The organism is Microbacterium sp. Z12_35, from assembly GCF_058310475.1.
In genome coordinates this window covers 613,576-670,283 of record NZ_JBZEGJ010000001.1, presented here as the reverse complement: position 1 = coordinate 670,283, position 56,708 = coordinate 613,576, and the positions used below count along the sequence as shown (strand labels likewise).

The 56,708-nt window shown below is 69.1% G+C and carries 50 protein-coding genes, 2 tRNA genes and 2 pseudogenes (1 of these 54 running past the window's edge); 17 read left to right on the top strand and 37 right to left on the bottom strand.

The window, feature by feature from the left end; genetic code table 11:
• The 6 genes from AC4FS1_RS03395 to rplU all read right to left on the bottom strand — a co-directional run.
• Positions 1-204: the 5' portion of a hypothetical protein gene (locus AC4FS1_RS03395; RefSeq protein WP_491152642.1), read on the bottom strand. The gene continues 18 nt to the left of window position 1, outside the view; 204 of the gene's 222 nt are visible here — the first part of the coding sequence; its start codon is at positions 202-204; its stop codon lies beyond the left edge, outside the window.
• A gap of 49 nt (positions 205-253) precedes the next feature.
• Positions 254-1,513, bottom strand: a complete 1,260-nt coding sequence (locus AC4FS1_RS03390) for a glutamate-5-semialdehyde dehydrogenase (protein ID WP_491152640.1) — start codon at positions 1,511-1,513, stop codon at positions 254-256.
• Positions 1,510-2,361, bottom strand: coding sequence for a glutamate 5-kinase (gene proB / locus AC4FS1_RS03385; RefSeq protein ID WP_491152638.1), 852 nt, complete (start codon positions 2,359-2,361; stop codon positions 1,510-1,512). The genes AC4FS1_RS03390 and proB overlap by 4 nt, the downstream gene beginning before the upstream one ends.
• Positions 2,358-3,857 (bottom strand): GTPase ObgE, encoded by a 1,500-nt coding sequence (gene obgE, locus AC4FS1_RS03380; protein ID WP_491152636.1) that lies wholly within the window; start codon positions 3,855-3,857, stop codon positions 2,358-2,360. The genes proB and obgE overlap by 4 nt, the downstream gene beginning before the upstream one ends.
• A 118-nt stretch (positions 3,858-3,975) precedes the next feature.
• On the bottom strand, positions 3,976-4,233 hold the full coding sequence (gene rpmA / locus AC4FS1_RS03375; protein ID WP_442926970.1) for a 50S ribosomal protein L27: 258 nt from the start codon (positions 4,231-4,233) through the stop codon (positions 3,976-3,978).
• Positions 4,234-4,250: 17 nt separating this feature from the next.
• On the bottom strand, positions 4,251-4,559 hold the full coding sequence (rplU, locus tag AC4FS1_RS03370; protein ID WP_484509123.1) for a 50S ribosomal protein L21: 309 nt from the start codon (positions 4,557-4,559) through the stop codon (positions 4,251-4,253).
• Between the two features lie 229 nt (positions 4,560-4,788).
• On the opposite strand from rplU, the gene AC4FS1_RS03365 reads away from it, so the two are divergent.
• Positions 4,789-5,064 carry a DUF4031 domain-containing protein gene (locus AC4FS1_RS03365; protein ID WP_491152634.1) on the top strand — a complete coding sequence of 92 codons (276 nt, stop codon included), beginning with the start codon at positions 4,789-4,791 and terminating at the stop codon, positions 5,062-5,064.
• Between the two features lie 4 nt (positions 5,065-5,068).
• Here the strand turns inward: AC4FS1_RS03365 and AC4FS1_RS03360 are convergent, their stop codons facing one another.
• Complete coding sequence (locus tag AC4FS1_RS03360) at positions 5,069-7,420, bottom strand: Rne/Rng family ribonuclease (protein WP_491152632.1); 2,352 nt, start codon at positions 7,418-7,420, stop codon at positions 5,069-5,071.
• A gap of 286 nt (positions 7,421-7,706) precedes the next feature.
• Between AC4FS1_RS03360 and AC4FS1_RS03355 the strand changes: the two genes are divergently transcribed.
• Together AC4FS1_RS03355 and AC4FS1_RS03350 are read left to right on the top strand one after the other, a co-directional pair.
• Positions 7,707-8,306: a vitamin K epoxide reductase family protein gene (locus AC4FS1_RS03355; protein ID WP_491152630.1), complete on the top strand. Its 600-nt coding sequence runs from the start codon at positions 7,707-7,709 to the stop codon at positions 8,304-8,306.
• A gap of 1 nt (position 8,307) precedes the next feature.
• Positions 8,308-8,730, top strand: a complete 423-nt coding sequence (locus tag AC4FS1_RS03350; protein WP_491152627.1) for a hypothetical protein — start codon at positions 8,308-8,310, stop codon at positions 8,728-8,730.
• On the opposite strand, the gene ndk is transcribed toward AC4FS1_RS03350, so the two are convergent.
• From ndk to AC4FS1_RS03310, 8 genes are all read right to left on the bottom strand, one after another.
• Positions 8,731-9,147, bottom strand: coding sequence for a nucleoside-diphosphate kinase (gene ndk, locus AC4FS1_RS03345; protein ID WP_491152625.1), 417 nt, complete (start codon positions 9,145-9,147; stop codon positions 8,731-8,733).
• Between the two features lie 2 nt (positions 9,148-9,149).
• Positions 9,150-9,554, bottom strand: a complete 405-nt coding sequence (locus AC4FS1_RS03340) for a DUF4233 domain-containing protein (protein ID WP_491152623.1) — start codon at positions 9,552-9,554, stop codon at positions 9,150-9,152.
• Positions 9,542-10,894 carry a bifunctional folylpolyglutamate synthase/dihydrofolate synthase gene (locus tag AC4FS1_RS03335; RefSeq protein ID WP_491152621.1) on the bottom strand — a complete coding sequence of 451 codons (1,353 nt, stop codon included), beginning with the start codon at positions 10,892-10,894 and terminating at the stop codon, positions 9,542-9,544. Before AC4FS1_RS03335 ends, AC4FS1_RS03340 begins: the two co-directional genes overlap by 13 nt.
• Positions 10,891-14,313: an isoleucine--tRNA ligase gene (ileS, locus tag AC4FS1_RS03330; RefSeq protein ID WP_491152619.1), complete on the bottom strand. Its 3,423-nt coding sequence runs from the start codon at positions 14,311-14,313 to the stop codon at positions 10,891-10,893. Before ileS ends, AC4FS1_RS03335 begins: the two co-directional genes overlap by 4 nt.
• 215 nt (positions 14,314-14,528) lie before the next feature.
• Entirely contained in the window at positions 14,529-16,049 is a 1,521-nt protein-coding gene (locus AC4FS1_RS03325; protein WP_491152618.1) for a dipeptide ABC transporter ATP-binding protein, read from the bottom strand.
• Positions 16,046-16,858, bottom strand: a complete 813-nt coding sequence (locus tag AC4FS1_RS03320) for an ABC transporter permease (protein WP_491152616.1) — start codon at positions 16,856-16,858, stop codon at positions 16,046-16,048. Before AC4FS1_RS03320 ends, AC4FS1_RS03325 begins: the two co-directional genes overlap by 4 nt.
• Positions 16,855-17,832, bottom strand: coding sequence for an ABC transporter permease (locus AC4FS1_RS03315; protein WP_491152615.1), 978 nt, complete (start codon positions 17,830-17,832; stop codon positions 16,855-16,857). The genes AC4FS1_RS03320 and AC4FS1_RS03315 overlap by 4 nt, the downstream gene beginning before the upstream one ends.
• Before the next feature lie 38 nt (positions 17,833-17,870).
• Positions 17,871-19,478 carry an ABC transporter substrate-binding protein gene (locus AC4FS1_RS03310; RefSeq protein WP_491152613.1) on the bottom strand — a complete coding sequence of 536 codons (1,608 nt, stop codon included), beginning with the start codon at positions 19,476-19,478 and terminating at the stop codon, positions 17,871-17,873.
• A gap of 918 nt (positions 19,479-20,396) precedes the next feature.
• On the opposite strand from AC4FS1_RS03310, the gene AC4FS1_RS03305 reads away from it, so the two are divergent.
• From AC4FS1_RS03305 to AC4FS1_RS03295, 3 genes are all read left to right on the top strand, one after another.
• The gene (locus AC4FS1_RS03305; RefSeq protein WP_491152611.1) at positions 20,397-20,612 is read left to right on the top strand and encodes a DUF559 domain-containing protein; all 216 of its coding nucleotides are present in this window, start codon (positions 20,397-20,399) and stop codon (positions 20,610-20,612) included.
• A gap of 369 nt (positions 20,613-20,981) precedes the next feature.
• The gene (valS, locus tag AC4FS1_RS03300) at positions 20,982-23,552 is read left to right on the top strand and encodes a valine--tRNA ligase (protein ID WP_491152609.1); all 2,571 of its coding nucleotides are present in this window, start codon (positions 20,982-20,984) and stop codon (positions 23,550-23,552) included.
• On the top strand, positions 23,552-23,803 hold the full coding sequence (locus AC4FS1_RS03295) for a hypothetical protein (protein ID WP_491152607.1): 252 nt from the start codon (positions 23,552-23,554) through the stop codon (positions 23,801-23,803). Before valS ends, AC4FS1_RS03295 begins: the two co-directional genes overlap by 1 nt.
• Here AC4FS1_RS03295 and AC4FS1_RS03290 read toward each other — a convergent pair.
• Together AC4FS1_RS03290 and AC4FS1_RS03285 are read right to left on the bottom strand one after the other, a co-directional pair.
• On the bottom strand, positions 23,800-25,125 hold the full coding sequence (locus tag AC4FS1_RS03290) for an MFS transporter (protein WP_491152604.1): 1,326 nt from the start codon (positions 25,123-25,125) through the stop codon (positions 23,800-23,802). The genes AC4FS1_RS03295 and AC4FS1_RS03290 overlap by 4 nt on opposite strands.
• The gene (locus AC4FS1_RS03285) at positions 25,125-25,256 is read right to left on the bottom strand and encodes a hypothetical protein (protein ID WP_491152603.1); all 132 of its coding nucleotides are present in this window, start codon (positions 25,254-25,256) and stop codon (positions 25,125-25,127) included. Before AC4FS1_RS03285 ends, AC4FS1_RS03290 begins: the two co-directional genes overlap by 1 nt.
• 157 nt (positions 25,257-25,413) lie before the next feature.
• On the opposite strand from AC4FS1_RS03285, the gene AC4FS1_RS03280 reads away from it, so the two are divergent.
• Positions 25,414-27,465, top strand: coding sequence for a M3 family metallopeptidase (locus AC4FS1_RS03280; RefSeq protein WP_491152601.1), 2,052 nt, complete (start codon positions 25,414-25,416; stop codon positions 27,463-27,465).
• Positions 27,466-27,471: 6 nt separating this feature from the next.
• On the opposite strand, the gene AC4FS1_RS03275 is transcribed toward AC4FS1_RS03280, so the two are convergent.
• The 7 genes and pseudogenes from AC4FS1_RS03275 to AC4FS1_RS03245 all read right to left on the bottom strand — a co-directional run bounded on the left by AC4FS1_RS03275 (position 27,472) and on the right by AC4FS1_RS03245 (position 33,658).
• Entirely contained in the window at positions 27,472-28,584 is a 1,113-nt protein-coding gene (locus AC4FS1_RS03275) for an epoxide hydrolase family protein (RefSeq protein WP_491152600.1), read from the bottom strand.
• A 42-nt stretch (positions 28,585-28,626) separates the two neighbouring features.
• Positions 28,627-29,895 (bottom strand): ATP-dependent Clp protease ATP-binding subunit ClpX, encoded by a 1,269-nt coding sequence (gene clpX / locus AC4FS1_RS03270; RefSeq protein WP_491152598.1) that lies wholly within the window; start codon positions 29,893-29,895, stop codon positions 28,627-28,629.
• Positions 29,896-30,041: 146 nt separating this feature from the next.
• A complete protein-coding gene (locus tag AC4FS1_RS03265; protein WP_491152596.1) occupies positions 30,042-30,716 on the bottom strand; it encodes an ATP-dependent Clp protease proteolytic subunit in 675 nt (224 codons plus the stop codon).
• Positions 30,717-30,748: 32 nt separating this feature from the next.
• Positions 30,749-31,360: pseudogene (locus tag AC4FS1_RS03260) on the bottom strand (ATP-dependent Clp protease proteolytic subunit); the annotation flags it as partial.
• 69 nt (positions 31,361-31,429) lie between these two features.
• Complete coding sequence (locus AC4FS1_RS03255) at positions 31,430-31,921, bottom strand: tetratricopeptide repeat protein (RefSeq protein WP_491152594.1); 492 nt, start codon at positions 31,919-31,921, stop codon at positions 31,430-31,432.
• Between the two features lie 65 nt (positions 31,922-31,986).
• Positions 31,987-33,510 (bottom strand): trigger factor, encoded by a 1,524-nt coding sequence (gene tig, locus AC4FS1_RS03250; RefSeq protein WP_491152591.1) that lies wholly within the window; start codon positions 33,508-33,510, stop codon positions 31,987-31,989.
• A 74-nt stretch (positions 33,511-33,584) separates the two neighbouring features.
• Positions 33,585-33,658 (bottom strand) — tRNA-Pro (locus AC4FS1_RS03245).
• Positions 33,659-33,984: 326 nt separating this feature from the next.
• Between AC4FS1_RS03245 and AC4FS1_RS03240 the strand changes: the two genes are divergently transcribed.
• Together AC4FS1_RS03240 and AC4FS1_RS03235 are read left to right on the top strand one after the other, a co-directional pair.
• A tRNA-Gly gene (locus AC4FS1_RS03240) sits at positions 33,985-34,058 on the top strand.
• Between the two features lie 616 nt (positions 34,059-34,674).
• Positions 34,675-34,836, top strand: coding sequence for a hypothetical protein (locus AC4FS1_RS03235; protein WP_491152590.1), 162 nt, complete (start codon positions 34,675-34,677; stop codon positions 34,834-34,836).
• Positions 34,837-34,851: 15 nt separating this feature from the next.
• Here the strand turns inward: AC4FS1_RS03235 and AC4FS1_RS03230 are convergent, their stop codons facing one another.
• The 3 genes from AC4FS1_RS03230 to AC4FS1_RS03220 are packed head-to-tail and all read right to left on the bottom strand — an operon-like array spanning position 34,852 to position 37,920.
• Positions 34,852-35,208, bottom strand: coding sequence for an A1S_2505 family phage non-structural protein (locus AC4FS1_RS03230; protein WP_491152588.1), 357 nt, complete (start codon positions 35,206-35,208; stop codon positions 34,852-34,854).
• Between the two features lie 9 nt (positions 35,209-35,217).
• Entirely contained in the window at positions 35,218-35,769 is a 552-nt protein-coding gene (locus AC4FS1_RS03225) for a gamma carbonic anhydrase family protein (RefSeq protein WP_491152586.1), read from the bottom strand.
• 9 nt (positions 35,770-35,778) lie between these two features.
• The gene (locus AC4FS1_RS03220) at positions 35,779-37,920 is read right to left on the bottom strand and encodes an acyltransferase family protein (RefSeq protein ID WP_491152584.1); all 2,142 of its coding nucleotides are present in this window, start codon (positions 37,918-37,920) and stop codon (positions 35,779-35,781) included.
• 149 nt (positions 37,921-38,069) lie between these two features.
• Between AC4FS1_RS03220 and AC4FS1_RS03215 the strand changes: the two genes are divergently transcribed.
• Positions 38,070-38,552, top strand: coding sequence for a Dps family protein (locus AC4FS1_RS03215; protein WP_491152582.1), 483 nt, complete (start codon positions 38,070-38,072; stop codon positions 38,550-38,552).
• Between the two features lie 54 nt (positions 38,553-38,606).
• On the opposite strand, the gene AC4FS1_RS03210 is transcribed toward AC4FS1_RS03215, so the two are convergent.
• Positions 38,607-40,097: an amidohydrolase gene (locus AC4FS1_RS03210; protein ID WP_491152580.1), complete on the bottom strand. Its 1,491-nt coding sequence runs from the start codon at positions 40,095-40,097 to the stop codon at positions 38,607-38,609.
• A complete protein-coding gene (locus tag AC4FS1_RS03205; RefSeq protein ID WP_491152578.1) occupies positions 40,094-40,729 on the bottom strand; it encodes an FMN-binding negative transcriptional regulator in 636 nt (211 codons plus the stop codon). The genes AC4FS1_RS03210 and AC4FS1_RS03205 overlap by 4 nt, the downstream gene beginning before the upstream one ends.
• Before the next feature lie 88 nt (positions 40,730-40,817).
• On the opposite strand from AC4FS1_RS03205, the gene AC4FS1_RS03200 reads away from it, so the two are divergent.
• Positions 40,818-41,570: a MerR family transcriptional regulator gene (locus tag AC4FS1_RS03200; protein ID WP_491152576.1), complete on the top strand. Its 753-nt coding sequence runs from the start codon at positions 40,818-40,820 to the stop codon at positions 41,568-41,570.
• A 106-nt stretch (positions 41,571-41,676) separates the two neighbouring features.
• Positions 41,677-42,231, top strand: coding sequence for a small multidrug efflux protein (locus tag AC4FS1_RS03195; RefSeq protein WP_491152574.1), 555 nt, complete (start codon positions 41,677-41,679; stop codon positions 42,229-42,231).
• Positions 42,232-42,313: 82 nt separating this feature from the next.
• Here the strand turns inward: AC4FS1_RS03195 and AC4FS1_RS03190 are convergent, their stop codons facing one another.
• From AC4FS1_RS03190 to AC4FS1_RS03180, 3 genes are read right to left on the bottom strand one after another with little or no spacing between them, the layout of a single operon-like run.
• Positions 42,314-43,312, bottom strand: coding sequence for an Fpg/Nei family DNA glycosylase (locus AC4FS1_RS03190; protein WP_491152572.1), 999 nt, complete (start codon positions 43,310-43,312; stop codon positions 42,314-42,316).
• Complete coding sequence (locus AC4FS1_RS03185) at positions 43,312-43,854, bottom strand: ribose-5-phosphate isomerase (protein ID WP_491152570.1); 543 nt, start codon at positions 43,852-43,854, stop codon at positions 43,312-43,314. The genes AC4FS1_RS03190 and AC4FS1_RS03185 overlap by 1 nt, the downstream gene beginning before the upstream one ends.
• A 10-nt stretch (positions 43,855-43,864) precedes the next feature.
• On the bottom strand, positions 43,865-45,058 hold the full coding sequence (locus AC4FS1_RS03180) for a ferrochelatase (protein WP_491152569.1): 1,194 nt from the start codon (positions 45,056-45,058) through the stop codon (positions 43,865-43,867).
• Positions 45,059-45,185: 127 nt separating this feature from the next.
• Here AC4FS1_RS03180 and pepN point away from each other — a divergent pair, with 127 nt between their 5' ends.
• The 4 genes from pepN (at position 45,186) to AC4FS1_RS03160 (ending at position 51,086) form a co-directional block, all read left to right on the top strand.
• On the top strand, positions 45,186-47,732 hold the full coding sequence (gene pepN, locus AC4FS1_RS03175; protein WP_491155634.1) for an aminopeptidase N: 2,547 nt from the start codon (positions 45,186-45,188) through the stop codon (positions 47,730-47,732).
• 66 nt (positions 47,733-47,798) lie between these two features.
• Positions 47,799-48,959: a mechanosensitive ion channel family protein gene (locus tag AC4FS1_RS03170; protein WP_491152568.1), complete on the top strand. Its 1,161-nt coding sequence runs from the start codon at positions 47,799-47,801 to the stop codon at positions 48,957-48,959.
• Complete coding sequence (locus tag AC4FS1_RS03165) at positions 48,956-49,396, top strand: globin (RefSeq protein WP_491152566.1); 441 nt, start codon at positions 48,956-48,958, stop codon at positions 49,394-49,396. The genes AC4FS1_RS03170 and AC4FS1_RS03165 overlap by 4 nt, the downstream gene beginning before the upstream one ends.
• Positions 49,397-49,421: 25 nt before the next feature.
• Positions 49,422-51,086: an FAD-binding dehydrogenase gene (locus AC4FS1_RS03160; protein WP_491152565.1), complete on the top strand. Its 1,665-nt coding sequence runs from the start codon at positions 49,422-49,424 to the stop codon at positions 51,084-51,086.
• A 652-nt stretch (positions 51,087-51,738) separates the two neighbouring features.
• Here AC4FS1_RS03160 and AC4FS1_RS03155 read toward each other — a convergent pair.
• Positions 51,739-52,422, bottom strand: a complete 684-nt coding sequence (locus tag AC4FS1_RS03155) for a DUF8185 domain-containing protein (RefSeq protein ID WP_491152564.1) — start codon at positions 52,420-52,422, stop codon at positions 51,739-51,741.
• Between the two features lie 50 nt (positions 52,423-52,472).
• On the opposite strand from AC4FS1_RS03155, the gene AC4FS1_RS03150 reads away from it, so the two are divergent.
• Positions 52,473-53,345, top strand: coding sequence for an acyl-CoA thioesterase (locus tag AC4FS1_RS03150; RefSeq protein WP_491152562.1), 873 nt, complete (start codon positions 52,473-52,475; stop codon positions 53,343-53,345).
• Here AC4FS1_RS03150 and AC4FS1_RS03145 read toward each other — a convergent pair.
• The 4 genes and pseudogenes from AC4FS1_RS03145 to ssb form a co-directional block, all read right to left on the bottom strand.
• The gene (locus AC4FS1_RS03145) at positions 53,336-53,833 is read right to left on the bottom strand and encodes an acyl-CoA thioesterase (protein ID WP_491152560.1); all 498 of its coding nucleotides are present in this window, start codon (positions 53,831-53,833) and stop codon (positions 53,336-53,338) included. The two genes, AC4FS1_RS03150 and AC4FS1_RS03145, sit on opposite strands and share 10 nt — an antisense overlap.
• Positions 53,826-55,505, bottom strand: a complete 1,680-nt coding sequence (ettA, locus tag AC4FS1_RS03140) for an energy-dependent translational throttle protein EttA (RefSeq protein WP_491152558.1) — start codon at positions 55,503-55,505, stop codon at positions 53,826-53,828. Before ettA ends, AC4FS1_RS03145 begins: the two co-directional genes overlap by 8 nt.
• A 41-nt stretch (positions 55,506-55,546) precedes the next feature.
• Positions 55,547-56,032, bottom strand: a complete 486-nt coding sequence (locus AC4FS1_RS03135) for a DUF6993 domain-containing protein (protein WP_491152557.1) — start codon at positions 56,030-56,032, stop codon at positions 55,547-55,549.
• Between the two features lie 198 nt (positions 56,033-56,230).
• Positions 56,231-56,581 (bottom strand): annotated as a pseudogene (gene ssb / locus AC4FS1_RS03130) (single-stranded DNA-binding protein); the annotation flags it as partial.
• Positions 56,582-56,708 lie beyond the last annotated feature (127 nt).

The window sequence follows — 56,708 nt, the reverse complement described above, 5'->3', positions numbered from 1 at the left end:
GTGGCTCGGTGCCGGGTGGGTGCGAGCGTATGCCTCCGCCTTCGGTGCGTGACGGTTGGCCACGTTGCGGTAGGACAGCGTCACGATCCCGAGGAGGGCGAAAACCGCGAGGGCCACAGCGCCGTACCAGAACGTCTCGAGGGCGACGTTGCCGTGATGCTCCGCCTCCGCAGCGGCCAGGGCGATCAACGTGGCGGTGGTCATCGGGTCTCCGTTCGGGTCGAGCGCGACGCGCCCTGCCATTTTAGTGCGCTCATGTGCGGATCTGCCCGTCGCCGCGCGCCAGCCACTTCGAGCTGGTCAGCTCCGCAAGCCCCATCGGCCCGCGGGCGTGGAGCTTCTGCGTCGAGATACCGACCTCAGCACCGAAGCCGAACTCGCCGCCGTCCGTGAACCGCGTCGATGCGTTCACCATGACCACAGCCGAGTCCACCTCGGCGAGGAACCGTTCCGCATTGGCGGCATCATCGGTGACGATCGACTCGGTGTGGTGCGTCGAATACCGCCGGATGTGAGCGAGGGCATCGTCGAGGTCGGCGACGATGCGTACCGCGACGTCGAGGCTGAGGTATTCGGTCGCCCAGTCCTCCTCGGTCGCAGGGACAGCGCGGGGATGCAGACGCACGACCGCCTCGTCTCCGTGAACGGTGACGCCCGCCTCATCCAACGCGGCGAGAACGCCCGGCAGGACGCGCTCGGCGGCGTCACGGTGCACCAGGACCGTCTCCACCGCGTTGCAGACGCTCGGACGCTGGACCTTGGCATTGACGACGATGTCCCGTGCCCAGTCCGCGCGCGCCGTCGCGTCGAGGACGATGTGGACGACACCTGCGCCGGTCTCGATGACCGGCACGAGCGACTCGGTCACGACCGTTTCGATCAGCTGCGCGCTTCCGCGCGGCACGAGGACATCCACGATGCCGCGAGCCTGCATCAGCTCACGGGCACCGTCACGGCCGAACTCGTCCACGGTCTGTACCGCGTCCGGATTCACGCCCACGTCGACCAATGCGGCGCGCATGCTGCGAACGAGCGCCGCGTTCGTCTGCTCCGCGGCACTCCCACCGCGGAGCACGACGGCGTTGCCGGAGCGGAGCGCGAGGGCAGCGATGTCGACCGTCACGTTGGGCCGGGCTTCGTAGATGGTGCCCACCACTCCGAACGGCACCGAAATCTTCTGCAGCCGCAGGCCACTGGGCAGGGTCCGTTCGTCGAGAACGCGGCCCACCGGGTCCGGGAGCTCAGCGATCTGCCGCACTGCGGCCGCGAGAGCCGACACGCGCGGTTCGTCCATGCGGAGGCGGTCCAGCAGCGCCTCGCCGATCCCGTTCTCGTGACCGCGCGAGAGGTCTTCGGCGTTCGCGGCGACGATGGGCCCGGCATCGGCCTCCAGCCGGCCGGCGATCGCACGCAGAAGCTCTTCCTTGCGAGCGGCGTCCAGCAACCCGACGGAGCGCGAAGCATCGTGAGCGAGAAGCATCCTCTCGCGTGCGGATGTGGCGACGACGGTCATCCGCTCAGTCTACCGATGGGGGTGGTGACGGTCCCGACGGGGCCGGTCGGTGCCGGCGCCGTCGCGTCGGGGTCGGGGTGGAACCAGGTGCCGATGTCGCGCCCGCTGAGCGCATCGGCCACGAGGTCGGCGCTGGTGACGAGTACGCCCACTCCGGAAGCCGCAGCAAGCCGCGCGGCCGACACTTTCGTCGCCGCTCCCCCGGTCCCCACGCTGTTGACGACCATGCTTCCGAATTCGTAACCCTGCAGGTCGTCTCCGAACTCGATCGCGGGGATGGGGCGGGCACCCGGGTCCCCCGGGGGGCGGGTGTAGAGGCATTCGATGTCGCTGAGGAGAATCAACGCATCGGCACCCAGGAGCGCCGACACCAGAGCTGCCAGCCGGTCGTTGTCACCGAAGCGAATCTCGTGGGTGGCGACGGTGTCGTTCTCATTGACGATCGGGAGGATGCGTAACCCGAGGAGTCGCTCCATAGCGCGGCGGGCGTTGGAACGAGAGGTGGCGTTCTCCAGGTCGCCCGCGGTGAGCAGCACCTGCCCGGCAAGGAGCCCGAAGCGGTCGAGCGAGGTCTGGTAGCGCCACATGAGCACGTTCTGACCGACCGCGGCCGCCGCCTGCTGCGTCGCCAGGTCGGTCGGGCGTCCGGCGAGGTCGAGGAACGGCAGGGCGGTGGCTATCGCGCCCGAAGAAACCAGGACGATCTCCGTGCCGCGGGCGTGCGCCGCAGCCAGGGCCTCCACGATGAGATCGATACGGTGCGCGTTGTCACCGCTGATCGAGGACGAACCGACCTTCACCACGACTCGATCGGCCCCGGGGACCTCGGACCGCGTGAGCGCGGTCATCCGCCGTCTCCGTCCCGTCTCGCCAGTCGCTCAACCTCGAGCTCTGCGCGGGCGTCAGCCTTCGCATCCATGCGCTCGTGGTAGCGCTCGCGGCGCTGGGAGGTGGTGCGACGGGGGTTCTCGTCCAGGCGCGGGTCCGTGCCACGGGGGGCGGTCATGAGCTCCGCAGCGGAGGACAGGGACGGCTGCCAGTCGAAGACGACGCCGTCGCCCTCACCGATGACGACGGTCGCGCCGGGCGTCGCCCCCACGCGCAACAGTTCGTCCTCCACGCCGAGGCGTTCCAGGCGGTCGGCAAGATAACCGACGGCCTCGTCGTTCTGGAAGTCGGTCTGCTGAACCCACCGCAGCGGCTTGGCACCGAGGATGCGGTAGACCGGGCCGTAGGTGCCGCCCTCGACCCGCACGCTGAAGTCGCGCTCGGAGCCCTTCGGGCGGATGACGATGCGCTCGGCAGGCTCGGTCGCGGCAAGCTCCGCGCGGTGGTGCTCGATGAGCTCCCCCAGCGCGAACGTGAGTTCGCGCAGACCAGAACGGGAAACGGTGGAAATCTCGAAGACCCGGAATCCGCGCGCTTCCAGATCGGGGCGGACGAGTGCGGCCAGTTCTTTCGCCTCGGGAACGTCCACCTTGTTCAGCGCCACCAGCTGCGGGCGATCCACCAGGGGGGTTTGGCCTTCCGGAACAGGGTAGGCGGCCAGTTCGGCGAGGATGACATCGAGGTCGCTGAGCGGATCGCGGCCGGGCTCCAGTGTGGCGCAGTCCAGGACGTGGACGAGTGCCGTGCAGCGCTCGACGTGACGGAGGAACTCCAGCCCCAGACCCCGACCTTCGCTTGCCCCTTCGATGAGCCCGGGGACATCGGCGATGGTGAACCGCACGTCGCCGGCCTGGACGACACCGAGGTTCGGATGCAGCGTGGTGAACGGATAGTCGGCGATCTTCGGTCGCGCCGCCGAGACGGCGGCGATGAGGCTCGACTTCCCGGCCGAGGGATAGCCGACGAGTGCGACATCTGCGACGGTCTTCAGCTCGAGGACAAGGTCACCCTCCCACCCGGGAGTGCCGAGCAGAGCGAAGCCGGGGGCCTTGCGCTTTGTGGAGGCGAGGGCAGCGTTGCCGAGTCCGCCCTGTCCGCCGGGCGCAGCGATGAATCGCATGCCCGGCGTGATCATGTCGACGAGCGTCTCCCCGTCGGCGGACTTCACGACCGTGCCCACCGGAACGGGCAGCTCGAGCGACTCGCCGAGCGCACCGGAACGGTGATCTCCCATGCCGAATCCGCCGTTGCCGGCCGAGCGGTGCGGGGAGTGATGGTAGGAGAGCAGCGTCGTGACCTGCGGGTCGGCGACGAGCACGACGTCGCCGCCATGTCCGCCGTTGCCTCCGTCAGGGCCGGCGAGGGGCTTGAACTTCTCGCGCTTGACCGAGACGCATCCGTTGCCGCCCTTGCCCGCGCGCAGGTGCAGCGTCACCTGGTCTACGAATGTGACCATGGGTCTTCCCTTCGGGCGTGAGCCGCGGATGCGGGGGTGGAGGAGGATCGGACGCGGGAAAAAAACGAGGGGGTGGGCCTACGCCCACCCCCTCGTGAAACCGTTCCGACGCTCCGGGTCACTCCGCCGCTGCGACGATGTTGACGACCTTCCGGCCGCCCTTGGTGCCGAACTGCACCGCGCCGGCGGACAGCGCGAAAAGCGTGTCGTCGCCGCCACGGCCGACGTTGGCGCCGGGGTGGAAGTGGGTGCCGCGCTGGCGGACGATGATCTCGCCCGCACCGACGACCTGACCGCCGAACCGCTTCACGCCCAGTCGCTGGGCGTTGGAGTCGCGACCGTTCCGAGTGGAGCTTGCGCCCTTCTTGTGTGCCATGTCTACGTCTCCCTGGCTTACTTGATGCCGGTGATCTTGACGCGCGTGAGGTCCTGACGGTGCCCCTGGCGCTTCTTGTACCCGGTCTTGTTCTTGAACTTCTGGATCACGATCTTCGGACCACGCTCTTCGCCGAGCACCTCGGCGGTGACGGTCACCTTCGCAAGCTTGTCGGCGTCGGTCGTGACAGCGTCGCCGTCGACGAGGAGGACCGCGGGAAGCTGCACCTTGTCGCCCACCGACGCGGCGAGACGATCGAGAACGACAACCGTGCCGACCTCGACTTTCTCCTGCCGGCCACCGGCGCGCACAACTGCGTAAACCACTTCACACCTGTTTCATTCGGGAGCGCACTGCTCCGGGGTTTGTCTGATGACGGAAGTCTCGGCACGATTTCGTCGTCTCACCGCGTTGCGGCTGAGAGACGAACGACGAGGTCACCCCCGCGAAGGAGGCGAACGTGACGCACCAAAGGTCGAGTTTACCTGATGCCCGGACTACTGGCAAAGCGGGAGGCTCCGCCGCGTGTCGTGACCTCCCACATATGATCGCTGGGTGGCGATCCTGATCGATAAGCCGATTTGGCCGGCGCACGGGCGCCTCTGGTCTCACCTGGTCAGCGACACCGATCTGGACGAGCTCCACGCATTCGCCCGCGCCCACGAGATCCCGCGGCGCGGATTCGATCTGGACCATTACGACATTCCCCAGGAACAGCACGCCCGCCTGGTCGCCGGGGGCGCACAGCCGGTTGACGGGCACGAACTGGTCCGGCGTCTCATCGCCTCGGGACTGCGGGTTCCGGCGCGCGACCGGCGCCGGAACCGCTGACCGCTCAGTTATCGTCGGCCGGAGAAGCCTGCACGGGCGTGCCGCTGAGGGCAGCCGTGGTGACGCGTCGGCGTGAGCGCCCCTGACCGGGCGCCTTGGGCTCGGGGAGCGCGTTCAGCACCGAGTCCAGGAGCAGGTCCTTCTCCGTGCGCTGAGACTTCGTTCCGGCGTCCGAGCGCTTCTTTCGCGTCTTGCGCGGGGCTTCGGTGGTCTGCTCCGCCGGCTCGATCTCGATTTCGGCCACCACCGGCTCGGACGGCGTCTCGATGATGTCGATCGCCGCCGTCTGAATGGTGGATGCCGCGATCTGTGCGAGCGCCGACTTCACGCCCTCCGTGATGACGTGGGTGCCCGTGGAAGCGGCGGACCCGTTGCCATTGCCGTTGCCGTTTCCGTTGCTTCGGCCGCCGCGCCTGTTCGAGGCCGGGCCGGCGCTGGCCGAGCCGTTCGAACGATGCTTCACGACGGGGTCGTGATGCACGACCACCCCGCGGCCCGCACACACCTCGCACGGCTCGCTGAAGGTCTCCAGCAGGCCCAGACCCAACTTCTTACGGGTCATCTGGACAAGGCCGAGCGAGGTGACCTCCGCGACCTGGTGCTTGGTGCGGTCACGGCTCAGGCACTCGATGAGTCGGCGCAGCACGAGATCTCGGTTGGACTCGAGCACCATGTCGATGAAGTCGACCACGATGATGCCGCCGATGTCGCGCAGCCGCAGCTGCCGGACGATCTCCTCGGCCGCCTCGAGGTTGTTCTTCGTGACGGTTTCCTCGAGGTTGCCGCCGGAGCCGACGAACTTGCCCGTGTTGACGTCGACGACGGTCATCGCCTCTGTGCGGTCGATCACGAGCGACCCGCCCGAGGGCAGCCACACCTTGCGGTCGAGAGCCTTTTCGATCTGCTCGGTGATCCGGAACTCGTCGAACGGGTCACCATCGGAGTCGTACGACTCGACACGCTCGAGCAGGTCGGGGGCCACGCCGGCGAGGTAGGACGAGATCGTCTGCTGCGCGTCCTCGCCCTGGATGAGCATCTTCGTGAAGTCCTCGTTGAAGACGTCGCGGACGATCTTGACGAGGAGGTCAGGCTCGGAGTGCAGGAGCGCGGGCGCCTGGATCGACTCGACCTGCTGCGAGATCAGCTCCCACTGCGAGGTGAGTCGCTGCACGTCGTGAGTCAGCTGCTCCTCGGTCGCACCCTCGGCCGCCGTGCGCACGATCACGCCGGAGGATTCGGGCAGCACCTCCTTGAGGATCTTCTTCAGACGCGCCCGCTCGGTGTCGGGGAGCTTGCGGGAGATGCCGTTCATGGCGCCGCCCGGGACGTAGACGAGGTAACGGCCGGGAAGGGAGATCTGACTGGTCAGTCGCGCACCCTTGTGGCCGACGGGGTCCTTCGTGACCTGGACGAGAACACGATCGCCCGACTTCAGTGCGAGCTCGATCCGGCGCGGCTGGTTGCCGGTCTCCGCCGCATCCCAGTCGACCTCGCCCGAGTACAGCACCGCGTTGCGGCCCCGGCCGATGTCGACGAACGCCGCCTCCATGCTGGGCAGGACGTTCTGCACACGGCCGAGATAGACGTTGCCGATCAAGGATGCGTCCTGGTTGCGTGCGACGTAGTGCTCCACGAGCACGTTGTCTTCGAGAACGGCGATCTGCACGCGGCCGTTCTTGGAGCGCACCACCATGACGCGGTCCACCGCCTCGCGGCGAGCGAGGAACTCGGCCTCGGTGACGACGGGACGGCGGCGCCCCGCCTCGCGGCCATCGCGTCGACGCTGCTTCTTGGCCTCCAGGCGCGTCGAGCCCTTGATGCGCTGAGGCTCGGTGATGTACTCCACGGCACGCTGACGCGGCGCGGGCTGCTGCGGCTCCTGCTGCTCCGGCGCCGGCGCCTCATCGGCGCCCGCCCCCCGGCGGCGGTTACGGCGGCGCACGTTGGTGGGGCCGGCGGGCTCCTCCTCGAGCGGGGCCGGTGGGAGGACCGGGATCTCGGGCGCGTAGAAGTGCAGCGCCGTGCTCACGGTCGACACGAACGTCTCCGGCAGGAGTCCGAGCGAGACCGCCGTGGGCGGCCCATCAGGCTGGGTCTGCTGCGCGGAGAGTTCGGCCGGCACCGCAGTAGCGGTCGGCCCGTCGCCGCTCGGCGCGGTCTCGTCCTCCGACGAACTTCCGTCCGTCAGCGTCAGCGCGGCGGGCGCTCCGGTGTCGGATTCGACGGCCGCCACCGCATCGATCACCGCAGCGATCTCATCCTCGGCGAGCGACGCCTCGGTCAGATCCGGCGCGACCACTGTCTCGTCGACGGTCTCGTCGGCGGCTTCTGGCTGGTTCTCTGTTGCATCGGCCATCTCTGGCATACTCCCTGCGGGCGACGCCGCGCGTCGTCCGGAACTCATGCGGCGCCGCACCCGGCGGTGCCATCAACTCTCGCGGTCTGCAGTCGGCTCGAAGCACATACTGCGAAGGGCGTCCATCGCCCGAAGTCTGGTCGTGATGCGTTTGCGGCGCGGCCGCGGTGCATCGACCCCTATTATCGCACTTCCTGCGGCCTCGTGCAGGCACCGCTCCGAATGGCGCGTCTTCGCCGCCGCGCAACGGGCGTTTCATCCAGCCGCCGATGCCATAATCCGAGCCATGAGCAACACGGTCTCCCCCGCTCGTCCGACTGCGCTTGCCGTCTGGCTGATCCTGGCCGGGCTGATCGGATGGTGGGCCGCGTTCTCGCTCACGCTGGAGCGGCTGCATCTCCTGGCCAATCCCGGAAGCTCGGCCTCGTGCGACTTCAGCGTTCTCATCCAGTGCGGAAAGAACCTCGACTCGTGGCAGGGCAGCGTCTTCGGTTTCCCGAACCCGCTTCTCGGGCTCACGGGCTGGATGGCGCCGATCGTGGTGGGTGTCGCGTTGCTGGCAGGGGCTCGCTTCGCCCGCTGGTTCTGGTGGCTTTTCACGCTCGGGATGACGGGCGCCTTCGCGTTCGTCCTCTGGCTGATCGCGCAGAGCATCTTGGAGCTGTCGACCCTCTGCCCGTGGTGCATGGTCACCTGGATCGTCACCATCCCGTCGTTCTACGCGGTGCTCCTGCACGTCCTGCGCACGGGGATCGTGCCGACGTCGGCGGCGGTCCGCCGCGCGGCGGGTGCCCTCGCCGGATGGGTGCCGCTGCTGGCCGTCCTCAGCTACGCCGCCATCGCGGCGATCGCGCAGGTGCAGTTGCACTGGATACAGTCGCTCTGACATGGCCGGCCGATGGCACCGCGCGACAGCGACACTCGTGCTGCTCGGGTGCGCTGCGGGCGTGCTCGCGGGTTGCGCACCTCCGGCGGCCCCGAACGTCTGCGTTCCGGAGTTGTCCGTCACACCCGACGATCCCCGCCCCGGACGCATCGTCACGGTGGAGACCACCCGCTCCTGTCCCGGCGAGCTGCCCGAGGGAGCTCGCTGGGACGTCCGCATCCAGCCGGAAGGCGAGCGGATCCCGATCGCGCGTGCCTCCGTCGACCCGGAGCCGGACGGCTCCTTCACGGTGAGCATCACCGTGCCGCCCACGATCGGGCCCGGCCGGGCGGTCGCGCACATCGCGAACTACTGGGACTATGCGAGCTGCCCCGGGAGCGCGAGTTGCGCGGCCGCCGCGGTCATCTTCGACGTTCGCGAGTAGTCAGGCGAACCAGATCGCCAGTTCGCGCGCGGCGGACTCGGGGCTGTCGCTGCCGTGCACGAGGTTCTGCTGGACGGCCACACCCCAATCGCGCCCGTAGTCGCCACGGATCGTTCCCGGGGCGGCCGCGGTGGGGTCGGTGGTGCCGGCCAGGGAGCGGAACCCCTCGATCACCCGGTTGCCCGCCAGGCGGATCGCCACCGACGGACCCGACATCATGAACTCCAGCAGGGGCTCGTAGAAAGGCTTGCCCTCATGTTCGGCGTAGTGCTGCTCCAGCCGGGCGCGGTCGGGTTCCACCAGCCGGATGTCGACGAGCGCATACCCCTTCGCCTCGATCCGGGCGAGGATCGCGCCCGTCAGCCCACGAGCCACACCGTCGGGCTTCACCAGCACCAGGGTCTCTTCGGTCGCCATTGTCATTCTCCGTTCGCGGGTTCGGGATTCCGGGATGCGGCGGCGTTGCGCCGATCGAGGGAAGCCCCCTTGATCGTCGCATACGCCCACATCCCGCCGAAAACGAGCGCCACCAGCACCAGCGCCGGCAACCAGATGCTGCCCAGCGCCAGCACGACCTGAAGAGCCCATCCGACGGCGATCGCCCAGCGGTGGCGCAGGAGACCGGCGGTCAGCATCATGAGGACGGCGAGGACGCTGCCGGCCACCACCGCCCACCACGGTTCGATACCGGCCGGGAGGACGCGCAGGCCATAGGCGACGAGCCCGCCGAGAAAGACCACGATCGACTCGAACCCGAGCACCACGGCCCCGAGTGATTCGGCGGCACCGCGCGGCCGTCGCTGCCGAGGACTCACGCCTGCCATCCGTCTTTCCATCCCTCGATCTCCGACACGCGCAGCGCCTCGCCGGCCAGGACGACCGAACCGGCGATGACGACAGCGCGGCGGTCGGAGGCCGCGGCCCATTCCCGAGCCGCATCCGCCGCATCCTCCACGTTCGGATGAACCGTCACGGTGAGACCTGCCGCCTCGGCCAGGTCGGCGAGGACCTCCGGGTCGGTGGCCCGCTCGGAATCCGGCGCGGTCGCGAAGACGTGCGCCGCTGCGGGCGCGAGGGCAGCGACGATGCCGGCGACGTCCTTGTCCCCCAGAACGCCCAGGACCACGCCCCACTCGTCCACGTCGAAGGAGTCGCTCAACGCTGTCACCAGCGCGCGGGCACCGTGGGGGTTGTGCGCGGCATCCACGAGCACCGTGGGATGCGCACCCACCAGCTGGAGGCGACCCGGGGAGGTCACCTGCCCGAGGCCGTCGCCCACCACCTCGTCGGTCAGAGGCTGGGAGGCCCCGCCGATGAGAGATTCCACGGCGGCGACGGCCAGCGCGGCGTTGGCGGCCTGGTGCGCTCCGTACAGCGGAAGGTACTCGTCCGCGTAGGTCCCGGCGAGGCCTCGGACGGAGATCTGCTGGCCGCCGACGGCAAGACGTTGCGCGTCGAGGGCGAAGTCCTGCCCTTCGAAGGCGATGGTGGCGCCGCGGGAGGCGGCCGCCTCACGGAGGACGGCGGCGACCGCGGAATCCTGTTGCGCCGAGACGACGGCCGCGCCGTCTTTGATGATGCCGGATTTCACACGCGCGATCTCGGTGAGGGTGCTGCCCAGCCGGTCGGTGTGGTCCAGATCGACCGGGGTGAACACCGCAACGTCGCCGTCGGCGGTGTTGGTGGAGTCCCAGGACCCGCCCATCCCCACCTCGAGCACCAGGACGTCGACGGGTGCGTCCGCGGCGACCACGAACGCGAGGACCGTCAGCAACTCGAAGAATGTCAGCGGCGCGTCGCCGGCTGCCGCGAGTTCGGCGTCGACGAGGTCGACGAAGGGCGTGATCTCGTCCCATGCGTCGGCGATAGCAGCATCGGCCACCGGTTCGCCGTCGATCATGATGCGCTCGGTGAACCGTTCCAGATGCGGGCTCGTGAAAAGCCCGGTGCGAAGGCCCAGGGCACGCACGAGGCTTTCGATGATGCGACTGGTCGAGGTCTTGCCGTTCGTCCCCGTGACGTGGATGACGCGGTACGTGCGCTGCGGGTCGTCCAGCAGCTCCAGCACGCGGCGGGTTCGTTCCACGCGGGGCTGCACCCACTGCTCGCCCTGGCGTTGCAGGAGCGCCGCGTACACGGCGTCGGCGCGCGCCCGATCGTTCACAGTGTCTCCTCTGCATCGAGCCGGGTCACCGCGACGCGGAACGCTCCGGCGTTGGCGAATGCCCCGGGCGCGAACTCGCCGGTGTGCTCGGCATCCGCGTCGGGGGTGGATCGCAGCGTGTTACGGGCGAGTACGGTAGCGCCGTCGGCGACGACGCACGCCTCGCGAGCAAGAGTCTCCCCCGCGATGTCGGCGACGTCGAAGGCGGTCGTGACCGCGGCAGCATCGTCGGCGTTCTCGAACGCCAGCACGAGACGGATACGGTCACTGACGTCGAACCCCGCAGCTTTTCGCGTGTCCTGTACCGCACGGATCACATCGCGGGCGAGACCTTCGGCCTCGAGCGCCTCGTTGGTGGTCGTGTCCAGGAGAACCAGACCGCCCGACGGAAGAACCGCGAGCGCCTCGCCCTCCGGTCGCCCGGCCGTCTCCACGTGAAGGTCGTACTCGCCGGGCTGCAACACGACACCGCCCGCCGTCACGACACCGTCCACATCGCTCCAGTCGCCGGAGCGGGCACCCTGGATGGCCTGCTGCACCAGCTTGCCCACCCGCGGGCCGGCCGCCCGGGCGTTGACGTTCAGCCGGTGCGTGATGCCGTACTCCGCCGGGGTGCCGGCTTCGAGTTCGACGAGGTCGATGCGCTTGACGTTGAGCTCGTCGGCGAGGATGTTCTCGAACTGCTGCAGAGCTGCGGCGTTCTCGATGACGACCGTCAGCCGTGGCAACGGGAGCCGCACGCGCTTGCCTTCCCTCTTGCGCAAGGCGTTGGCGACGCTCGAGACCGCGCGCACGGCGTCCATGGCGGCGCGGATGTCTTCCGCGGCGTCGAAGGCGCCCGCATCCGGCCAATCGGTCAGGTGCACGCTCCGTCCACCGGTGAGCCCCTGCCACACCCGCTCCGCGACGAGCGGGAGCAGCGGCGCGGCAACCCGGGTGAGCGTTTCCAGAACCGTGTACAGGGTGTCGAAGGCTTCGCGGGAGGCCGGGTCTTCGTCCCGGACACCGAGCCAGAACCGGTCGCGAGAGCGCCGGATGTACCAGTTGGTCAGCACCTCACCGAAGTCGCGGAGGCGCTCGCTCGCCGTCGTCGAGTCCAATCCATCCAGGTCGGCGGCCACGTCGCGGACGAGCTGCCCCGTCAGCGCGAGGATGTAACGGTCCAGCACATCCGTCGAGTCGGTGCGCCAGGAGGCGTCGTAGCCGCCGGTCGCGGTCCCTGAAGCGGTCGCCGGTCCGCCCGCCGCGTTGGCGTAGGTGGCGAAGAAGTACCACGCGTTCCACAGCGGGAGCAGGAATTCACGGACGCCGGAGCGGATGCCCTCCTCGGTGACGACGAGGTTTCCCCCACGGAGGACGGAGCTGGACATGAGGAACCAGCGCATCGCGTCCGATCCGTCACGGTCGAAGACCTCGCGGACGTCGGGGTAGTTCCGCAGCGACTTCGACATCTTCTGTCCGTCGTTACCGAGGACGATGCCGTGGGCGGACACCGCCTTGAACGCCGGCCGGTCGAACAGCGCCGTGGACAGGACGTGCATCACGTAGAACCAGCCGCGGGTCTGCCCGATGTACTCCACGATGAAGTCGGCCGGCGCGTGCTCCTGGAACCACTCGTGATTCTCGAACGGGTAGTGCACCTGCGCGAACGGCATCGAGCCGGAGTCGAACCAGACGTCGAGCACGTCGTCGATGCGGCGCATCGAGCTGCGACCGGTCGGGTCATCCGGGTTCGGGCGGGTGAGTTCGTCGATGAACGGGCGGTGCAGATCCACGTCACCGTTCTCGTTGCGGGGAAGCCGTCCGAAGTCCACCTCCAGGTCGGCCAGCGAGCCGTACACGTCGACGCGCGGGTACTCCGGGTCGTCGCTCTTCCACACCGGGATGGGCGAACCCCAGTACCGGTTGCGGCTGATCGACCAGTCGCGGGCGCCTTCGAGCCACTTGCCGAACTGACCGTGCTGGACGTTCTCCGGCACCCACCGGATGTCCCCGTTGTTCTCGATCAGGCGGTCCTTGATGTCCGTGACACGGACGAACCAGCTGGAGACCGCCTTGTAGATCAGAGGATTGCGGCAGCGCCAGCAGTGCGGGTACGCGTGTTCGTAGCTGGCCTCGCGGACCAGCCGCCCGCTCTGGCGGAGCATGCGGATGAGGGGGGTGTTGGCGTCCATCCACCGCGTCCCGGCAACATCGGCCACGGCCGGCAGGAAGCGCCCGCCGTCATCGAGCGAGAGGATGGTCGGGATTCCGGCCGCATCGGCGAGACGCTTGTCGTCCTCGCCATAGGCCGGCGCCTGGTGGACGATGCCCGTGCCGTCGGTAGTCGTGACGTAGTCGTCGACGAGGATCTGCCAGGCGTTCCCGGTGCCCCACGTGTCGGCGTCGGCGTAGTAGTCGAAGAGGCGGTCGTACGCGACGCCCTCCAGCTCGGAACCGACGACGGTCTGCTCCACCGCGGCGGCGGCATCCTCCGCCGAGGAGTAGCCGAGGTCTTTGGCGTAGCCGGCCAGGAGGTCGGCGGCCAGGAGATAACGGTGCGCGGAGGTCTCCACCACGTCGTCGGCTTCGCCCCCGGGCGTGCGGTGCACATCGGCGGCGCCGTCCGGCCCGCCCGGCACCACGACATAGCGGATGCCGGGACCCACGGCCAGCGCGAGGTTGGTCGGCAGCGTCCACGGCGTCGTCGTCCACGCCAGGGCGCGCACGCCGGTGAGACCGAGCACTTCGGCCTTGGCGCCCACGAGGGGGAACGTCACGGTCACCGACGGGTCCTGGCGCGACTTGTAGACGTCGTCGTCCATCCGAAGCTCATGGCTGGAAAGCGGCGTCTGGTCCCGCCAGCAGTACGGCAGCACGCGGTAGCCCTCGTACGCGAGGCCCTTGTCGTGCAGAGTCTTGAACGCCCACAGCACCGACTCCATGTAGGTGGGGTCGAGCGTCTTGTAGCCCCGCTCGAAGTCGACCCACCGCGCCTGCCGGGTGACGTATTCCTCCCACTCCCGGGTGTACGCCAGCACCGACGAGCGTGCCTTCGCGTTGAAGGTGGCAACGCCCATCCGCTCGATGTCGTCCTTCTCCGTAATGCCCAGCTGCTTCATCGCCTCGAGCTCGGCCGGCAGCCCGTGCGTGTCCCAGCCGAAGACGCGATCGACCTTCTTCCCGCGCATGGTCTGGAAGCGAGGGAAGAGGTCCTTGGCGTATCCGGTGAGGAGGTGGCCGTAGTGCGGGAGCCCGTTGGCGAAGGGCGGCCCGTCGTAGAACACCCACTCCTCAGCATCCTGGCGCTGAGCGATCGACGCACGGAACGTGTCATCGGAGGCCCAGAAGGCGAGGGTGTCCTCTTCGATCGCGGGGAACCGGGGACTCGGCACGACAGGGTCGGCGGCGGGTCCGAACGCGGACTTCGGGTAGGTCATGTCACTCCAGCAGGTCGTCTTCTCCCTGCGAGGACGACCCTTTCGGCCGCGGTACCACCCCGCGTGACGGATGCTTCGCGCATCCGCCCTCTTTCACTGCGGCTGTGACGGGCCTGACCCGCTCGGTTCTACTGGGGACTGGCGTCCTGTTCTTCCGAGAGCTCCCCGGTGATGGCCGGATCGGTGCTCTTGCATCGATTGTACCCGCCCGCCCGCTACCGTGCGGCGAGCAGTTCCCGCGTGAAGGGATGCTGCGGGTCGGCGAACACCGCCGCTGTCGGCCCCGACTCGACCACGGCGCCGTCCTGCATCACGATGACGTCGTCGGCGACCGATGCGACCACGTCGAGGTCGTGCGAAATGAAGATCATGGTGAGGCCCCGCTCGCGCTGCAGCCGCTCAAGCAGGGCGAGCACCCGCTCGCGCACGGTCGGGTCGAGGGCGGACACCGGCTCGTCCAGCACGAGGATGTCGGGCGCGGGGGCGAGGGCGCGCGCGATCGCGGCGCGCTGCCGTTGGCCGCCGGACAGCTGCGCCGGACGGCGACGCGCGAGCGCGGGATCCAGATCGACCTCGCGCAGGAGCGCCGTTACGGCAGCGGCGCGCTCGGACCGCGCCATCCCGCCGGCGGCGAGGGCTTCGCGGAGAGATCTGCCGATGCGCCAGCGGGGGTCGAAGGCCCCGAGCGCGTTCTGCTGCACGAACTGGATCCGCCGTCGCAGCTGCGTGTCGTGCCCGCTGCCCCACTCCAGTCCCCCGATGCGCACCTCGCCGGCGTCCGGCCGTGATGCCCCGACGATCATGCGGGCGAGAGTGGTCTTGCCCGACCCCGATTCGCCCACCACGGCGACGGTGCGTCCCGCTGCCACGTCGAGGGAGACATCCCGCACCGCGGGGCGGTCGAAGGCCTTCGACAGGTGACGAGCGCTCAGCGCGACCGTCCCGCCTGGCATCGATACGGGACGCGGGTCGTGGCGGGCCGCCGCGACAAGAGCACGGGTGTACGGGTGCTGAGGATCACCGAGCACGGCATCGGCCGCTCCGGTCTCGAGGAAGCGACCGTCCCGCATGACGGCGATGCGATCGGCGACGCGGCGCACCGCAGCGAGGTCATGGCTGATGAGCACGACCGCGACGCCGGTGTCGGCGATCCGGCGGAGGAGATCCAGGACGCGCGCCTGCACCGTGGCGTCGAGCGCGGTGGTGGGCTCGTCGGCGACCAGGATCGCCGGGCTCGCCGCGAGCGCGGACGCGATGAGCGCCCGCTGACGCTGGCCGCCGGACAGTTCATGGGCATACTGACGCACCCGACGCTCCGGATCACGCAGGGCGACGTCGGCGAGGAGTGCCAGAGTGCGCGCGCGACGCTCGGCGCGGGGCATCCTCGGCTCATGCAGCCGGAGCGGCTCCTCCACCTCCGCACCGATCCGCCGAAGCGGGTCGAGAGAGACCAACGCGTCCTGCGAGACCAGTGCGATGCGCGCCCCCCGAAGCCGCCGCCATCCGCGGTCGCCCATGCCACGCGCGTCGATCCCGTCCACCATGAGCTCGTCCGCGTGGACCAGGGCGCCGCTGGGCGACAGTCCCAGCAGAGACCGCGCGGCGAGTGATTTGCCGGCGCCGGACTCTCCCACGATGGCGAGACACTCCCCCGGCGAGACGGCGAAGTCCAGTCCGTCGACGACCACGCTCGCTCCGAACGACACCCGCAGGCCCCGCACACGCAGACCGGTCATGTCGCCCGTCCGTCTGCGCGGGCTCGCACCGCACGGCCGAGGACGGTGGCCGCCACGACGGTGAGCGTGATGGCGGCTCCCGGGAAGACGGCCACCCACCATGCCTGGCCGAGGACGTTACGCCCGCCCGACAGCATCAGCCCCCACTCGGGGGTGGGTTCGGTGGGGCCGAGTCCCAGGAAGCTCAAGCCGGCGGCGGCGAGGATGCTGGAGCCGATCCCGATGGTCGCCAGCACGCTGAGCGACCCGAGGACACCGGGGGCCACATGGCGGACGAAGGCGGCGGGTGCCGGCACACCGAGGATCCGCGCCGCCTCGACGTGCTCCGCTGTTCGCAGGCTGCGCGTCTGGGCGCGTGCGAGTCGCACGTACACGGGGACCGCGGCGACCGTGACGGCGATCGCCACGTTGACGGCGCCCGGGCCGAGGACGGCGACCACGACGAGCGCGATGAGGAACTCGGGGAAGGCCAGCAACACGTCCGTCGCACGCATGGCCGCCGCATCCACCAGTCGCGGGGCGACCCCGGAGAGCGAGCCGACCACCAGACCGACGATCAGCGCCAGCCCCGTCGCGAGCAGACCGATCCCCACCGAGCGTGACGCCCCGTAGACCACACGTGAATACACATCCCGCCCGCTCTGGTCGGTGCCGAACACGTGCTCCGCGCCAGGCGGGAGCAGCGCCTGGGTGACGTCGGTCTGCAGCGGGTCCTGGGTCGCCAGCAGCTGCGGCGCGACCGCCGCCAGTGCCACCAGGCTCAGGACCGTGATGGCCGCGCCCACCAGCACGCGCCCACCAGCGGTCACGACACCCTCCGGGCGCGCGCGGCGGCCGTGCGGGCATCGCGCAGCCGAGGATCCAACAGCGGGTAGAGCACTTCGACGATCGAGGTGACGACCACGAACACCAGCGCGCTCAGCAGGATGATTCCGGTGATCACCGGGAGGTCACGGTCGCTGATCGCGGCCAGGGTGACCCGGCCGAGTCCCGGACGGGCGAACACGGTCTCCACGAGCACGGCCCCGCCCAGCAGCGACCCCACGAAGTAGGCCGCGAGCGTGACGGCGCCCGTCGCGCCGTGGCGCAACGTGTGGCGCAGCGTCAGCCACGTGGGCCCCGCACCCCGCGCCCGCACCGTGACAGCGAAGGGCTGGCGTTCGGCGGCCTCGACACCGTCGCGCAGCACCTGACCCAGAAGGGCCGCCACCGGCAGCGCCAGCGTCACCGCCGGGAGGACGATGGTCGCCGGGTTCCGCGAGCCGGACACCGGGAACCATCCCAGTCCGAAGGCGAACACGCTCAGCAGGAGCAACCCGATCCAGAAGACCGGGGACGACAGGATCACGAGTTCGACCGCCGCGACCACTCCTCGCGCGGTGCGCCCTCGCGCGAGGAGCACGGCCGAGAGGGCGAGGATGGTGGCCAGCACGAGCGCGGTGGCCGTCAGCTGCAACGTCGGTCCGAGTTGACGTCCGATGACGTCGGCCACCGGCATCCGCAGCTGATACGACTCGCCGAGGTCACCGCGCAGCAGTGCGCCGAGGTACGCGACGTACTGCTCGAGGGGCGGGCGGTCGAGTCCCAGCTCGGCACGGATGGAGTCCTTCACGGCGTCGCTCACCTGAGCCTGGGGGCCGAGCATCACCTCGACGGGGTCGCCCGGGATGAGCCGGAAGACCACGAAGGCGAGTGTCGCGGCCCCCCACAGCACCACCAGGACGGACACCACGAGGCCGCCCAGGCGCGCGACCCATTCGCGCGTGCGGGTACCGCTGGTCATCCTGCCCTCCCCGCCGGATGGGAAACCGGGGACGCGCCTCAGCCGACGGTGACGTCGGAGAACAGCGGGCGACCGTACAGGTCGAAGGTGAGCCCCGACACCGTCTCGCCGACGGCGGTGATGAACGACGGGCTGTACAGCGGCACGATCGCGACGTGCTGCGCATTCCACTGCTGGAGCTGCGCGTAGATCGCGGTGCGCGCATCCTGGTCGGTGGCGGCCACGCCCTCTTCGAGCAGGGCATCCACGGCAGGATCGCTCACCTGGGAGGCGTTCTGGAAGCCGTCAGTGTGCAGGTGACTCCGCAGCAGATCGGGGTCCACCCCGGAGAATCCCCAGTCCGTCAGATCGAAGGTCTTCGGCCCGTACTGCTCGTTGTAAGCGCCCGGCTCCAGCACCTCACGAACGACTTCGAAACCCACGGCCCTCAGATCCGACTGGATGGCGTTGGCCAGCGCGACGCGATCGTCGGGCACGGGCGTCCACGCGATCCACCGCGCGGAGAGCCGCACGCCGTCCTTGACGCGGTAGCCGTCAGCATCGCGCTCGGTCCACCCCGCCTCATCCAGAAGCTCGCCGGCCACCTCGGGATCGAACTCCCACGTGCCCTCCAGCGAGGGGTCATAGGCGGGGGTGGTGGGACCGAGGATGCTCCAGGCCCGAGGGAACTGGCCGTGGAAGATCTCGGTGACGGCGGTGTCGACGTCGATGGCGCGGGCGAACGCCTGGCGCACCCGCTCATCGGCGAAGACACCATACTTCTCGTTGAGATACAGGGAGTAGGGCAGCCCCGGGTACGCGATCGAGTCGATGGTGACGGTGTCCGGCAGCTCCACGGCGAGGTTCGGCGGAATGTCGGTCGCCAGATCCGCTTCCCCGCTTTCCACCACGCCCGCTCGCACGGCGGCCTCGGGGAGGATCTCCACCCGCAAGGTCTCGAACTGCGCGGCGCCGCCACCATCCGGCCCCCACGCGTAATCGTCATTGCGCGTGTAGACGATCTCTTGGTCGGGGGTGTATTCGGTCAGTTCGAAAGGTCCGGTACCCACCGTGATACCCGGGCCGCCGGCCTTCAACTGGTCGGCGGATTCCTCCAGCACGGCCGGCGAATAGAAGCCGAGCAGAGCCGTGCTCGCCGCCTGCAGGAACGGCGCATACGGCTGGGTGAAGCTCACGCGGACCGTGTGGTCGTCCACCACCTCCGTGCCGGCGTAGAACTCGCCACCGAGCATGCTCGCCGCCTGCGCCGACGCGGTCTCCGGGTCGGCGATGCGGTCGAAGTTCGCCTTGACGGCCGCAGCATCAAACGCTTCGCCGTCGTGGAAGGTCACGTCATCGCGCAGCGTGAAGACATACGCGGCGCCGTCGTCCTCGATTTCCCACTCCTCCGCGAGCCAGGGAGAGAACGTGCCGTCCGCTTCCTGATGGACGAGGGAGTCGAGCACCGTGCGCTGGACCATCGCCGAGACGTCGAGCTGGCTGGTCTGCGGATCCATGTGCCCGGCGGACAGGTTCGCGCCCTCGATGGCCCACACCACCTCGTCGCCGGCTTCTTGTCCCGCGGGGGCGCACGAGCTGAGCACGAGCGCGCCGAGGAGGCTGAGGGCTGCGGCCGGGACGACCCGGCGCGAGGTACGGAAGGGCATGGCAAAACCTTTGAACGAAGGTGGGAACGGCGTCAACCGTATCGGATTCCTGGACGCGGTCGAACAACGCCGGCCGCGGCTCCCGCATTCCCCCCATCGCGCCCGGATTTGGCCGACCGGCGGAGCGGGCGGAATTCGAGGAGATCTCGCGTATCGAGGGCGAGGTTGCCGCATCCGCCCCTCGATTTCTGCGATCTCCTCGATTCCCGAGTCGGCCAGTTCTCCTCCCCAGGGTGCGCGGGAGTGACGTTATGCACCGGTGCACCCCCGGCTCCCTCGCGGCATCCCCACCGGGGTGAGGATCCCAGGATGGATGTCCTCGGATGGGTGGCCGCACACGGCGGCGTGGTGCGGACCTGCGACCTTCCGCGCCGGTGCGAGCGAACACCGCATCAGGCAGGACATCGCCGCAGGCCTTCTCATGCGGCCCCGCGGCGGGTGGGTCGCGCTCCCCTACGCCGATCCGGATCTGATCGCCGCGGCGCGCGCGGGAGTCGTCCTCACGTGCGTGACGCTGGCAGCGCGGGCGGGGCTGTGGGTGCTGCGCAACAGCGACGATCACCATGTCGCGGCGCCCCGGCATTCCGGCGCTGTGACCGCCAAAGGAGCACATGTGCACTGGGCGGAGCCGCTGGTCCCCCGCATCCCCGGCGCGCTCACGGATGCGCCGGAGAACATGCTCGCGCTGGTCGCCGGGTGCCAACCCTACGAACGTGCCCTGGCGACATGGGAGTCGGCGATAAAAGCGGGAATGGTCGACCTCCATCAGCTTCGTCGACTCCCCCTCACCGGCACCGCGCGGGAAATCGCCTGGGTTGCAACGCCTTTCAGCGACTCCGGGCTCGAGACGTTCGTGCTCATCCGTCTCCGGTGGATGCGGCTGCCGATCGTGCCGCAGGCGTGGATCGCCGCCACAGGGTGGATTTCCTCATCGGTGACAGGCTCGTCCTGCAGATCGACGGCGCGCATCACGTCGGGCAGCAGCGGGCAGAAGACATCGCGCACGACGCGCTCCTCACCACGATGGGGTACCACGTCATCCGGGTCGGTTACATCCAGGTCGTCGACCGCTGGCATGAGGTGCAGGGGCTCGTCATGCAGGCCGTCGCTCAGGGGCTGCACCTGCCGCGCTGACCGTTTTTCGAGGAGATCCCGCAAATCGAGGAGCCGGATGCGGGGTCCGCTCCTCGATATCGGAGATCCCCTCGATTCCCGTGCCGCGCTGAGCTTCCGCCCGCGGACTGCGCGGGCCATTCCCCGCACGCGAACCGCCCAGCCCCGAGGCGGGCGCGGGGTCGGCGCCCACGTTTTTCGAGGAGATTCCGCAAATCGAGGAGCCGGATGCGGGATCCGCTCCTCGATATCCGAGATCCCCTCGTTTTCCGCCGGCTCGCGGGCGTCCCTCACGCGCGTGCACGAAGACCGGCCGCGGGCGGGCGGTAGAATCGAGCACGCCCACACTCAGGCACGCTCACACAGTGCCGCACATATCGAGGAGTTCCCATGGCCGACGCGCACATTCCCGACAAGCCCGCCCTGGAAGGCCTCGAACGGAAGTGGGATGCCGCGTGGACGGAACGCGGCACGTACCTGTTCGACCGCGCCCGTGCCGTCGAAGCCGGTCGCGGCGGCGTCTTCTCCGTCGACACTCCCCCGCCGACGGCGTCCGGGAGCCTCCACATCGGCCACGTGTTCAGCTACACGCACACCGACGTGAAGGTACGTTTCGAGCGGATGCGCGGAAAGACGGTGTTCTACCCGATGGGGTGGGATGACAACGGCCTGCCCACCGAGCGCCGCGTGCAGAACTATTACGGCGTGCGGTGCGACCCGTCGCTGCCGTATGACGCGGAATTCGCCCCGCCGTACGAAGGCGGCGACAACAAGTCGAGCAAGGCGGCCGACCAGGTGCCCATCAGCCGGCGGAACTTCATCGAACTCTGCGAACGGCTGACGGTCGAAGACGAGAAGACGTTCGAGGCGCTGTGGCGCTCGCTCGGACTGAGCGTGGACTGGACGCAGACCTACCGCACGATCTCCGACGACACCATGCGCACGAGCCAGCTCGCGTTCCTGCGCAACCTCGATCGCGGCGAGGCCTACCAGGCGCTCGCGCCGACGCTGTGGGACATCGACTTCCGCTCGGCGATCGCCCAGGCGGAGCTGGAGGACCGCGAGCAGCCCGCCGCGTACCACCGCCTCGCCTTCCACGGCCGCGAGAGCGACGTCTTCATCGAGACGACCCGCCCCGAACTGCTGCCCGCCTGCGTGGCCCTCGTCGCCCATCCCGACGACGAGCGGTACCAGCCGCTCTTCGGCACGACGGTGCGCACGCCGCTGTTCGACGTCGAGGTGCCGGTGTTGGCCCACCCGCTTGCCCAGCCCGACAAGGGGTCGGGCATCGCGATGATCTGCACGTTCGGCGACGTCACCGACATCATCTGGTGGCGCGAGCTCGACCTGCCCAACCGCACGATCCTCGGAAAAGACGGCCGCGTGCTGCCCGAGGCCCCCGACGTGGTTCAGACGGATGCGGCGAAGGCCGCGTACGCGGAGCTCGCCGGCAAGACGGTGTTCAGCGCGAAGAAGCGGATCGTCGAGCTCCTGCAGGAATCGGGCGAGATGGTCGGCGACCCGAAGCCTTTCACCCACGCCGTCAAGTTCTTCGAAAAGGGCGACCGGCCGCTGGAGATCGTCTCCACGCGCCAGTGGTACGTGCGCAACGGCGCCCGCGACGCTGAGCTGCGCGAGCGCCTCATCACGCTCGGCCGCGACATCTCGTGGCATCCCGACTTCATGCGCGTGCGCTACGAGAACTGGACGAACGGACTCACCGGAGACTGGCTCGTCTCGCGCCAGCGGTTCTTCGGCGTTCCGATCCCCGTCTGGTACGCGCTCGATGAGAGCGGTGAGCGCGATTACGGGCGCGTTCTCACACCTGACCTCGCGAACCTCCCCGTCGACCCGACCACCGACGTGCCGCCGGGGTACACCGAAGACCAGCGGGGCGTGCCGGGTGGGTTCGATGCCGAGCGCGACATCTTCGATACCTGGGCGACGTCCTCGCTCACGCCGCAGCTGGCCGGCGGATGGCAGCGCGACGAAGAGCTGTGGAACACCGTCGCGCCGTTCGATCTGCGCCCCCAGGGGCAGGACATCATCCGTACCTGGCTGTTCTCCACGCTGCTGCGCAGCGCCCTCGAGGACGGGCGCGCTCCGTGGACGGATGCCGCGATCTCCGGCTTCATCGTCGACCCCGACCGCAAGAAGATGTCGAAGTCCAAGGGCAATGTGGTGACGCCCGCCGACATCCTCGTGCAGCACGGTTCCGACGCGGTGCGGTACTGGGCCGCCTCGAGCCGCCTGGGGACGGATGCCGCCTTCGACCCGCAGAACCCGACACAGATCAAGATCGGGCGGCGCCTGGCGATCAAGCTCCTCAACGCCGCGAAGTTCGTGCTGTCCTTCCCCGTGCCGGAGGGCGCGGAGGTGACGCACGCGCTGGACGCCTCGATGCTCGCGACGCTGGACGGCGTGGTTCGGGAGGCGACCAAGGCGCTCGAGGGGTACGACCACGCGCGCGCACTGGAAGTCACCGAGTCCTTCTTCTGGACGTTCTGCGACGACTACCTCGAGCTCGTCAAGGAACGCGCCTACGACCCCTCCTCCGACGTCGGCCAGGCGTCGGCCGCCCTCGCGCTGAGGATGGCGCTGTCCACCCTCATCCGCCTGTTCGCGCCCGTGCTCGCGTTCGCTGCCGAAGAGGCGTGGTCGTGGTTCAACGATGGCTCTGTGCACGGCGCGGAGTGGCCGGAGCCGGTCGGGATCGACGGTGACCCGGCGATCCTCACGGCCGTGGGTGAGGCGTTGATCGGCATCCGTCGGGCGAAGACCGAGGCGAAGGTCTCGCAGAAGACCCCCGTGGAGTCGGCGACCGTCGCCGGCCCCCATTCCGCTGCCCTGCAGCTCGCCGAGGGCGACCTGCGCGCGGTCGGCCGCATCGCGTCGATCACATTCACCGACGCCGAGTCCACCTCGGTGCTCGACATCCGCTTCACCCCCCAGGAGGACTGATGCAACTCGGAACCCGCTGGACCTCCGGCCAAACCCCGCCGTCCGCCGTGCCGGAGGTGCTCCACGCCCAGATCGCCGCTGTCGAGCGCCTCCTCCCCGCCGACCAGCTGGCGCACCAGCCGACGCCGCGCTGGACGCTGACCTGGCTGGAACACCGCCCCGTCGCCGAACTGGACACCGGTGTGATCGTCACGGTCGACCCGAACGGCGAGGTCGTCGTGCGCAAGGACGACGACACCGGCATCTCTTAGTCGTCCTCGACCGGCAGGGCGCCCGCCTCGGCCCCGGCTTCCCGCGTGCCCCGGATGAGAAGCCGCGAGCAGGCCAGCGTCGTGATGAGGACCACCGCGGCGGCGACAACGAACGGCAGCCGCAGATCGACGCGCGCCACGACGCCCCCGAGCACGGTGGCGACGGGGAAGAGTCCCCATGTCAGCATCCGGATCACCCCCAGCACCCGTCCGAAGAGCATCGGCGGCACGATCTGCTGTCGAAGGGCGGACCAGGGGACGTTCCAGAGCGACACCGCGAAGGCGAACACGGCGAACGACACGACGGCGACGACCACCCCGGGCGCCAGCCATATCGCCGTCATCCCCGCCACGGCCACGAGGTTCGCGCCCAGCATGACCGGGCCGCGGCCGAAGCGGCGCACGAACCATGCTGCGAGGACCGACCCGAGGATGGCGCCCACTCCCAGGCCGGCCGTGACGAACCCGATGGCCCCGGGGGCGACCCCCTGTTCGTCGAGGAAGTACAGCAGCGTCGTCGCCTGCGCGAAGCTGAACGCCGAACCGAGGACTGAGACGAACACCACCATGGCCCGGAGGTAGCGGTGCCGCGCGAGATAACGGAGAGCGTCCCGCGTCGGGACTCGCGCGGGGGGCGCAGGGACCGCGCCGGGGGCCGAGGGCGGTTCAGCCGAGGTCGACGGAGGCGCCTGGCGGAGCGGTCGCGCGGCCGTCACCGGCAGGAAGAGGGCGAGTACCACCGGCACGAGGTATCCGGCCGCTCCGCACCACAGCGGCAGCGCGAGCGCGACGGCGTAGAGGACTCCCGCGATCGGCGTGGCGACGAAATTGTCGATCGTGACCTGCGCAGTCTGGATGCGCCCGTTGGCGCGCTCAAGCTGATCGCGACGAACGACGCCGGGGACGACGGCATTGGTGGCGTTGTCGAAGAGCGTCTCGCCCAGACCGAACAGAAGGGTGCCGGCGAGCAGGGCGGCCACCGTCACGTCACCGGTCACCCCGAGAATCGCCAGCCACAGCGCGGCCGCGCCCCGCAGCCCATTCGCCGCGGCCATCACCATCCGGCGATCGAAGCGGTCGACGACCATGCCCGCGGGAAGGCCGAACACGAGCCAGGGCAGGAAGGCGAGAGCGCCGAACAGGGAGATGGTCAGCGGGTCACTCGTGAGGGTGGTCGCGACCAACGGCACCGCGGTGCGCCCCACCCCGTCCGCGAAATTGCTGAAGGCGGCGGCGGTCCAGAGCTTGCCGAAGTCTCGTCCCAGGCCGTCACGCGCTGCCCGTCGACGACGACGATCAGGGCGAGCCCCTGTCAGTGCCATCACGGAATCAGGTCCGGATGCACGCCGGATCCGGCGTCGCGCTGCGGTTCCGCACCGCCGCCGCGCGGGAGGAGACGCTCCGCCCCCGACCCGTCCAGAGCTCGGTATGCCGGTATGGCGTGAATGGTCATGTCAGGGTCCTTCGGCAATGCCTTCAGCGGAATACGTGCAAGTCCTCGTTGTCACAAGCTCCGCCTCCGCCTTCCCATTCCCGCTTCCGCGGACCCGGTGCGCCGCCGCCGGGCTCCGCGGCGCTGCGAAGCCCCGGACCCTGGCTACGCTGGCGAGATGGACCGCACCAACCCGCTGCTCACGGCCAGCCCGCTCCCCCACGGGCTCCCCGATTACGCCGCCATCCGGACCGACGACTACCTCCCGGCCTTCGAGCAGGCGATGGCCGCGCAGCGGTCAGCCGTCGACCTCATCGCCCGGGCCGCAGAGCCCCCGACGTTCGAGAACACCTTGCGGGCGCTGGAGGACAGTGGCGAGAAGCTTGAGCGCGTCGCCCACACGTTCTACACGGTCTCATCGGCGGACGCGACGCCGGAGATCCAGGACATCGAAGAGACGCTCGCCCCGCTGATGTCCGCGCATCAGGACGCCATCGCGCTGAATGCGGAGTTGTTCGCGCGCATCCGAGCGATTCGCGACCGCCTCGACGAGCTGGACCTGACCGACGAGCAGCGCTATCTCGTGCACCGTCGATTCCGGGAGATGTCCCGCGCCGGCGCAGGTTTGAGCGAGGACGAGAAGTCGGTCCTCATGGACATCAACCAGCGACTCTCGGTCCTGACCACGACGTTCGAGAAGAATCTGCTGGCGGACACCAATGATCTCGCGGTCGTGTTCGACGACGCAGCCGAGCTCGACGGGCTGTCGGAGGGTGAACTCTCCGCGGCCGCTCAAGCCGCCGACGATCGCGGACTTCCCGGAAAGTACGTCGTCACACTGACCCTGTTCACGGGCCATCCGTATCTGTCCACACTGACCGTCCGCGACAGCCGCCGACGACTCCTCGAGGCCTCCCGCTCCCGCGGTACCCGGGGCAACGCCCACGACAATCGCGACGTCCTGCGGGAGATTGCGCGCCTCCGCGCTGAACGGGCGCAGCTGCTCGGCTACACCAGCCACGCCGCCTACGTGACGGCGGACCAGACCGCCGGCTCGCCCGAGGCCGTCCACGGGATGCTCCGCCGGCTCGCTGCCCCCGCCGCCCGCAACGCCCGCCGAGAGGAGGAGACGCTGCAGCATCTTCTCGACGAGGAACACGGCACGTTCACCCTGGAGGCGCACGACTGGGCGTTCTACACCGAGAAGGTCCGCGCAGCGGAATACGACCTCGACCGCACGGCGCTCCGTCCCTGGTTCGAGGCAGAACGCGTGCTGCAGGACGGCGTCTTCTTCGCCGCGGAACGCCTTTACGGCATCCGATTCCGTGAGCGGGATGATCTCACCGCGTACCACCCGGACGCCCGCGTGTTCGAAGTTTTCGAGCCCGACGGCTCGCCACTCGGCTTGTACGTCCTCGACCTTTACACCCGCGACACCAAGCGCGGCGGCGCCTGGATGAACTCCATCGTCACCCAGTCCGAGCTCCGCGGCACGACGCCCGTCGTGGTCAACAACCTGAACGTCTCCAAGCCCGCCGCCGGAACCCCGACGCTCCTCACCCTCGACGAAGTCACGACGCTCTTCCACGAGTTCGGGCACGCACTGCACGGGCTTTTCGCGCGTGTGACGTATCCGCACTTCGGTGGAACGGCGGTGTTCCGCGACTTCGTCGAGTTCCCCAGCCAGGTGAATGAGATGTGGATCTTCGACCCGGAGGTCCTGGCGAACTATGCCCGGCATGTCGACTCGGGCGAGCCCCTTCCCACCGATGTCGTCGACCGGCTCCACGCGTCCGAGGCGTTCAACCAGGGCTTCGCCACGAGCGAGTATCTTGCCGCGTCCTGGATCGACCAGGCGTGGCACGGGTTGTCGGCGGCGGACGCGGCCGCGGACATCGACGTGTCCACGTTCGAGCAGGCGGCGTTGGCCGACATCGGCCTGGACAACCCGGTCGTGCCCCCTCGCTACGCCTCGACGTACTTCCAGCACGTGTTCTCGGGCGGATACAGCGCCGGATACTACTCGTACATCTGGAGCGAGGTTCTCGACGCCGACACCGTCGAGTGGTTCCGGGAGAACGGCGGCCTGCGCCGCGACAACGGCGACCGATTCCGGGCGCGGCTGCTCGGAGTGGGCGGGGCGAAGGATCCCCTGGAGGCCTACCGCGACTTCCGCGGCCGCGACGCGGACATTCAGCCGCTGCTGGAACGTCGCGGGCTCACCGACTGACCGCACTCACGGCAGCGACCCCAGAAACGCGCGGATGCGGGAGGCCAGCTCCTCCGGGATCTCCGCGGCCGTGAAGTGCCCGCCCGCCGCGAGGCGCTCGAAGACGCGCAGATCCCGGTAGAACCGGCGGGCGAGCACCTCCGGGTAGTCGTGCTCGTGCCGTTGGATGAACACCGCCGCCGGGACGTCGGTGGGCGCCATGGGCTCCGGCTGATCGGCGCCTTCGTAGTACGGGCGGAAGGACGTTCCGATGGACTGCGTGACCCAGTAGATCATCGCTTCCGTGAGAAGCCGCTCCCGGCTGATGCGTGCTTCGATCCGGGCCGGGTCACCGGGGGCGACGTCAGCCCACTCGACGATCTTTTCGACGAGCCACGCCAGCAGACCGGCCGGCGAGTCGTTCAGCGCCGTCGCAAGGGTGTCGGGTCGTGTCGCCTGGATCTGGCCGTAGCCTCCGTGGAGCTGATGATCAGCGGCCAACCGCTCGAAGAAGGCCTGCACGTCGGGCTCGTCGGCCCTCGCGCGCTCCGCCGGGGAACCGAAATGCGCGTGCGTGGCCACAATCGCCCGCACCGCGTCGGGGTGGGTCGAGGCGAGCAGGTCGCTGACATTCGCCGACACGTCCTCCCCGTAGGTCACATAGCTCCGGTAGCCCAAGACCTTGGTCATGAGGGCGTGCATGGTCTCCGCGAGGCGGAGTTCCGTCATCGGGGCATCGGCGTACGGCTCCGAAAACGCGAAACCGGGAAGGCTCGGGAGGACGACATCGAAGTCGGGAAGACGATCGGCCAGCTCGAGTTGGAGTGCGAACGTGTGCGGCCACCCGTGCATGATCAGCAGCGCGGGCGCGTCCGGCGCCGTGGACTTCCGGTGCACGAAGTGCAGGCGGGACCCGTCGATCCCGGTGAGGTACTGCGGATGCGAATTGAGCCATTCCTCCCGCGCGCGCCAGTCGAAGACGATCCACGCATCCACGAGTTCGCGAAGGTAGGCCGCTGTCATCCCCGACGGCATCCGCCTCGGGGAGTCAGCGAGCAGCCGCGCACCGCGCAGACGCGCCCGCAGATCGTCGAGGACGTCGTCCGGAACGGAGATACGGAAGGGCCTGGGCGTGCTCATTCCGCCACGCTAGAGGCACCCGCCGACAGCGGAGTGGCTGAGTCAGGCGCTCTTGCGCTTCTGGTGCAGCACGAGCGTCGGAGTCGCGCCCTCGTTCACGGACGGCTGAGTGATGATCACCTTGGCCACGTCGTCGGCCGAGGGGATGTCGAACATGATCGGCCCGAGGACGTCTTCGAGGATGGCGCGGAGCCCGCGAGCGCCCGTCTTTCGGCCGACAGCGAGATCGGCGATGGCACGCAGGGCGTCTTCCTCGAACTCGAGCTGCACCCCGTCGAGCTCGAACATGCGCTGGTACTGCTTCACGAGGGCGTTCTTGGGTCCGGTGAGGATCTCCATGAGCGCGTCCTGATCGAGCGGGTGCACCGAGGCGACGACGGGCAGACGTCCGATGAACTCCGGGATGAGACCGAACTTGTGCAGGTCTTCGGGCAGGACCTCCCCGAAGAGGTTGAGGTCGCCGCCCTTGTCGTGCAGTGGGGCGCCGAAGCCCACACCGTGCTTGCCGACGCGGGAGGAGATGATCTCCTCGAGCCCGGCGAAGGCACCGGCGACGATGAACAGAACGTTCGTCGTGTCGATCTGGATGAACTCCTGATGAGGGTGCTTGCGCCCGCCCTGCGGGGGGACCGAGGCGACGGTGCCTTCCAGGATCTTCAGCAGTGCCTGCTGCACGCCCTCCCCCGACACATCGCGGGTGATGGAGGGGTTCTCGGCCTTACGGGCGATCTTGTCGACCTCGTCGATGTAGATGATGCCGGTCTCGGCGCGCTTCGTGTCGAAGTCAGCGGCCTGGAGGAGCTTGAGCAGGATGTTCTCGACGTCTTCGCCGACGTAACCGGCCTCGGTGAGGGCCGTGGCATCCGCGACGGCGAACGGCACATTGAGTCGCTTCGCCAGCGTCTGGGCGAGGTAGGTCTTGCCACACCCGGTCGGGCCGAGCAGCAGGATGTTGCTCTTGGAGATGTCGACGTCTTCGGCGCGCTGTTCGGCGGGCTGGAGCGTGCCGTGCGCACGGATGCGCTTGTAGTGGTTGTACACGGCGACCGAGAGCGCACGCTTGGCCGCGTCCTGGCCCACCACGTACTCCTCCAGGAAGGAGAAGATCTCGCGGGGCTTGGGCAGGTCGAACTCGGAGACGACGCCGGCGGAGGACTCGGCCATCCGCTCTTCGATGATCTCGTTGCAGAGTTCGACGCACTCGTCGCAGATGTAGACGCCGGGGCCGGCGATCAACTGCTGGACCTGCTTCTGGCTCTTTCCGCAGAAGGAGCATTTGAACAAGTCGGCGCTCTCACCGATGCGTGCCATCCGGCTCCTCCTCCTTCGGCAGGGTCATACAGGATGCTTCGAGCCTAACCGCTGGGGCCGACATCGGAGCGTATTGCGACGGCGACGGATCGGCGCCGCCTGGAACGCCGAAGCCCCGCCGGTGTGCGGCGGGGCTTCGGATTCGATCAGCGGGTGAGAGCGGCCGCTGGGGTTCGCTTGCGCGTGGTGAGGACCTGGTCGACAAGTCCGTACGTGACCGCCTCTTCGGAGGAGAGGATCTTGTCACGGTCGATGTCCTTGTTGACCTCCTCCTGCGAGCGGTGGGAGTGCTTTGCGAGCGTCTCCTCGAGCCAGGTGCGCATCCGCATGATCTCCTGCGCCTGGATCTCGATGTCGGAGGCCTGACCGTGGCCGGCCTCGCCCATCGCAGGCTGGTGGATCAGGATGCGCGCGTTGGGCAGCGCGAGTCGCTTGCCCGGCGCACCGGCGGCCAGCAGGACAGCGGCAGCCGAGGCTGCCTGTCCGAGGACGACGGTCTGGATCTGCGGCGAGACGTACTGCATCGTGTCGTAGATCGCGGTCATCGCGGTGAACGAGCCACCGGGCGAGTTGATGTACATGATGATGTCGCGGTCGGGGTCCTGGCTCTCCAGCACCAGCAACTGCGCCATCACGTCGTCGGCGGACGCGTCATCGACCTGCACACCGAGGAAGATCACGCGGTCTTCGAACAGCTTGTTGTACGGGTCCTGGCGCTTGTAGCCGTAGGCCGTGCGCTCCTCGAACTGCGGGAGGACGTAGCGGCTGCCGGGCATCTGCAACGCCTGCGGGTTCGCGCCGCCGAATGTGGGTGTCTGCATATCGGGAATGTCCTTCTTTTTCGACGCGGGTCTCAGGCTGCCGGTCCGCCGTCGGCGGTGCCGCCGCCACCGATGACGTCGGTCGCGGATTCGCGGATGTGGTCGACGAAGCCGTACTCCAGCGCCTGCTGGGCGCTGAACCAGCGGTCACGGTCGCCGTCCGCGTTGATCTGCTCGACCGGCTTGCCGGTCTGCGCAGCGGTGATCTCGGCGAGCCGCTTCTTCATGTCGAGGATGAGCTGCGCCTGGGTCTGGATGTCACTGGCGGTACCGCCAAAGCCACCGTGGGGCTGGTGCAGCAGGACGCGGGCGTTGGGCGTGATGTAGCGCTTGCCCTTCGTGCCGCTGGTCAGCAGCAGCTGACCCATGGAAGCCGCCATCCCGATACCGACGGTGACGATGTCGTTGGGCACGAACTGCATCGTGTCGTAGATCGCCATGCCGGCCGTGATGGAGCCGCCGGGCGAGTTGATGTAGAGGTAGATGTCCTTCTCGGAGTCTTCGGCAGCCAGCAGAAGGATCTTGGCGCAGATCTCGTTCGCGTTGTCGTCGCGCACCTCTGAGCCAAGCCAGATGATGCGGTCTCTCAGCAGCCGGTCGAAGACGCTTGTTGCGACCAGGGGTTCGGGCATGTGTGCTCCTGTTTCCGTTCGATCTGGGTTCGAATCTACCGGCGCGTCAGAGGCCCGGTACGCGTGTTCGCCGTCGGCAGATCAGGCGCGTCCTTGCGCGATCTCCCGCGCATAAGCGGTCACGGCGCGGGTGTACATCGGCAGGTGAGGCGCCAGGCTCTGCAGCGCGACGGATGCGGCGCGATCGGGCTCGCCCGCGGACACCAGCGCAAGGCTCAGGAACGCCGCAACCGCGTCGCGCAGGGGACTCCCCGCCGCGCTGACGGACTCCTCCTCCAGCAGGGCGACGGCCTCATCGGAGCGCCCCAGATTGCGCAGCGTGCTGGCCAGCTGGATGACCGCCTGCGTCCGCAGGTCCTCCGGGAGGCCCCCACGGAGCGCGGCCCGGTAGAGCGGCTCGGCCTCTGCTTCCCGCCCGGCCGCGTCGCGGGCGCCCGCCCGCTCGAACAGCGCGCGCGGGTCGGTGGGGTCGCGCTCCGCGGCCAGCGCATCGATCGCGGCGATGCGCTGGCCGTCACGCAGCGTCGCATCGTCCCAGACGGCCGCCACGCGGTCATCCCATGTCTCGGTCACGATCGTCCTTTCATGCAGAAGGGGGTGGATGCCGCAGCATCCACCCCCTTCTTACAAACCGCGTGTCACTCTGCGGCGTCGGTCTTCTTCTTCGCCGGGGCGCGCTTCTTCTTGGCGGGCTTCTCCTCGGCCTCGATGGCCTCGCCTGTGCTGGGCTCGGGCGAAGGCTCGGCCTCGGCGGCGGCCTTCTTCGCGGGGGCACGCTTCTTCTTGGCCGGCTTCTCCTCGGCTTCGACGGCTTCCTCGTCCGCGGCGGCGTCAGCGATCTCCTGGGCTTCCTCGACGACGTCTTCCTCGGCCGCCGCTTCGTCCTCGATGGCGACGAAGCCGCTGAGGTCGACCGGGTTGCCGTTGGTGTCGACGACGTTCACCCGGGCGAGCGCGACGGCCAGGGCCTTGTTACGCGCGACCTCGCCCATGATGGCGGGCAGCTGGTTGCCCTGCTGCAGCGCGTCGACGAACTCCTGCGGCGCCATGCCGTACTGCGCAGCCGACTGGATGAGGTACTGGGTCAGCTCGTCCTGCGACACCTGGACATCCGCCTCTTCGGCGACCTTGTCCAACAGCATCTGCGTACGGAACTGCTTCTCGCTGGCCTCGGCGACCTCGGCGCGGTGCGTGTCGTCCTCGAGACGGTTCTCGTTCTCGAGGTGGGTGTGCACCTCGTCTTCGATGAGCTGCGGCGGCACGGGGATCTCCACCTGGGAGAGGAGCTCGTCCACCAGCTTGTCGCGGGCGGCAGAGCCCTGCGTGAAGTTGGACTGCTGAGCGACGCGGTCCTTCAGGCTCTCGCGCAGCTCGCCGATGGTGTCGAACTCGCTGGCGATCTGCGCGAAGTCGTCGTCGGCCTCGGGGAGCTCGCGCTCCTTGACGGCGGTCACGACGACCGCGACCTCGGCCTCTTCGCCGGCGTGGTCTCCACCGACGAGCTTCGAGCGGAAGGTGGTCTCCTCGCCCGCGGTGAGCGACTCGATCGCCTCGTCGATGCCCTCGAGGAGCTCACCGGAGCCGACCTCGTAGGACACACCTTCGGCGCGGTCGATCTCGGTGCCGTCGATCGTGGCGACGAGGTTCAGCTCGACGAAGTCCCCCGTGGCGGCGGGGCGGTCGACGGTCACGAGCGTGCCGAAGCGGGCGCGCAGGCGGTCGAGCTCCTCGTCGATGGCGGCCTCGTCGACCTCGAGAGCATCCACGGTGATCGTGATGCCTTCGTAGGCGGGCAGGTCGAACTCGGGACGAACGTCGACCTCGACGTCGACGATGAGATCGCCGGAGAAGTCCTTCAGTTCGGGAAGCTCGACGATGTCGGCGTTCGGCCGGCCGAGCACGCGCAGGTTCTGCGCCGCGACGGCCTCACGGTAGAACTTGTCCAGTCCCTCGTTGACGGCGTGCTCGAGAACCGCGCCGCGCCCGATGCGCTGGTCGATGATCGGAGCCGGCACCTTGCCCTTGCGGAATCCCGGAATCTGCACGTCCTGCGCGATGTGCTCGTACGCGTGCGCGATGCTGGGCTTGAGCTCGTCGGGCGAGACCGTGATGTGCAGCTTCACCCGCGTCGGGGTGAGCTTCTCGACGGTGCTGTTGACCATGCCTTTTCGTTCTCCTTGTGATGGTCCGCGCGCAGAAGCGGCGGTCATACGTTTGGGTCTGAGGGATCCGACCGTCGGGGCGACAGGATTTGAACCTGCGGCCTCCCGCTCCCAAAGCGGGCGCTCTACCAAGCTGAGCTACGCCCCGGGCGGTGCGCACGTGCGCGCACGACGAACGTCCCCCGGAAGTCTAGTCGATCCGCCCGTGCCAGATCTGTGCCCACATCCCGAAGCCCTTCGGCGGCACGTCCGTTGCAGCCTCGCTTGCGCCGATGCGCACGGATGCGGCGCGGGCGGCGCGGCTCCGGAGCGGGCGCGGTGCGGATGTGGCGCGGGCGGCGCCGGTGCGGAGCGGGCCGGTGGGGGCGCGGTGCGGGCGCGGTGCGGATCCGGTGCGGGCGGCTCGCGAGTCATGCGTCCAAGAGCGGCGCGGCGTTCGGTTAGACTCGGGGATGCTGCGGCGCAGGCCGCTGCGGGGATGTAGCTCAATGGTAGAGCCTCAGTCTTCCAAACTGATGGTGCGGGTTCGATTCCCGTCATCCCCTCCACATCCGCGAGAAACGACAATCCGGACGAGACACCACGCGCCGCGTGACGTCTCGTCCGGATTCTTGTTTCTCGGAGCGGGACGCGGGGGGCGGTCGGAGGCTCCGCGCGCCTCGCCGCCGCAAGCGAGGGCGCGGGGACGCCGCCATCCCCCGCGAGACCCCCTTGGGCGTCTACTCGCGATGTGCGTGGGCCGTGGCTCGTGCAGTTCGGGAGGAGATGTGCGTTCGGGAGGACCGAATCCGACGACTCCGTCCTCCGCAGTGCACATCTCCTCCCGAGCTGCTCCCTCCGGAGCTGCCCGCCGCACGCTGTGGGCGCTGCGCGCGCAGGCCGTGGCGGCAGCGCACCGCAGCGCACGCCGACGCACGCCCACGACCATCAGGGCCTACCGGCACGTGCAGGTCGGGAGGAGATGTGCGTTCGGGAGGACCGAATCCGACGACTTCGTCCTCCGCAGTGCACATCTCCTCCCGAGCTGACCGCCGCGCGCCGCGCGGGAGCGAGACCCGAGGGGCGGCGGGGTGGCTTCCTGTTATCACCCCGTACCAAGGGAGGAGGCGAACATCGTCCTTCCGGGTGATGTGCCGCCACACGAGCGCCGCTTAGCGTCGCACCATGGACGTCTTCGCGCTGTTCCACCCGTCCGCACACGACGCGCGGCTGGACTGGCAGACGCGGAACCAGCTTCCGGCCCCCGCCCCATCTGCGGGTGAGGGGCCGCGGCTCGGCGAGATCCAGGATGGGCGCATCGTCATCGAGGTCTCCCCCGCCCCCTGACGCGGGCCCGGCCCCTCATTCGATCGCGGCGACGAAGCTCTCCGGCAGCACGACGTTCTCCGGTGCGCCCGCGAAGAACCCGGCCACCTGCTCGGGCGTATAGCCGGCGATGCCGCAGCCGACCTCGGTCACGAGGAACCTCAGCTCCGGATGCTGCCGGGCGAAGTCGAGGAACCGCCCGGCCTGCTCCTCGAACACGCCGAGACCCGACATCGTGTCGATGCCGTACGACTGGCCCTGCAGCCCTTCGGACTGGCCCCAGACCGCACCGAACCGGTCATACGCGAACCGCGCTGCTCCCCCGCCATGCGCGCCGGACGCGTTCGACCCGAAGACGAAGACCTCGCCCGGCTGCAGGACCTCGATGCGCATGGGCCGACGCTACGCCGGGTCCGCCGCCGCGTCCACGGCCGCCGCGTGCGTGCGGACGTGGTCACGGTAGATGTCCGCGTTCGCACGCAGGCGGGCGCGTTCCTCGCCGGTCAGCTCGCGCCGCACTTTCGCGGGCACCCCAGCGACGAGGGAGCCGTCCGGGATGACGCTGCCCTCGAGGACGACGGCGCCCCCGGCGATGAGGCATCCGGCGCCGATGACCGCGCCGGAGAGAATGACGCTGCCCATGCCGATGAGCGACCCGTCGCCGATCGTGCACCCATGGACGACCGCGTTGTGCCCCACCGAGACGTTCTCGCCGATGCGCACCGGGTGTCCGGCATCCACGTGCACCGACACATTGTCCTGCAGATTGCTGCCGGCCCCGATCGTGATGGGGGCGCTGTCGGCCCGGAGAACCGCGTTGTACCAGACGCTCGACTCGGCGGCGAGAGTCACATCACCCACCACACGTGCCCCCGGTGCGACGAAGGCGGACGCATCCACGGAGGGGGTCGAACCAGGGAGGGCCAGAACGGTGGCGTCGGCGGCGATCGTCATGAGGCGAGCCTACTGAGAGCCCGCGAGCGCCTCCCCGACCGCCTCGGTGAACCACGGTGCCAAGGTGTCGGCGAACGTCACGGTCAGGTGGTCCTGATCGCGGTACACGTTCGCGCCGCCCACGACCGGCGAGCAGAGCTCCTCCGTGCAGTAGACGTCGGTGAAATCGAGCAACGTGACGCCCTCGGCACCCTCCGCGGCAGCGCGCAGCGGGTCGTCCGCAACGAGCACCTCCGACCGCGCTCCCTCGCACGACGCGGCATCTCGCGTGCGCAGGCACTTGTTCGGGTCGGTCTCCCACACCGGGTTGTCCACGACGGTGATCACCGGGACGCCGCGGTCGGTCATCGCCGACCACGCCTCGCGGTAGCCCGCGACCGCCGCGTCGAACGAGGAGTCGTACCCCGCGGCGGAGAACGGCGTCGTGGCGAGGGCCGCCGTGAAGACCGCGTCGACGTCGGCCTCCTGCAGCTCGGTCGCGACGCTGTCCCGCCACTGGGTGCAGGCGTCTCCGAAGGACCCGGGCGTTGACAACGGCGTCGTGTTCCACGGGCAGGCACCCTTGAAGAACGTCGTCAGGTGCCATCCCTCGTTCTCGGCGATCCGCTGGAAGGTGGACAGCAGCTGGTAGGCGTGGCTGTCACCGACGAGGGCGACGGTCGGAGCATCCGGATCGTCCGAACCGAACTCGCACAACACCGCGCGGGCGTTGTTCAGCTGCACGAAGCACTGTTCGTCGGCGGGGCGATCGACGCCGGCGAAGCCGGGCGCGGGCAGGATCGTGTCGTCCCATTCCGTTCCGGCGCAGCCGGCATCCAGCACCGCGGCCGCCCCGAAGCACTCCGGGGGATCTTCGCGCAGCTGCTCGAGCGCCTGTACGCCATCCCGATACGCCGGCGCGTTCACGGCCCACGCCCCCGCGGCCACCGCGCCCACGACCACCATCGCGGCCAGTGACGACCACAGGGTCACGCGCGCGGGGCGGGATGTCAGCACACGCCACGAGCGCGCCGGATCCTCGACGAAGCGCTTGGTCAGCCACGCGAGCACGAAGCACAGCACGAGGAGCGCGACACGGTGGTAGATCGTCAATCCCCAGAACGGCACCGACGGTGCGATCACGATCAGCGGCCAGTGCCACAGGTACAGCGAATAGGAGATGTTCCCCACGAACTGTGCGGGGCGGAGGGCCAGCACCCGGGTCGGGTACCACCACCGTTTCGTATTGGACGCAGCGATGATCGCGGCGGCTCCCAGGGTCGGGAGGGCGGCGGCGTAGCCGGGGAACGGGGTCTGGCCGTCGAAGCGGAACGCGACGTAGAGCAGCACAAGAACGCCGCCCCATCCGAGGATGAAGCTGACCACCGGATGCTGCACCCGCAGCAGCGGGACGAGGGCGAGCATCGCGCCCACCCCGAACTGCCACATCCGCCCGAAGGTCACGAAGTACGCCGGTGCGGGGTCGGTCAGCGTGAAGAAGACGCAGAAGACGAACGAGGCGATGGACACGACACCGAGGACGATCACCACGGTGCGGCGCGTCGATCCGTGGAGCCACTTCACCGCGATCCACGCGGCGAGGAGCATCAGCAGGGGCCACAGGACGTAGAACTGCTCTTCGAGAGACAGCGACCAGTAGTGCTGCACGGTGGTGGGCTCCCCACCGTGGCCGAGGTAGTCGGCGGAGTTGAGGGCGAGGAACCAGTTCTCCACGTAGAACGTGGATGCGACGATCTCCTGCACCTCGTTCGGCAGCGCGGATGTCGGCGTCAGGTACGGGGACATCGCCACGATCGCGCAGAACAGCAGGACCAGGAGGGATGCGGGAAGAAGCCGGCGGGCGCGTCGGGCCCAGAACTGGCCCAGGCGGACGGTACCGGTCGCCGTCAACTCGCGCATGAGGTGGGACGTGATGAGGAAGCCCGAGATCACGAAGAAGATGTCGACGCCGACATAGCCGCCCGGCAGGCGCCCCGGCCAGAAGTGGTAGAGCACGACGAAGAGGACCGCGATTGCGCGCAGGCCCTGCACATGCGGAAGGAACCGCGCCGGCTCCGCGTGCTCGGGCGAACGGTCCACGGGGATGCGGCGGCGCACATCGGCCGGATCGCCGAGGTGCTGCGGAGCGGGGGTCGGGTCGGCGGAAGGCACCACTCGACGGTAGTCGACACAGCAGGCGGTCCCCGGGATTTGCGCGGGTTCGCGCGGATGTAAGCCCAGCCTTCGCTTGCTTGCGGAATGTTCCGCCCTGAGTAGCGTTGGTCCTCACGGGCATCTCCTGCCCAGTACGGAGGCGAGAAATGACTCACACGCAGACCACACCGGCCACCGCTGCCGACCCCACCGTGGCAGCAGCCGCCGCACAGTTCCTCAGCCCGGTCGTCGTCGGGCTGACAGCCCTGTCGGTCAACGGCAAGCAGGCGCACTGGAACGTGCGCGGATCCAACTTCATCGCGATCCACGAGCTCCTCGACACCGTCGTGGAACACGCTCGCGAATGGTCCGACGACGCCGCCGAGCGGATCGTCGCACTCGGCCTCCCCGTGGACGGTCGCCTGACGAGCGTCGCCGAGAAGTCCACGTCGGCCGTTCGCGCGGGCTTCACGCAGTGGGAAGAGATGGTGCGCGACGTCATCTCCGACATCGACACCGTACTCACCGACCTGCAGGTCGCCATCGACGGCCTCGACGAGATCGACCTCACGAGCCAGGACGTCGCTGTCACCATCAAGGAAGGCCTGGAGAAGGACCGCTGGTTCCTCTTCGCCCACCTCGCGGAGTAATCCGCCACGTTCGAAGCCCCCGGCCGCCGCAGAGCAGCCGGGGGCTTCGTCGCGTCAGGCCGCGAAGGTGACGCGCCCGGCGACGAGCGTGGCGGTCACCCGCATTCCCCGCATCCCCGCCTCGTCGGCGGTCCGCGGGTCGCTCTCACAGAGCGCGAGATCAGCCAGGGCGCCCGGCTCGATCCGTGCGCCGGAGGTCGAACCTCCCGCCGTGGATGCCCCGAGGGCGGTATCCACGTCGATCCGCTCGTGCGGCCGCCACGGCTCCCGCCCTCCCCGCGTGCGGAACACCGCGCCGGCGATCGCCGCCCACGGATCGAGGGGGGAAACGGGTGCGTCGGATCCGAACTGCAGGTTCGCGCCGCTGTCGGCGAGGGAGCGCAGCGGATACGGGTGCGCCGTCTGACCCGCCCACACGGTGTCGGTGAGGTCGCGGTCATCCAGCGCATGTTCCGGCTGCACGCTGGCCGCCACGCCCAGGCGGGCGAACCGGGGGATGTCCGTGTGCGCCACGAGCTGCGCGTGCTCGATCGTTCCTGTGGCACCCGTGGCCGCGAAAGCGTCGAGCGCGGACGTGTTGGCCACGTCGCCGATCGCATGGACGAAGCACGCCAGACCTGCCCCGGTGGCGCGGCTCATGAGATCCAGCAGCGTCTCGGCGTCCACCGTGAGGACCCCGCGCTCGCCGGTTTCCGGATAGGCGTGTGAGCAGGCGGCCGTGCGGGTACCGAGCGAGCCGTCTGTGATGACCTTGAATCCGCCCGTCCGCACCAGCCGGGAGGTGCTGCCGCGAACCGCGTCGCCGCTGCGCAGTCCTTCGGCGATCGCACGGTCCAGATCTGAGGGGTAGATGCCGTACGACACCCGGAGGGTGTCGAATCCCTGGGAAGTGCGGCGCATCCAGGCCTCGTCGTTCCATGCCATGTCGAGGTCGACGATGCCGACCACGCCACGCGCGGCGGCCTCCTGCGCGAGGCGATGGACCTGACGGTCACCCGCCGTCGCGTCGACGGCGTTGAGTCGACGCGAGACCTCGAAGGCGCCCTCCTCCCGGAGCATCCCGTCATCGTCGGCGCGCAGACCTTCGCGGCGAAAGGCGGCGGAGTTGAGCCACGCACTGTGCACGTCGGCGTTGACAAGGTAGGTCGGCACCTCGCCGGTGGCGGAATCGAGCAGCTCGAGGGTCGGAGCATCCGCCCAGAACGCGTCACGGAAGCCGACGCCGATCCGCCGGCCGTCGATCGGCGCGGCGGCACCCATGATCGCCGCCGCCTCGGCGGCGGAATCCGCGGACCCCAGCGGCACGCGTACCCCCGCCATCGCGGCCTGGAGCATGTGGACGTGATGGTCCCAGAGGCCGGGAATCAGCCACGCGCCCTCTGCATCGAGCACCGCGCCGACCGGCGGGAGTGCCCCCGATGGTGCGATGTCGGTGATGCGCCCGTCGGTGACGAACACGTCGACCGGACCGTCGTCCAGGAGCATTTCGCGGCCGGCCCCCGCTACGCGGGCACCGCGGATGGTGCCGATGGCCTCCCCGATCATGCGCGGGGTCGCGCGTCGGCGGCGCGCTGCATCTCCGCGGCCAACCGCGCGTCGGCGTACGGACCCGATGCGGAGAGTTCGGCGATGATCGTCTCGACGACCTCCGGTGTCTTGTTCTGGCTGAGCTTGCGCTTGGCGACGACGCGCCGCGGGGTGAGGCGGAAGCCGACGGTCCCCTTCTCCAGGCGCTCGACGAAGGTCGCGTCGTTGGGGAGCTCCCACAGCTGCCGCGGCTGCGGCAGCCGGTTTTCGAACCGCGCCACGAGGCGGTCGAGGATGCGGAGGTTCTCCTCGGGGCTGAGCAGCTCGGGCACACCGGTCAGGTGTGCCGAGACGAAGTTCCACGTGGGGACGGATGCGACGTCGCCGTACCAGCCGGGCGAGATGTAGCCGTGCGGGCCCTGCACGACGACGAGGAGCTCACGTTGGCCGAGGCCGTGGATGAGGTCGTCGGGCTTGCCCACATGCCCGACGATGGTCAGGTCGTCGCGGTCGTCGTCCAGGAGGACGGCGTAGTGCGACGCGACGAGCCCCTCGTCGGTGGCACTGACGAGGGTGCCCCAGGGGTTCTCCTCGACCAGCCGCCGCAGCTCGCCCACGTCCGTCATCGCGAAGCTCGGATTCTGCCGCATCCGGCCAGCCTACGACCCGCGCTCGACTCGATGCCGAACCCTCCTCCTGCACCGTTCGGTACGTTTGATGCCATCGAAGGAGTCGCACGTGGCGTGGAGTACTCGTGAACTCGCCCACCTGGCGGGGACGACGGTGAACACAATCCGGCACTATCACCGGTTGGGCCTGCTCGATGTCCCTGAGCGCAGGTACAACGGTTACAAAGAATACGAGGTACGGCATCTGGTGTGTCTCCTGCGTATCCGGCGTCTCGTCGATCTGGGGGTACCGCTGTCTCAGATCGGGGAGGTGGCCGCAGGTGGGGGCAGCACGCCAGAGGCGCTGAGGGATCTGGACGCTGAGCTTGCGGCGAGGATCGAGCGCTTGGAGCAGGCGCGGTCAGATATCGCGGCCATCCTGCGCGACCGTGCGCCGGCCGACGCACCCGCAGGCTTCGAGTCCGTGGCGTCACAGCTCTCCGAGGCCGACAATTCGATCCTCCACATCTATACGCGGTTGTACGACGAGGACGCGCTCGCGGATGTGCGGAAGATGGTCGAGGCCGACACCGACGCCGTCGGCGCCGAAATCGACGCGCTCCGCGCGGATGCGGACGAGGCGACCAGGCGGCAGCTTGCCGAACGGCTCGCGCCGGTGATCGCGCGGAACATGATCGACTACCCCTGGCTGAACGATCCGAAGGCGCACCTGTCGAAGGGCCCGCAGGTCACGCAGCAGACGTTCATAGACGCACTCGTGGAGCTGTACAACCCCGCTCAGCTCGACGTGCTGGGCCGTGCCAGCGTCCTCGCCCACGAGCAGCTCCGCCGCGCATCCGAACAGAGCGGGGAGGCTGACTGACATCCCTGTCGGCCAGCGCTTGACCATGTCCTGAGAACACGGTTTCTACTGGGGATCAGCCGGGACAGATCCCGGCGTCTCGCCATCTCTTCAAGGAGCCGTTCCGATGAATCCCATCGAAGAACTCGTCCAGAACTTCCAGAATCTCGTGGCCCAGGTGCCCGAACTCATCCAACCGTTCATCGTCATGCTCGCCGGCGCCATCCCCTTCATCGAAGGCGAAGGAGCGGCCATCATCGGCATCGTCGGCGGAATCAACCTGTTCGTCGCCGCGATCGCTGCGGCAGTGGGCAATTTCGTCAGCGTGCTCCTCGTCGTGCTTCTCAGCTCGGGTGCACGAACCGCCGTCGTCAACCGCCAAGCCAGCCGGACCGCCGCCGTGGGCAGCGCCGGAGGCGTGACCACGATGGAAGCGCCCGTCGCGAAACCGGAGTCGAAGGGACGCCTGCGCTTCCAGAAGATGCTCGTCCGATTCGGTGTGCCCGGTGCCAGCATCCTCGGCCCCCTGGCGATCCCCACCCAGTTCACCTCCGCCATACTCGTGGCCGGCGGGACCTCCCGAGCGTGGGTGCTGCTCTGGCAGGGCATCGCCATCGCCATCTGGACCACGGTCGCGACCGTCTCGCTGTGGCTCGCGCTCCAGGTCGTCCTGGGGGCGTGAGCCTCCCTACCTCGGTCGACTCGCCAGAAAACGTCGCAAACCGGGCCGAAATCGCGCATAAGTTGGCGAGTCGACCGGAGGTTCAGGCCTGGTCGCGCGGGCACCAGTACAGGTTCCGCCCGGCGGCCTCTTCCACCAGGATCGTCGTGCCGCAGATGCGGCACGGGAGGCCCGCGCGGTGGTAGACCCAGTGCCGGTCGTCGCGGCTCGCCATCGCCCGGCGGTAGCCGTCCGGGTCGAGGTCGTCCATCGTCATCATCTGTCCGGTCTCGACACCGATGGTGAGCAGCCGCACCCAGTCTCGCCAGATGGCGCGGACGACCTCTTCGGGGACGTCTCGCCCCGGGGTATGCGGATTCTGCCGCGCGCGGAACAGCAGCTCGGCCCGGTAGACGTTGCCGATGCCACTCACGACGGACGGATCCATCAGCAGCAGTCCGATCGGCGTCGCCTTCCGGCGGACGGTGGCGACGAACCGCTCCTCGCCGGCGGCCGCACCGTCGACCAGCGGATCCGGACCCAGCTTCGCGATCGTCGCGGCGACCTCGTCCGGGGTCTGCAGAACACACGCGGTGGGGCCGCGGAGGTCTGCGCAGGTGACGTCCGTGAGGAGTCGCAGGCGGACCTGCCCGACCACCGGCGGCGGCCACTCGCTCTCCTCCTCCATCCCGGTGGTCTGCTCCGACATGCGCACGCGACCGCGCGCCTTGCGGGGAGCGCCGATCGATGAAAGCGAGTTCTCCCCGGCACCGTCCAGGATCGGTGCGTCGCCGAGCTCGGTGCCGCGCTGGTTCGTCTGGCCCATCCGGCCGTTCGCCGAGGCGATCGTCGGGTCGACGAGGATCTCGCCGGCGAAGTCCCAGGCGCCGTAGAGCCCGAGGTGCACGCGCAGCCAGAGGTCGCCCTCGAATTGCAGGAACATCTGCTTGCCGACCGCGCGGGCGGCGAGCACCTCGCGCCCATCGATCAGCGACGCGCCTTCGACGAACCGGCCCTGCGGACTGGATGCGGCGACCCGGCGCCCCACGAAGTTACGGTCGAACTGGCGAGCGATGCGGTGGACGGAATGCCCTTCGGGCATCAGCCGGCCTCGGGATCGAAGGTGTCACTGGCATCGAGCACGTCGGGGCCGGCGGTGGTGGCACGCGGATCCGGCGCGAGCGCACCGTCCTCCTCGAAGGCCGCGATCTGAGCGATGCGTCGCGCGTGCCGCTCTTCACCGGAGAACGGCGTCGCGATGAACCGGTCGATGAAGGATGCCGCCTCGTCGAAGGTGTGCTGACGCGCCCCGATGGCGATGACGTTCGCATCGTTGTGCTGGCGCGCGAGCTCTGCGGTCGGGATGTTCCACACCAGCGCTGCACGCACACCGCGGACTTTGTTCGCCGAGATCTGCTCGCCGTTGCCGGATCCGCCGAACACGACGCCCAGCGTTTCGATGCCCGCTTCCTGGTCGCGCACGACCGCCTGAGCGGCGCGGATGCAGAACGCCGGATAGTCGTCCACCGCGTCGTACTCCAGGGGGCCGTGGTCGATGACCTCGTGCCCCTGTGCCGCGAGGTGATGCTGCAGCTGGGTCGAGAAGTCCAGACCGGCATGGTCGGTGGCGATGTGGATGCGCATGCCAGACATTTTATGGAGCCACCCCGGCGGCGGCGGGCTTGAAACCCGCCCGCACGTTCTCGCAGCAGCCGGGTCGGCAGACGTCGAACCAGGGGCCGAGGGCGGTCGTGTGAGGGCGGTCGGCCGCGGGTGTGCCCCGGAGCCGCTCCTGGATGAGGTCGACGAGGCCGGACACGTATGCCGGGTCGACCCCGGGCGTCGGCGTGCGCACCGCCCGCAGCCCGGCCTCGGCGGCGGCCTCCATGGCCTCGGTGTCGAGATCCCAGAGGACTTCCATGTGGTCGCTGACGAAGCCCAGCGGCACGATGGCGACCGCCTCGACCCCCTGAGCCGGAAGCTCCGCGATGACCTCGTTGACGTCAGGTTCCAGCCACGGCTGGGTGGCCGGACCTGAGCGGGACTGGTAGACGAGCTCCCACGCCACGTCGGCGGTTGTGGCCGCCACTTCCGTCATGACGAGCTCGGCGACAGCACGATGCTGCGCAGCGTATGCGCCGCCCTCCCCGAAGTCGACGTCGCGCGGACCGGATCGTTGAGCGTCCGCCAGGGGGATGGAGTGAGTGGAGAAAAGCACGCGGATCGCGGCCGGAGCCACGCCCTCGGCGAGGAAACCGGCTACCGCGGTGCGGACCCCCTGGATGAAGGTGGAGACGAAGCCGGGGTGGTCGAAGAACTGGCGGACCTTGTCGATGGTCACGGTCTCTCCGAGGCCCGTCGACTCCAGAACGCGGGCGAAGTCCTCGCGGTACTGCCGGCAGCTGGAGAACGAGCTGTACGCGCTGGTCGCGATCGCGAGAAGCGTCGTGTCGCCCGCCGCCGAGGCATCCTGGACCGCCTCCTCCAGGTACGGCGCCCAGTTGCGGTTCCCCCAGTAGACCGGCAGATCGAGGTCGCGTCGGGCGATCTCGGCCTCCAGCGCCGCCTTCAGGGCTCGGTTCTGGGCGTTGATGGGACTCACGCCGTCGAAGTGGCGGTAGTGATGAGCCACCTCTTCCAGACGCTCGTCCGGGATGCCCCGCCCCCGGGTGACGTTCCGCAGGAACGGGATGACATCATCCTGACCCTCCGGCCCCCCGAAGCCGGCGAGGAGGATCGCGTCGTACGCGACCGGCTCCTCCACCCACGGCAGACCGGCACGCGCTGCGGGACTGGCGTACGGGACCTGGTCGGATTCGTACGGAGGGTGGGGGGCATCGTGGGGCACTCCCCCATCCTCTCATCGTCCACCCGGTCCTTCTCCGGGCGGGCGCCGACGCTAGGCTGAGACGGTTGCCGCCGGCGTCAGCAGCGCCGCCCGCGACATCCGCCCTGACACCCCTGGGAGCATGCACGTGCCTGGAGAGAACCTCACCCGCATCGAAGCGCAGGAACGCCGCGCCATCGTCGACACGCAGTCGTACGAGGTCGCCCTGGATCTGACCCGGGGTCCCGAGATCTTCGGATCGCGGACGATCATCCGCTTCAGCGCCACCGATGGCGCCGACACCTTCGTCGACCTGATCGCGCGCGACGTGCGCGAAATCACCCTCAACGGCCGCTCGGTCGACCTCGGCGCCTTCGCCGACTCGCGCATCGCGCTGACCGGACTAGAGCGCGAGAACGAACTCATCGTGGATGCGGACTGCCTCTACACCAACACCGGCGAAGGCCTGCATCGCTTCGTCGACCCGGTGGACGGAGAGGTGTACCTCTACTCGCAGTTCGAGGTGCCCGACTCGCGGAGGATGTACGCCGTCTTCGAGCAGCCCGACCTGAAGGCGACGTTCCAGTTCACCGTCACCGCGCCGGAGCCGTGGGCGGTGGTCTCGAACTCCCCCACCCCCGAGCCCCAGCGGCACGGGGACGGCACGGCGACGTGGCGATTCGAACCGACCCCGCGGATCTCCTCGTACATCACAGCCCTCATCGCCGGCCCGTACGAGTCGACGTTCTCCGAGTTGACGAGCGCCTCCGGCCGGGTCATCCCCCTCGGCGTGTACGCACGAAAGAGCCTCTGGCAGCACCTGGACGCCGACTACGTCTTCGACAAGACGCGTCAGGGATTCGCGTACTACGAGGAGAAGTTCGCCTACCCGTACCCCTTCGCCAAGTACGACCAGCTCTTCGTCCCGGAGTTCAACGCCGGCGCCATGGAGAACGCCGGCGCGGTGACGTTCACGGAGTCGTACGTCTTCCGCAGCAAGGTGACCGACGCGATCAAGGAGCGTCGCGTCGTGACGATCCTTCACGAACTCGCGCACATGTGGTTCGGCGATCTCGTGACCATGAAGTGGTGGAACGGGCTGTGGCTGAACGAGTCGTTCGCCGAGTGGGCGTCGACGATCGCCACCGCCGAAGCCACCGAGTGGACCGAGGCCTGGACGACCTTCAACGCCATGGAGAAGACCTGGGCGTACCGGCAGGATCAGCTGCCTTCGACGCACCCGGTCGTGGCCGAGATCAACGACCTCGAAGACGTTCAGGTGAACTTCGACGGAATCACCTACGCCAAGGGCGGCTCTGTGCTCAAGCAGCTGGCGGCCTGGGTCGGGATCGAGCAGTTCTTCGCCGGCGTCGCGGCGTACTTCGCCAAGCACGAGTGGTCCAACACCGAGCTCGGCGACCTGCTGACCGAGCTCGAAGCCACCAGCGGTCGCGAGCTGACCGCCTGGTCGAAGAAGTGGCTCGAGACGGCCGGCGTCAACACGCTGTCCCCGCTCATCGATGAGTCCGGGGACGGCACGATCTCCCGGTTCGCGATCGTTCAGACCGCTCCGGCGGATTACCCGACGATCCGCCCGCACCGTCTCGGCGTCGGGTTCTACGACCTCACCGACGGCGGGCTCGAGCGAGTGCACTACCTGGAGCTCGACGTCGACGGCGACCGGACGGATGTCCCCGAGCTCAAGGGCCAGAAGCGACCCGACCTGGTGCTTCTGAACGACCGTGATCTCGCCTACGCCAAGATCCGTCTGGACGACCGGTCGCTGCGGACGGCGATCGCGCACCTGAAAGACATCCGCGAACCCCTCGCGCGTTCGCTGGTGTGGGGTGCGGCCTGGGACCAGACCCGCGATGCGGAAGCGTCTGCGAGCGACTACGTCGACCTCGTGCTCGCGAACATCGGCTCCGAGACGGAGTCGACGACCGTACGCACCACCCTCGCGCAGCTGCAGCTTGCTGCGAACTCCTACGTCGCCCCCGACAGGCGGGATGCCACGCGCACGCGCGTCGCCGAGAGCCTCTGGCAGCTCGCGCAGGGTGCCGATGCGGGGAGCGACAACCAGCTGCAGTTCGTGACCGCGTTCGCCTCAGCCGCGGCTACGGCGGAGCAGTGGGCGCAGGTCCGTGCCCTGCGCGACGGCGAGGCGCGTCTCGAGGGCCTCGAGGTCGACACCGACCTCTCGTGGCAGCTTCTCGTGTCGCTCGCCGCAGGCGGACTCGTCGACGTGGCCGACATCGACCGCGCACTGGCCGCCGACAACACCGCCAAGGGCGGTGAGTTCGCCGCACAGGCGAAGGCGGCCATCCCCGACGCGGCGGCCAAGACGGCCGCGTGGGAGTCCCTGGTCACGACGGATGATGCTCCGAACACCATCGTGCGTGCGGTCGCGGCGGGATTCGTCCACCCCGCGACCGTGACCGAACTCGCCGAGTTCGTCACGCCCTACTTCGACATGCTTCTGCCGGTGTGGGAGTCGCGGACGTACCAGATCGCCCAGTACCTCATCGTGGGGCTCTACCCGGCGCCCCTGGCCAACCGCGCGCTGCGCGACGCCACGCGCGCCTGGCTGTCGGCGCATCCCGACGCGCCGCCGGCCCTCCGCCGTCTCGTGCACGAGAACCTCGCGGGCGTCGAGCGCGCCCTCTCCGTGCAGGACCGCGACGCGGAGGATTAAGAATCGCCCGACCGGATGCCTCGACGCTCAGCCGGCGCCGAGGCATCCGTCGTTAGCATGGCTGGGATGCCTGTTCTCTTCGCCCCCTCGCTCCCGCCCGTCACCGATCCCGACTTCTGGACGACTCTCGGCGAAGGCGCGATCGTGTTCGGCTTCCGGGCCCTCAACGTCATCGTCGTGATCGTCGTCAGCGTCCTGATCGCCTGGGGGCTCCGCTTCGTCATCCGTCGTGTGGTCGGGCGGATCGTCAACGGCGCCAAGAACAAGGCGAACGTCGACGACACGCAGGCGCTCGACCGTTCACCGATCGCGGCCGTGCGACTCGTCCAGCGGACGCGGACGCTCGGCTCCATCCTGCAGAACATCGTGAACGTGGCGATCGTCGTCGTGGCGCTCGTCCTCATCGCCGGCATCGTCGCCCCCGACGTTCTGGCGTCGTTGACGCTGCTCACCGCCGCGATCGGCGCGGGTCTGGGCTTCGGTGCGCAGAACATCGTCAAGGACGTGCTGAACGGGATCTTTCTCGTCGCGGAGGACCAGATCGGCATCGGCGACGTCGTCGACCTGGGGTTGGCCACCGGTGTCGTCGAGTACGTCAGCGTGCGCATCACCCACGTCCGCGATGTCAACGGCACCCTCTGGTACGTGCGCAACGGTGAGATCACCCGCATCGGCAACATGTCGCAGGGGTGGTCGCGCGTCATCATCGACCTGGCCGTCCCGGTCGACGCGGACATCGCGGAGGTCGAGGCGACGATGCTGGACGCCGCGCAGGCGCTCACCAAGGACGCGAAATGGCGCACGCGTGTCATCGAGCAGCCCGAGGTGTGGGGCCTGGAGTCGATCGCGGGCGATGCTCTGGTCATCCGCCTGGTATTGAAGACCCGGGCCAACGCGAAAGACGACGTCGCACGCGAACTACGGATGCGGCTGAAGCACGCGATGGACGATCTGGGACTGAAGCTGCCGCAGCTCAGTTCGATCGTGCTGAGCGGAATCGAAGGCGCCCAGCGCGTCCGCGGGGCGAACCCGCCGAAGACCAAGCCCACCGCGGTTCCCACCCCCGAACGCCCGGTGTGGAAGCCGCGGCGCAAACGCGACGCGGATGCGGACGCCGCATCCCAGGCCGGAGCATCCGGCGCTGCGGCCCCCGCCCCGAAGACGCCACCGGCCAAGCGCGCCCCGAAGAAGCCCGCGTCCGACGCGCCCGAGGGGACCGGCGCATGAGCGAGCCGCTTGCCTTCTATGAGGAGATCGGCGGGGAGCCGGTCTTCCGCCGCTTGGTCGATATCTTCTACCGCGAGGTGGCGCGCGACGACGTGCTCAAGCCGATGTACCCCGAGGAAGACCTCGGTCCGGCGCAGGAGCGTCTGACCCTCTTCCTCATGCAGTACTGGGGCGGCCCGGGAACGTACAGCGAGGGGCGCGGACATCCCCGGCTGCGGATGCGACACCTCCCCTTCGCCGTCGATGCCGACGCGCGCGACCGCTGGCTCCGCTGCATGCGCACGGCCGTGGATGAATTGAACCTGCCGCCGCTTCACGAGGCCACACTGTGGGACTACCTGTCGCGAGCGGCGCATGCGATGGTGAACACGGTCGACACCACGGGTGCCCGGGGCGGACGACCGTCGCTCCCCCTGGCGGGAGACGACCGACGCTGACCGCCACGACGACGAGGGAGTCGCCATGACCGTCCAGACCTACGAGACCGACGTCCTCATCATCGGATGGGGACTGTCCGGACTCGTCGCCGCCCGCGAGGCTGTCCGGGCGGGCAAGCGGGTGGCCATCGTCGACCAGGAACCGCGCACGAACCTCGGCGGCCAGGCATGGTGGTCGTTCGGTGGACTGTTCTTCGTCGATTCCCCCGAGCAGCGCCGAATCGGCATCAACGATTCGCTCGACCTCGCCCGGCAGGATTGGTTCGGCACGGCAGGGTTCGACCGCGTCGAAGACGCCCGCCCCCGCGAATGGGCAGAGGCCTACCTCGCATTCGCGGCCGGCGAGAAGCGGGCGTGGTTGAAGGAGCTCGGCGTCGGGTTCTTCCCGATCGTCGGGTGGGCCGAGCGCGGCGGCTACACCGCGACGGGACCGGGGAACTCCGTCCCCCGCTTCCACATCACGTGGGGCACCGGTCCCGGCGTGGTTGCCCCCTTCCAGGTCGCCGTCGAGGAGGCCGAGCGCGACGGCCGCGCGGTTCTTCTTCCCCGCCATCGCGTCACCGAACTCCTCACCGTGGACGGCGTCGTCACGGGTGCCGCCGGCGACATCCTCGCCCCGAGCGGATCGCCTCGGGGCGCAGCATCCTCTCGCGAGAGCATCGGAGGATTCCGGATCACCGCCGGCGCGACGATCGTGTCCTCCGGCGGTATCGGCGGCAATCACGACCTGGTGCGCTCCCAATGGCCGGCGAGGCTGGGGAGTGCGCCGACGTCGATGGTCGCCGGCGTTCCGGCCTACGTGGATGGGTCGATGCTGGCGATCGCGGCATCCGCGGGCGGCCGGCGCATCAACGGCGACCGGATGTGGCACTACGTCGAAGGCATCCGCAACTGGGATCCGGTGTGGGCGAACCACGGCATCCGCATCCTTCCGGGGCCGTCGTCCGTATGGCTCGACGCCACCGGGGCGCGGCTGCCCGCACCCCTCTTCCCCGGGTTCGACACGCTCGGAACCCTCGCGCACCTGCGGGCCACCGGCCACGACCACTCCTGGTTCGTGCTGTCATCCCGCATCGTCGAGAAGGAGTTCACCCTGTCGGGCAGCGAGCAGAACCCGGACTTGACGGGGAAGGACCTGGGGCTCCTCGTCCGCTCGCGCCTCGGCAAGGGCGCGGCCGGACCGGTGCAGGCGTTCCTCGACCACGGAGCGGACTTCGTCGTACGGGACGACCTGGACGCGCTGATCGCCGGGATGCGGGAACTGCCCGGCGGCGAGGTCCTCGACCCGGCACGGGTGCGCACCGAGCTGGAGGCGCGGGACCGGGAGATGGCGAACGACTTCACCAAGGACGCGCAGATCGCCATGCTGCGATCGGCGAGAGCTTTCCGCGGCGACCGGATCATCCGCACGGCCGCGCCCCACCGCATCCTCGATCCTGCGGCCGGGCCGCTCATCGCCGTGAAGCTGCACGTGCTGACGCGAAAGTCCCTCGGAGGTCTCGAGACCGATCTCGGCGCACGCGTGCTCGCCGCCGACGGGGCGCCTGTCCCCGGCCTGTATGCGGCGGGCGAGGCGAGCGGCTTCGGCGGGGGCGGGATGCACGGCTATCGCGCGTTGGAGGGAACCTTCCTCGGCGGATGCCTCTTCTCCGGACGCGTCGCCGGCCGTACCGCCGCCGCCGCGGTGTAGCCGCCGGCCGCCGGTCGAAGCCGGGCGAAGCCGGGCCATTCGGGAGGAGATGTGCACTCCGGAGGTTCAAATACGCCGGATGCGCCCTCCCCCACGCACATCTCCTCCGCAGCCGCCCGGCCGGGCGCGCACCCGGGGCAGCCAGGAAACCTCAGAAGGCGGGTAGCTCCGAGTGCGAGCCGCCCGGGAGGAGATGTGCACACCGGAGGTCCTATTACCCCGAATCCGCCCTCCTCAACGCACATCTCCTCCGCTAGCGCCCGCCCCGGACCAGCACCCGCCGCAGCCCGCACGCCTCGGACGGCGGTCCGCCCCGGCGCGCGAGCCGCCCGGGAGGAGATGTGCACACCGGAGGTCCGAGAACGCCGGATGCGCCCTCCCCAGCGCACATCTCCTCCCCTAGCGCCCGCCCCGGACCAGCACCCGCCGCAGCCAGCACGGCTCGGACGGCGGTCCGCCTCGGCAGCGCGCGAGCCGTCCGGGAGGAGATGTGCACTGCGGAGGTCCAAATACGCCGGATGCGCCCTCCCCAACGCACATCTCCTCCCCAACCGCCCGGCCACATCTCCTACCTGACCGCCCGGCCTAGATGTCCTCCCCGACGGCCCGGCTAGATCTCCTGCCCCACGGACGTCTCCCCACAGCTGTCCGGCTAGGTCCCGGAGGAGGGCGAGCCGGTGCGACGCACGGGGGTCAGGCCAGAGCGCATGGGACCGCGGACGAGGATGTGTCCGCGGACCAGGGTGATCCGAGTCCAGGGTCCCGCCGTCCGTACCACCGCCTTCTCCTCGCCCGCGATGAACCCGAGCGCGAAGGCGGCGAAGGCCACGCCGAGGGGAAGACCGCCGAGCGATTCGTCGGGGGGACCCCACACGTGAGCGCGCACGGCGCGCACCGCGTCCTCGCCCGCGTCGGCGGGCACGCCGTCAGCGACCGCGGCCATCCCCCACTGCGCCCGCGCTGCGAGGGTGGATGCTGCGAGCTCGCCGGCCGCGACCCACCCGGCCCGCGGGGGCGAAACGCCCGCCCACGCGGCCGAGACCGCGGTTTCGGGCAGCGCGACGGCCGCGTTGTCGTCGAGCGCGATCGTCAGGGCATCTGCGGGCACGAGCAGATCGCACTCCAGGTCGGGGTCCACCGCCATCGCCCGCATCCCGAGCACGGTCGGGGTGGCGTCCAGAAGCCCACGCGGCGCCAGCGGGGCGGAGGTCACCACAAGCGTGCCTCCCGCCGCGCGCAGCCGCACCGTCCCATCGCCGAGCGGCGCGGCGCGTGCAGCGAAGGTGAGCACGTCGGCCGCGGCATCGGGGTCGGGGAAAACAAGGCGCGCAGACACCCGCCCTAAACTATCAAGGGGCGGAGCACAGCCGCCCGTCTGGAGGACGAGTGTCGGACGCGATCGACCCGGTGGGCGCACTTCTGCACGTGCTGGATCTCAAGGATGCCGGCGCCCGCACCTCCGAAGACATCTTCACCGGCGCATCGCACGCGATGCCGAGCGGGCGCGTCTACGGCGGTCAGGTACTCTCGCAGTCCGTGGTGGCCGCGTCCCGAACGCTCCCCGCCGGACGCATGATCCACTCCATGCACGGGTATTTCCTCCGCCCGGGCGACGTGAACTCCGGCATCACGTTCTCGGTGGATCGCATCCACGACGGCCGGTCGTTCTCCACCCGCCGCACGCAGGCCTTCCAAGACGGAGTGCCGATCTTCTCCATGATCGCGTCGTTCCAGGACGACAACCCGGGCGTCGACCACCAGGAGCCCATGCCCGATGTCCCCGCGCCCGAGGACCTGCCCGACCCGGCGCTAGGCCCGGAGGCGCAGCATCCCATGACCCGCAGGCTCTTCACCGAGCGGCCGGTCGACCTGCGGCATGTGCCGTCGCCGATCTACTTCGCGGTCGAGGGCGAGGCGTCGCCCCACCAGGCGGTGTGGATGCGCGCGCGCCGGCGGTTGCCCGATGACCGGCTGCTGCACCGCGCGGCCCTCGGCTACCTCAGCGACCTCACCATCCAGGAGCCGATCCTGCGCGCCCACGGCATCTCGTGGGCGCGTCCTGGCCTGAAGGTCGCAAGCCTGGACCACGCGATGTGGTGGCACCGGGACGCGCGTGTGGACGAGTGGCTCCTCTACGTGCAGGACTCCCCCAGCGCACGCGGTGGACGGGGCCTCGCCACCGGGCGGATCTACACGCGCGAGGGTGTGCTGGCGGCCAGCGTCGCGCAGGAGATCACCGTCCGCGTCCCTCAGGACTGACGGCGCCGCCGATGGTCGATCGGCTCGTCGAGGAACGGCGTCCACGCGGCGCGCTCTTCGGCGTTCCAGCGGATGGGGCGCCCCGAGGCCGTGTCGACGATCACGACGACGGCCGTCGCTCGCGCGTAGAGGACCGGCGGCTCGACGCCCAGCGGGCTGAACACCTCGAAGCACACGTCGGCGCTCGACCCGCCGATGCGGCCGATCCACAGCTGCACGTCCAGCGGGCGCTGCCCGTAGGGCACCGGCCGGTAGTACTCGATCTCCTGGCGGGCGATCAGCGTCGCCCGCGCCCCGCCGTTCTCGAGCACGTCCATGTCGAACACCGCCGTGGGCAGTGGCTCATCCGTCCCGTCGCCCCGCCAGAAGGCACGAAGACGCGCCTCTTCCAGAAGCTTCAGCATCGACGTGTTGTTGACGTGGCCCAGCGCGTCCAGATCGCCCCACCGCAGATGGATGGGGATGTGCAGGCGGGGCCCGTCAGTCACGAGTGAGCTTGCGATACGTCGACCGGTGCGGGTTGGCGGCGTCCGGCCCGAGACGCTCGATCTTGTTCGTCTCGTACGCCTCGAAGTTGCCCTCGAACCAGTACCACTTGTCGGGGTTCTCCTCCGTGCCCTCGTACGCGAGGATGTGCGTTGCAATGCGGTCGAGGAACCACCGGTCGTGCGTGATGACCACGGCGCAACCCGGGAACTCCAGCAGCGCGTTCTCCAGGCTCGACAGCGTCTCGACGTCCAAGTCGTTCGTCGGCTCGTCCAGCAGCAGCAGGTTGCCGCCCTCCTTGAGCGTGAGGGCGAGGTTCAGCCGGTTACGCTCTCCGCCGGAGAGCACACCCGCCTTCTTCTGCTGATCGGGCCCCTTGAACCCGAACTTGGAGACGTAGGCGCGCGAGGGGATCTCGATCTTGCCCACGGTGATGATGTCCAGGCCGTCCGAGACGACCTCCCAGAGAGACTTGTTCGGGTCGATGTTGGAGCGCGTCTGATCGACGTAGCTGATCTTGACCGTTTCGCCGATCTTCAGATCGCCACCGTCAAGGGGTTCGAGACCGACGATCGTCTTGAACAGCGTGGTCTTGCCCACGCCGTTCGGACCGATCACACCCACGATGCCGTTCGGCGGAAGGCTGAAGCTGAGCCCGTCGATAAGCGAGCGCCCGTCGAAGCCCTTCTTCAGGTTCTTCGCCTCGATGACGACGCTGCCCAGGCGCGGCCCCGGCGGGATCTGGATCTCCTCGAAGTCGAGCTTCCGCGTGCGGTCTGCCTCGGCGGCCATCTCCTCGTACCGGGCAAGGCGCGCCTTCGACTTGGTCTGACGCCCCTTCGCGCTGCTGCGCACCCACTCGAGCTCGTCCTTCAGGCGCTTCGCGAGCTTGGCGTCCTTCTTGCCTTGGACGTCGAGACGCTCGGCCTTCTTTTCCAGGTACGTCGAGTAGTTGCCCTCGTAACCGATGAGCCGGCCCCGGTCGACCTCCGCGATCCACTCCGCGACGTGGTCGAGGAAGTACCGGTCGTGGGTGACGGCGATGACGGCGCCCTTGTACGCCTGCAGATGCTGCTCGAGCCACTGCACGCTCTCGGCGTCGAGGTGGTTCGTGGGCTCATCGAGCAGCAGGAGGTCCGGCTTCTGCAACAGCAGCTTCGCCAGCGCGACCCGACGCTTCTCTCCACCCGAGAGCGGACCGACGGCAGCGTCACCGGGAGGGGTGCGCAGCGCGTCCATGGCCTGCTCGAGCTGCGAGTCGAGGTCCCAGCCGTCCGCGGCGTCGATCTCCTCCTGCAGCGTGCCCATCTCGGCCAGCAGCGTGTCGAAGTCGGCATCGGGGTCGGCCATGAGACCGGAGATCTCATTGAAGCGGTCCAGCTTGGCCTTGACCGCGACACCCTCCTGGATGTTCTCCAGCACCGTCTTGGTCTCGTCGAGCACCGGCTCCTGCATGAGGATCCCGACCGAGAACCCCGGTGCGAGTTTGGCCTCCCCGTTGGACGGGGTGTCCATCCCGGCCATGATCTTCAGGATCGTCGACTTGCCCGCGCCGTTCGGACCCACCATGCCGATCTTGGCACCGGGAAGGAACGCCATCGTGACGTCGTCGAGAATCAGCTTTTCGCCCACGGCCTTACGGGCGCGCACCATCGAGTAGATATATTCCGCCATAACCCGTCCAGTCTACGGTCCGGGCGTGCGGGCCCGCCGCGTCACCAGTCGATGGGACGGGTGTTGCCCACCAGGCAGCCGCCCGACTGGAGCCCCGGCATCACCAGCGCGACGGGTTCCCCCGTGGCCGGTCCGACCTGGCCGATCAGGCACTCCTCGCCCCAGCGCACCGAGAACTGGATGCTCTCGGCGGCGTTGCCCACCGTCGTCTGGTCGGGGGTCACCTGCATGGCCGCCTTGTCGAAACCGGCGGCGGCGAGAGCGTCCACGTAGGCGCGGCCGGCAACCTGTTCCGGCCCCGCCCACACTTCGCGGACGATCTCCGTGAAGTACGGGAGGTTCTCGTCAGCGGTTCCCTCCGGAACGAGCGTCGGGCCAGCAGGTGTCGGCGCCGGACTCGACACGACCGGGTCCGGAGCGGGTGAGGCCGCGGGCGGCGCTTGCGCCGTGCAGCCCGTCGCGGCCCCTCCCACGATCACGACGGAGAGAGCAGCAAACAGACGCCGGTGCGCGAGCGATCTGGCCACCCGACGAGTCTATGGGGATCAGAACGGCGTCTCGTCGCCTCCGCCGGAGGCCCGGTCGGCCTCCACTCCGACACCGACGAGCTCGGGCGAAGCGGCGGGGATAGCCCACCCTGCGCCGTCGGTCACCGCCGGAGCCGGCGCGTCGGCCGGGCGATTCTGCTCCTCCGAGGGCCGTTCGCGTTCCCGGTCGCCCGCATCCGCTCGGCTGTATGCCGTCGTGCCCCACAGCAGGTCGTGTCCGATGGCGTCGGCGTCGATATCGGCTGAGGTCCCGTGGCGCGTGCCGTTGTCCCAGTCGCGCAGGCGCAGCCGGCCCGTCACGATAACGCGGTCACCGGAATGAAGAGACGCGTAAGCGTGCTCGCCGAGCCCGCGGAACGCCGACACCGTGAAGAAGTTGGTGAACTGCTCCACCCACTTGCCCGAGCTTCTGTCGTACCGGCGGTGCGGCGACGCGATCCGGAACGAAGTGACCCGCACTCCGTCTGAGATGTTGCGTTGCTCGGGCTCGGTGGCGATGTTGCCGGTGACGGTGATGATTTCGGTCATGTCGCATCCTTTCGTCGGATGCTCCGGTGTCCGCGTGCCCGTCGGACACCGGAGCTGCGACCATCGTCGCGGCGCCGTCTTCTCGCCGGGACAGCCTCGTGCGCTGCTGGGGAGAATTCGCCGGAGG

Bases quoted from the DNA above. Each gene is read 5' to 3' on its own strand.
- AC4FS1_RS03390 (WP_491152640.1), bottom strand. From the start codon at position 1,513: ATGACCGTCGTCGCCACATCCGCACGCGAGAGGATGCTTCTCGCTCAC.
- proB (WP_491152638.1), bottom strand. From the start codon at position 2,361: ATGACCGCGCTCACGCGGTCCGAGGTCCCCGGGGCCGATCGAGTCGTG.
- obgE (WP_491152636.1), bottom strand. From the start codon at position 3,857: ATGGTCACATTCGTAGACCAGGTGACGCTGCACCTGCGCGCGGGCAAG.
- rpmA (WP_442926970.1), bottom strand. From the start codon at position 4,233: ATGGCACACAAGAAGGGCGCAAGCTCCACTCGGAACGGTCGCGACTCC.
- AC4FS1_RS03360 (WP_491152632.1), bottom strand. From the start codon at position 7,420: ATGGCCGATGCAACAGAGAACCAGCCAGAAGCCGCCGACGAGACCGTC.
- AC4FS1_RS03355 (WP_491152630.1), top strand. From the start codon at position 7,707: ATGAGCAACACGGTCTCCCCCGCTCGTCCGACTGCGCTTGCCGTCTGG.
- AC4FS1_RS03350 (WP_491152627.1), top strand. From the start codon at position 8,308: ATGGCCGGCCGATGGCACCGCGCGACAGCGACACTCGTGCTGCTCGGG.
- ndk (WP_491152625.1), bottom strand. From the start codon at position 9,147: ATGGCGACCGAAGAGACCCTGGTGCTGGTGAAGCCCGACGGTGTGGCT.
- AC4FS1_RS03340 (WP_491152623.1), bottom strand. From the start codon at position 9,554: ATGGCAGGCGTGAGTCCTCGGCAGCGACGGCCGCGCGGTGCCGCCGAA.
- ileS (WP_491152619.1), bottom strand. From the start codon at position 14,313: ATGACCTACCCGAAGTCCGCGTTCGGACCCGCCGCCGACCCTGTCGTG.
- AC4FS1_RS03325 (WP_491152618.1), bottom strand. From the start codon at position 16,049: ATGACCGGTCTGCGTGTGCGGGGCCTGCGGGTGTCGTTCGGAGCGAGC.
- AC4FS1_RS03315 (WP_491152615.1), bottom strand. From the start codon at position 17,832: ATGACCAGCGGTACCCGCACGCGCGAATGGGTCGCGCGCCTGGGCGGC.
- AC4FS1_RS03310 (WP_491152613.1), bottom strand. From the start codon at position 19,478: ATGCCCTTCCGTACCTCGCGCCGGGTCGTCCCGGCCGCAGCCCTCAGC.
- valS (WP_491152609.1), top strand. From the start codon at position 20,982: ATGGCCGACGCGCACATTCCCGACAAGCCCGCCCTGGAAGGCCTCGAA.
- AC4FS1_RS03295 (WP_491152607.1), top strand. From the start codon at position 23,552: ATGCAACTCGGAACCCGCTGGACCTCCGGCCAAACCCCGCCGTCCGCC.
- AC4FS1_RS03290 (WP_491152604.1), bottom strand. From the start codon at position 25,125: ATGGCACTGACAGGGGCTCGCCCTGATCGTCGTCGTCGACGGGCAGCG.
- AC4FS1_RS03285 (WP_491152603.1), bottom strand. From the start codon at position 25,256: ATGACCATTCACGCCATACCGGCATACCGAGCTCTGGACGGGTCGGGG.
- AC4FS1_RS03280 (WP_491152601.1), top strand. From the start codon at position 25,414: ATGGACCGCACCAACCCGCTGCTCACGGCCAGCCCGCTCCCCCACGGG.
- AC4FS1_RS03275 (WP_491152600.1), bottom strand. From the start codon at position 28,584: ATGAGCACGCCCAGGCCCTTCCGTATCTCCGTTCCGGACGACGTCCTC.
- clpX (WP_491152598.1), bottom strand. From the start codon at position 29,895: ATGGCACGCATCGGTGAGAGCGCCGACTTGTTCAAATGCTCCTTCTGC.
- AC4FS1_RS03265 (WP_491152596.1), bottom strand. From the start codon at position 30,716: ATGCAGACACCCACATTCGGCGGCGCGAACCCGCAGGCGTTGCAGATG.
- tig (WP_491152591.1), bottom strand. From the start codon at position 33,510: ATGGTCAACAGCACCGTCGAGAAGCTCACCCCGACGCGGGTGAAGCTG.
- AC4FS1_RS03235 (WP_491152590.1), top strand. From the start codon at position 34,675: ATGGACGTCTTCGCGCTGTTCCACCCGTCCGCACACGACGCGCGGCTG.
- AC4FS1_RS03230 (WP_491152588.1), bottom strand. From the start codon at position 35,208: ATGCGCATCGAGGTCCTGCAGCCGGGCGAGGTCTTCGTCTTCGGGTCG.
- AC4FS1_RS03225 (WP_491152586.1), bottom strand. From the start codon at position 35,769: ATGACGATCGCCGCCGACGCCACCGTTCTGGCCCTCCCTGGTTCGACC.
- AC4FS1_RS03215 (WP_491152582.1), top strand. From the start codon at position 38,070: ATGACTCACACGCAGACCACACCGGCCACCGCTGCCGACCCCACCGTG.
- AC4FS1_RS03210 (WP_491152580.1), bottom strand. From the start codon at position 40,097: ATGATCGGGGAGGCCATCGGCACCATCCGCGGTGCCCGCGTAGCGGGG.
- AC4FS1_RS03205 (WP_491152578.1), bottom strand. From the start codon at position 40,729: ATGCGGCAGAATCCGAGCTTCGCGATGACGGACGTGGGCGAGCTGCGG.
- AC4FS1_RS03195 (WP_491152574.1), top strand. From the start codon at position 41,677: ATGAATCCCATCGAAGAACTCGTCCAGAACTTCCAGAATCTCGTGGCC.
- AC4FS1_RS03190 (WP_491152572.1), bottom strand. From the start codon at position 43,312: ATGCCCGAAGGGCATTCCGTCCACCGCATCGCTCGCCAGTTCGACCGT.
- AC4FS1_RS03185 (WP_491152570.1), bottom strand. From the start codon at position 43,854: ATGCGCATCCACATCGCCACCGACCATGCCGGTCTGGACTTCTCGACC.
- AC4FS1_RS03170 (WP_491152568.1), top strand. From the start codon at position 47,799: ATGCCTGTTCTCTTCGCCCCCTCGCTCCCGCCCGTCACCGATCCCGAC.
- AC4FS1_RS03165 (WP_491152566.1), top strand. From the start codon at position 48,956: ATGAGCGAGCCGCTTGCCTTCTATGAGGAGATCGGCGGGGAGCCGGTC.
- AC4FS1_RS03160 (WP_491152565.1), top strand. From the start codon at position 49,422: ATGACCGTCCAGACCTACGAGACCGACGTCCTCATCATCGGATGGGGA.
- ettA (WP_491152558.1), bottom strand. From the start codon at position 55,505: ATGGCGGAATATATCTACTCGATGGTGCGCGCCCGTAAGGCCGTGGGC.